This window comes from Okeania sp. SIO2B3 (assembly GCF_010672525.1).
In the GTDB taxonomy this organism is placed as follows: Bacteria; Cyanobacteriota; Cyanobacteriia; order Cyanobacteriales; family Microcoleaceae; genus Okeania.
Genome location: NZ_JAAHGH010000060.1, coordinates 1 through 43,635, shown reverse-complemented (window position 1 = coordinate 43,635; position 43,635 = coordinate 1). Strand labels below are relative to the sequence as shown.

The 43,635-nt window shown below is 37.0% G+C and carries 27 protein-coding genes and 1 pseudogene; 9 read left to right on the top strand and 19 right to left on the bottom strand.

Going from position 1 to position 43,635, the window contains the following annotated elements; all coding sequences use genetic code 11:
• A partial coding sequence (locus F6K15_RS26330) for a response regulator (protein WP_293066483.1) occupies positions 1–281 on the bottom strand: 281 nt, incomplete at its 3' end.
• A gap of 663 nt (positions 282–944) precedes the next feature.
• Here F6K15_RS26330 and F6K15_RS39125 point away from each other — a divergent pair.
• Positions 945–2,035 (top strand): annotated as a pseudogene (locus tag F6K15_RS39125) (RNA-guided endonuclease InsQ/TnpB family protein); the annotation flags it as partial.
• A gap of 181 nt (positions 2,036–2,216) precedes the next feature.
• On the opposite strand, the gene F6K15_RS26310 reads toward F6K15_RS39125, so the two are convergent.
• From F6K15_RS26310 to F6K15_RS26295, 4 genes are all read right to left on the bottom strand, one after another.
• Positions 2,217–5,168, bottom strand: coding sequence for an adenylate/guanylate cyclase domain-containing protein (locus F6K15_RS26310; protein ID WP_293066477.1), 2,952 nt, complete (start codon positions 5,166–5,168; stop codon positions 2,217–2,219).
• 133 nt (positions 5,169–5,301) lie between these two features.
• Complete coding sequence (locus F6K15_RS26305) at positions 5,302–5,751, bottom strand: response regulator (RefSeq protein ID WP_363268750.1); 450 nt, start codon at positions 5,749–5,751, stop codon at positions 5,302–5,304.
• Positions 5,748–7,676 carry a PAS domain S-box protein gene (locus tag F6K15_RS26300; protein WP_293066474.1) on the bottom strand — a complete coding sequence of 643 codons (1,929 nt, stop codon included), beginning with the start codon at positions 7,674–7,676 and terminating at the stop codon, positions 5,748–5,750. The genes F6K15_RS26305 and F6K15_RS26300 overlap by 4 nt, the downstream gene beginning before the upstream one ends.
• Before the next feature lie 376 nt (positions 7,677–8,052).
• Positions 8,053–8,325, bottom strand: coding sequence for a hypothetical protein (locus tag F6K15_RS26295; protein WP_293066471.1), 273 nt, complete (start codon positions 8,323–8,325; stop codon positions 8,053–8,055).
• A gap of 358 nt (positions 8,326–8,683) precedes the next feature.
• On the opposite strand from F6K15_RS26295, the gene F6K15_RS26290 reads away from it, so the two are divergent.
• From F6K15_RS26290 to F6K15_RS26275, 4 genes are all read left to right on the top strand, one after another.
• Positions 8,684–10,216 carry a ferredoxin--nitrite reductase gene (locus F6K15_RS26290; RefSeq protein ID WP_293066468.1) on the top strand — a complete coding sequence of 511 codons (1,533 nt, stop codon included), beginning with the start codon at positions 8,684–8,686 and terminating at the stop codon, positions 10,214–10,216.
• Between the two features lie 119 nt (positions 10,217–10,335).
• Entirely contained in the window at positions 10,336–11,073 is a 738-nt protein-coding gene (locus tag F6K15_RS26285) for a hypothetical protein (protein ID WP_293066465.1), read from the top strand.
• A gap of 556 nt (positions 11,074–11,629) precedes the next feature.
• Positions 11,630–13,147, top strand: coding sequence for an MFS transporter (locus F6K15_RS26280; protein ID WP_293066463.1), 1,518 nt, complete (start codon positions 11,630–11,632; stop codon positions 13,145–13,147).
• Between the two features lie 586 nt (positions 13,148–13,733).
• Positions 13,734–15,944: a molybdopterin oxidoreductase family protein gene (locus F6K15_RS26275; protein WP_293066460.1), complete on the top strand. Its 2,211-nt coding sequence runs from the start codon at positions 13,734–13,736 to the stop codon at positions 15,942–15,944.
• A 950-nt stretch (positions 15,945–16,894) separates the two neighbouring features.
• Here F6K15_RS26275 and F6K15_RS26270 read toward each other — a convergent pair.
• From F6K15_RS26270 to F6K15_RS26245, 6 genes are all read right to left on the bottom strand, one after another.
• The gene (locus tag F6K15_RS26270; RefSeq protein WP_293066457.1) at positions 16,895–18,664 is read right to left on the bottom strand and encodes an ATP-binding protein; all 1,770 of its coding nucleotides are present in this window, start codon (positions 18,662–18,664) and stop codon (positions 16,895–16,897) included.
• A 35-nt stretch (positions 18,665–18,699) separates the two neighbouring features.
• Positions 18,700–19,665 carry a phosphate/phosphite/phosphonate ABC transporter substrate-binding protein gene (locus F6K15_RS26265; RefSeq protein ID WP_293066456.1) on the bottom strand — a complete coding sequence of 322 codons (966 nt, stop codon included), beginning with the start codon at positions 19,663–19,665 and terminating at the stop codon, positions 18,700–18,702.
• Between the two features lie 538 nt (positions 19,666–20,203).
• The gene (locus F6K15_RS26260) at positions 20,204–23,275 is read right to left on the bottom strand and encodes an S-layer homology domain-containing protein (RefSeq protein ID WP_293066453.1); all 3,072 of its coding nucleotides are present in this window, start codon (positions 23,273–23,275) and stop codon (positions 20,204–20,206) included.
• A gap of 1,231 nt (positions 23,276–24,506) precedes the next feature.
• Positions 24,507–25,193: a polysaccharide deacetylase family protein gene (locus F6K15_RS26255; RefSeq protein ID WP_293066450.1), complete on the bottom strand. Its 687-nt coding sequence runs from the start codon at positions 25,191–25,193 to the stop codon at positions 24,507–24,509.
• Positions 25,194–25,402: 209 nt separating this feature from the next.
• Positions 25,403–25,597 (bottom strand): hypothetical protein, encoded by a 195-nt coding sequence (locus F6K15_RS26250; RefSeq protein ID WP_293066447.1) that lies wholly within the window; start codon positions 25,595–25,597, stop codon positions 25,403–25,405.
• Complete coding sequence (locus F6K15_RS26245) at positions 25,581–26,681, bottom strand: CAP domain-containing protein (protein ID WP_293066444.1); 1,101 nt, start codon at positions 26,679–26,681, stop codon at positions 25,581–25,583. Before F6K15_RS26245 ends, F6K15_RS26250 begins: the two co-directional genes overlap by 17 nt.
• A gap of 1,199 nt (positions 26,682–27,880) precedes the next feature.
• On the opposite strand from F6K15_RS26245, the gene rd reads away from it, so the two are divergent.
• Both rd and F6K15_RS26235 read left to right on the top strand, forming a co-directional pair.
• A complete protein-coding gene (rd, locus tag F6K15_RS26240) occupies positions 27,881–28,045 on the top strand; it encodes a rubredoxin (protein WP_293066441.1) in 165 nt (54 codons plus the stop codon).
• A 165-nt stretch (positions 28,046–28,210) separates the two neighbouring features.
• A complete protein-coding gene (locus F6K15_RS26235) occupies positions 28,211–29,455 on the top strand; it encodes an NAD(P)/FAD-dependent oxidoreductase (RefSeq protein WP_293066438.1) in 1,245 nt (414 codons plus the stop codon).
• Positions 29,456–30,406: 951 nt separating this feature from the next.
• Here the strand turns inward: F6K15_RS26235 and F6K15_RS26230 are convergent.
• The 3 genes from F6K15_RS26230 to F6K15_RS26220 form a co-directional block, all read right to left on the bottom strand.
• Entirely contained in the window at positions 30,407–32,032 is a 1,626-nt protein-coding gene (locus tag F6K15_RS26230) for a calcium-binding protein (protein WP_293066436.1), read from the bottom strand.
• 644 nt (positions 32,033–32,676) lie between these two features.
• A complete protein-coding gene (locus F6K15_RS26225; RefSeq protein ID WP_293066433.1) occupies positions 32,677–33,888 on the bottom strand; it encodes an HhoA/HhoB/HtrA family serine endopeptidase in 1,212 nt (403 codons plus the stop codon).
• 1,935 nt (positions 33,889–35,823) lie between these two features.
• Positions 35,824–37,092: a ribulose bisphosphate carboxylase small subunit gene (locus tag F6K15_RS26220; protein ID WP_293066430.1), complete on the bottom strand. Its 1,269-nt coding sequence runs from the start codon at positions 37,090–37,092 to the stop codon at positions 35,824–35,826.
• On the opposite strand from F6K15_RS26220, the gene F6K15_RS26215 reads away from it, so the two are divergent.
• Both F6K15_RS26215 and F6K15_RS26210 read left to right on the top strand, forming a co-directional pair.
• Positions 37,086–38,258: a transposase gene (locus tag F6K15_RS26215; protein ID WP_293066429.1), complete on the top strand. Its 1,173-nt coding sequence runs from the start codon at positions 37,086–37,088 to the stop codon at positions 38,256–38,258. The two genes, F6K15_RS26220 and F6K15_RS26215, sit on opposite strands and share 7 nt — an antisense overlap.
• 589 nt (positions 38,259–38,847) lie before the next feature.
• The gene (locus F6K15_RS26210) at positions 38,848–39,048 is read left to right on the top strand and encodes a hypothetical protein (RefSeq protein WP_293066426.1); all 201 of its coding nucleotides are present in this window, start codon (positions 38,848–38,850) and stop codon (positions 39,046–39,048) included.
• Positions 39,049–39,259: 211 nt separating this feature from the next.
• Here F6K15_RS26210 and F6K15_RS26205 read toward each other — a convergent pair whose 3' ends face one another.
• From F6K15_RS26205 to F6K15_RS26185, 5 genes are all read right to left on the bottom strand, one after another.
• Positions 39,260–39,385 carry a hypothetical protein gene (locus F6K15_RS26205; RefSeq protein WP_293066424.1) on the bottom strand — a complete coding sequence of 42 codons (126 nt, stop codon included), beginning with the start codon at positions 39,383–39,385 and terminating at the stop codon, positions 39,260–39,262.
• Positions 39,386–39,863: 478 nt separating this feature from the next.
• Complete coding sequence (locus tag F6K15_RS26200) at positions 39,864–39,989, bottom strand: hypothetical protein (protein ID WP_293066421.1); 126 nt, start codon at positions 39,987–39,989, stop codon at positions 39,864–39,866.
• Between the two features lie 1,604 nt (positions 39,990–41,593).
• Entirely contained in the window at positions 41,594–41,794 is a 201-nt protein-coding gene (locus tag F6K15_RS26195; protein WP_124146093.1) for a hypothetical protein, read from the bottom strand.
• Between the two features lie 444 nt (positions 41,795–42,238).
• Entirely contained in the window at positions 42,239–42,544 is a 306-nt protein-coding gene (nuoK, locus tag F6K15_RS26190) for an NADH-quinone oxidoreductase subunit NuoK (protein ID WP_202219423.1), read from the bottom strand.
• Positions 42,545–42,571: 27 nt separating this feature from the next.
• Entirely contained in the window at positions 42,572–43,189 is a 618-nt protein-coding gene (locus F6K15_RS26185) for an NADH-quinone oxidoreductase subunit J (protein WP_293066417.1), read from the bottom strand.
• Positions 43,190–43,635 lie beyond the last annotated feature (446 nt).

Here is a 43,635-nt window from a genome sequence, read left to right as displayed (position 1 = left end):
AATTCTCGATCGCCTTGACCTGTGACTAATATAATTGGTGTCTGACAATTTAAGTCTATTGCTGTTTTGAGTAATTCTATTCCATCTTTTTCTCCTAGACGATAGTCAAGCAAACAAACATCATATTCTCCTGTTTCTATTGCAGCTAATCCCCCTTCATAAGTATTTTCCCAATTCAGAGATATTGTTGGTGATTCTACTTCTGACAAGATGTCATCAATGATGATAAAATCATCTTGATCATCTTCTATTAGGAGAACATTAATAATCTGCTTTTCCATGATATAAATATTTATTTACTAAGTTTTAATTTGAGAATAATATTTAAGTACTAATATCAATTTTATGTGAAGCTGCATAGAATTCGGTGTTAGGTGTTAGGTGTTATACCAATTTTATGTGAGGCTGCACAGAATGATGAAATTCATTAATTTGTCTGTCTCGATCTACAGTAGACTCTGATTAAAATATTATTCTATGCAACTTTATATTAATTTGATATAATACCAAATTATCGGTGCATTTTTTACTAAAATAAATTGGCTTAAGCTATGTCTGGGAAAAAAATATAACTCAACATTAAATATACAAATAATTTTGCTTATTTACTTATTTGATCGCTGCTAAAGTTCTTTAATACATCACCTAACTATCCATATATTTGTAAGTCTTCAGCTATTATATCATGTCTCTTTAAATACCCACAAATAATATACTTACAGCGGTTTTCCTGCACGGTAGACCACAGTAGGGACGTTCCATGGAACCTCCCTAAAGAGTTTTGCTTGTGAAGATGTGGTTCATCAATTTGAAAAGCGCTGTATTATATAGTTGAGAGTAGGGGAGTGGGGGAGCATTGACTTAATCAAATAATAACGATATAATAAGTTATAAAGCGTACTATTAGACAGACTATGTTTGCTGCGCACATGAAACACAAGTAAATGAAATCCATTAGAACCAAGCTCAAACTCAATAACAAGCAGAAAACTCTCATGGCTCAACACGCAGGCTACTCACGTTTCTGTTATAACTGGGGTTTAAGTTTGTGGAACGCAGCTTACAGAGATGGTTATAAACCTAATGCTCGTAAACTTAGAGAGGTTTTTACTAACTATACAAAGCCTCTTTACCCCTGGATGAAAAACTTGTCATCTAAAGTTTACCAATATGCTTTTATTAACTTGGGTGAGGCATTTAAAAGGTTTTTTCAGGGGTTAGGTAAACGCCCAAAGTTTAAAAAGAAAGGTAAGTCTGATTCATTCACCATAGAAAACCAGTGGAAAACCAATAGAATTAAATGGATGGAATCATAAATTACCTTTTATTGGTTGGGTCAAAACTTATGAACCAATTGAAGCTACAACTCAAAAAATAACTATTAGCAGGCAAGCAGGTGATTGGTATCTAAGTTGCAGCTATGAATTTACTCCGACTTCAACACCTAAAAAGACTGAAATTGTTGGTGTAGATTTAGGAGTAAAAACTTTAGCAACTTTAAGTGACGCTAAAGTATTTGAAAGTGTAAAATCTTATCAAAGATTTGAAGCTAAACTATCTAGAATGCAATACCTAAATCGTCATAAAGAGGTAGGTTCTGCTAACGGTCGGGCGGCACAACTAAAGATAGGGAGATTACATAGAAAAGTAGCCAACATCCGTCAAGACGCACTTCATAAATTGACAACATACGCAAGCCTTGAACCACAACCCACCCCCATCCCCTCCTGGGAGGGGAGCAAGAGGGGTGGGTGAAGATTTGAATGTTCGCGGTATGTTAGCTAACCAGAAGCTAGCTAAATCAGTTAGCAGATAGTGGTTTTATGAATTCCGGAGACAGCTTAAATACAAGTGTCAATGGTATGACTCTGAGTTAGTAGTAGTTGATAGATTTTTTCCATCGTCAAAGACTTGCTCAAACTGCGGTCACGTCCAAGATATGCCCTTAAATGTAAGGACTTATGACTGCCCGTCATGTGGCTTGTCAATAGATAGAGATTTAAATGCCAGTATAAAGAGCGAGAGATGCGGTCGGCTCGACCGTAAATGCCTGTGGATGAGTAACCGCCGACGGCCTCACAAGAAGCAGGAAGTAAACATCAAATTGTCATACTATATGACGCTTTGTATCGGTTTTATAGAGCAGTAGCTGATTAATTCTAATACAAAGAGCAAAAAGACTTTCCATACGCAAACCCTAGTTAATACCTGAATTGCTAAACGCTTACTTCTACTTGTTCTTTCAGTAGATAGGTAGTCATATTTCCTTTTCCCTTAATTGAAATTTCACCTCGCTCTTCAAAGACAAATTTTTCTTTGAGTCGCTGATATATAACAGAGGTAACTTGAATTTCACCATCAATACCACTAGACTCCATTCGAGATGCAATATTTACAGTATCACCCCACAGATCGTAGATAAATTTAGTCTGACCAATAACTCCAGCAACTACAGGTCCGACATGAATACCAATTCGTAGAGTTAGAGATGTTTGTTGTTGAACGCAAATACGCTCTAAACAAGCTTGCATCTCTAGTGCCATATTAGCGATCGCCTGTAAATGGTCTTCTTGTTGTATTAGCAAACCACCAACTACCATATAAGCATCTCCAATAGTTTTAATTTTTTCCAAACGATACTTTTGGGCTAGTTGGTCAAACTCCGAAAAAATCAAATTCAGAAAATCTACAAGTTCAATGGCAGAAACATTTGAGCAAAATTCAGTAAATCCTACCAAGTCAGCAAATAACACACTCACATCATCAAAACTATCAGCAATCGATCTTGCTCCTGTTTGCAGGCGTTGAGCAATTTTAGCTGGCAGAATATTTAGCAATAATTGTTGCATTTGTTGTTTCTGAAACTTCAAAGCTTCCTGTGCTATTTTTCGCTCGGTAATATTGGAAACAGTACCCTCATAATACAATAATTTTCCCTGAGAATCATTGACAGCGCGAGCATTTTCAGAAATCCAAATTGTATTACCATCTTTGCAATAGACTAAGGACTCAAAATTATGTACTGCATTATCTGCTTTCATTGCCAATATAAATTCTTGCCGTCGGTTTACTACAAAATAAACCTGGCGAGAAATATCTTGAATACTCTTGATTAACTCTTCTGGCGAACTATAACCACACATTTTTGCTAATGCCATATTTGCACTAATAAAACGTCCAGAAGGAGTAGTCTGAAAAATACCATCAACAGCATTTTCTACTATCTCGTGATATAGTTGTTCTGCAATTCTGAGAGATTCTTCTACTTGCTTATGTTGGACTAGAGAGCCTAATTGAGTAGCTACTACCTCAATTAATTGCATTACATGGAGCTGCCGAGATAGTACTTTTTTGTTAAAGAAAATCAAGATTGCCAACACTTTTTTTTCGACAATAATTGGCACTCCAAAAGCTGTTTTTAAATCTGCTATAGCAGCTAATTTTGACTCAATTGAAAAATCTTCAACCCACTCTGATTTTTGAGATGCAAAAATTCTACCAGGTAAACCATTATTATGACTAAAAGTTAGTTTCATGCTCTGGTCTCTACACTCAAATAAATCTGGTTTTTGAGGACACCAACCTTGACTACATTCGAGCAAATTAGTATCTTGATTCGGAGTCCATGCCTCACTAAAATCCCAATCAATTAATTGACAACAAGACTGAAGAATAATTGCTAATGCAGAATTAAAATCATCTGCATTATTAATAGATTGAGTAGTTTCTAATAAAAATCTGATTTCGGATTCAGCTCTTTTTCTTTCTGTAATTTCTTGTTGTAAAGATAAATTATTATCTGTTAATTCTTGGTTTAAGCTTTCTACATATTGATAAAGTTGAGCTTGTTGAATAGCGATCGCTGTCTGAGCTGCCAAGCGTCTTAATAAGTCAGTTTCCGATATTTCCCACTCTCTATTTTCTCGACAATGATGAGCTATTAATAACCCCCATACATTAATTTCTGATTTTTCTGTATGATTTTTGTTTTCAGTTTCGTTTGTAATTAAGATAGGTAGCACTATATTTGCTTTCACCTGAAATTGTGTCAGCAGTTCTGCATAACATGATTTAATTTTTGATTGATTAATATTACTAATAATACTAAAATAACCTTGTTTGTAACGTTCTAAAATATTGCTATTGGGAAAACATGGATCTACTATTGTCATTCCTAACAGTGAAAGACAATTTGCTGCTAAAGATTCTTTTTCTACCACACCATGACCATTTGGTAAGAAACGGTAAATTAGTACCCGGTCACACTGCAAAAATTCTCGCACCGACTCTACTGTCGTTTCTAATATTTCCTCTAAGTTTAAAGATTGATGAATTCTGTCTATTACTAGACTTAATAAATGCTCTTGTTTTCTGATTTTTTTGACTTCTAATTCGGCTAGTTGGCGCTTTGTAATATCTAGAATTGTGCCAAATATGCCGATTGATTCTAAGTTACTATTTGTGATTAAAGTCGTCTTAGTATAAAGATATCTCACTGTTCCGTCCGGGCGAATTATTTCATATTCACATTCACACTTTTGTGTTTTCTCTAAGATTAAAGCCATATTTTTAGACCATAATTTTCGACTTTCAGGAAGGAACATTTCGAGGAATTCTGGATAAGTTGGTTGCTTTTGAGTTGAACTCAGACCAAAAATCCGAAATACTTCATCAGACCAAGTTATTTTCTGTGTTTTTAAGTCTAATTCCCAGTTTCCTAAATGGGGAATTTTTTGAGCTTCTTGTAGTTTTTCTTGACTTTCTTTGAGGGCAATTAAATTTTTATTTCTTTCAATGACATAGCGAATTACTCGCTCTAATGTATATTCTCGAATTTCTAATTTATTCAAATAATCTGCTGCTCCAATTTTCATCGCCAGTAGGTCTAATTCTCGATCGCCTTGACCTGTGACTAATATAATTGGTGTCTGACAATTTAAGTCTATTGCTGTTTTGAGTAATTCTATTCCATCTTTTTCTCCTAGACGATAGTCAAGCAAACAAACATCATATTTTCCTGTTTCTATTGCAGCTAATCCCCCTTCATAAGTATTTTCCCAATTCAGAGATATTGTTGGTGATTCTACTTCTGACAAGATGTCATCAATGATGATAAAATCATCTTCATCATCTTCTATTAGGAGAACATTAATAGTGTATTTTTGCATAAAAGTCTGCTTGATTTTATATACTATGAATCATAGTTATACCCAGGTAAACAATTGTCATCGCAACCAACATAAATCATCTAATACATATAATTTTCCCAAGAAATTAGAAGGGAAAATTTCCCCAGTAGATTCAATATTCTCTAGCAGGGAGTTCAACAATTTCAAACCAATATCTACTCAAACTTTGGATGACTGTTATTAATCCCTCAAATGTTACTGGCTTGACAATAAATGAACTAATTCCTAATTGATAAGAAGTATAGATATCTTCTTCTTCTTTAGAAGTAGTTAAAACTACAACAGGAATTAAACGTAAATGAGGGTCAGCTTTAATTTCTTTGATCGCCTCTCGGCCATCTTTTTTGGGCATATTTAAGTCTAACAAAATTATTCCTGGCTCAGGCGAAGTTTTGATGTCTGTATAAGCACCTCGATGATATAAAAAATCTAATAATTCTTCCCCATCTTCAACAAGATATAGCTTATTAAGTAATTTACTTTCCTCAAAAGCTTCCACCGCCAGGAGACGATCGTCCTCATCATCTTCAGCCATGAGAATTGGTACTGGTCTTCTATTCAACTTAAGATATGCTCCTTTTGCTTTTCTACAGTTTGTTTAATGGGCAAAGTAATCACAAAAGTAGTTCCTTGATTGGGGATACTACGAGCAGTAATATTACCATTATGTCTCTCTACTATTTTACGACATATTGCCAGACCTATGCCAGTACCTTGATATTTTTGCTTGCCATGCAGTCGTTGGAAAGGAGTAAATATTCGGTCTAAATATTTTTCCTCAAAACCTATTCCATTGTCGGATACCATAATTTGAACTTGATTAATTTCCGACTGTAAAATTGCTTCTACCTTGACAATGGGGCAATTTCCTGGTATGTGAAATTTAAGTGCATTGCCAATTAAATTTTGGAACAATTGTCGCATTTGTATTGAGTCGGCCTGAATGGTGAGTAACTCTCCTACTTCCACCTGAGCTTTTGTTTGTTCAATGGGGTTTTCCAAGTCGTCAATAACTTCTGCCACTATTTGAGAAAGGGTTACAGGTACATAGGGTTGCGCTTTAGTCGTAATGCGTGAGAAGTTTAATAAATCCCTAATTAAAATTTGCATCCTTTTGGCAGCACTCTGCATTCTTTGTAGATAGTCTTGCCCTTTTTCATCTAACACTCCCCCATATTTAATTTTGAGGCGATCGCCAAAGGTCTGAATTTTCCGCAGTGGTTCCTGCAAGTCGTGGGAAGCTACATAAGCAAAATCTTCTAGTTCTTGGTTACTGATTTTTAGCTTAGTAATGAGTCTTTGCTGTTCAGCTTCATGTTGCTTGCGGGAAGTAATATTTTGAATTTGAGAAATGAAATACAGAGGTTCACCTGATGGATCTTTTACTAGAGAAACACTCAAAATTGTCCAGACAATATTATCTTCCTGATTAATGTATCGCTTCTCTATCGTGTAGAAGTTGATTTCGCCCTCTAAGAGCTGCTGTACAAAAGCAAGGTCAGTAGTTAGATCCTCAGGATGAGTAATTTCTGGGAAGGTTAACTGTATCAATTCAACTTCACTGTAACCCAGCATTACACACAAAGCACGGTTAACCCGGATAAAATTTCCATCTGGTGATACCAGGGCAATACCAATAGGTGCATGATCGAAAGCTAGACGGAAACGTTCTTTTCTTTCTTGCAATATTTTTTCCATCTGTTTGTGTTCGGTGATATCTCTAGTAGTAATAGCAATACCATCTGTTAGAGGAACTACCATATGTTGCAACCAGGAGATATTGGGAGTAAAGAGATTTGTGGAAAACTCTTCTTTGAAAACTTTACCTGTTTCCACAACCTGAACGTATTTTTCCAAGAAACCTCTAGTATCGTTGGTAGGAATTAGTTCAGACAGTCTTTGTCCCAATACTTCTGATTTAGTCATAGAAATGAGTTGTTCGGCGCGGGAGTTTAGCTCTACAAAAATAAAATCAACAATACGTCCAGTTTCATCCCGCAGACTATTAAATATAAATAAACTATCTAAACTTGCTTCCGCAGCAGCATAAAATTTAACTTCGCTTTCTCGTAATTGAGTTTCTATACGCTGGCGTTCTACTATTTGTTTCTGTAGTTCCTGATTTGCTTTTTCTAGTTCTTCTGGACTAGGCAATAGTAAAGCTTGAGGTATGAGAATACGGAGTTCAAAAGCTGTAAACAATGAAATTATGGCAGTTATAGCTTTCAAAATTCCTGAAAACCAGTAAGTGGGATGCCATAAGGTCCACACATCTAGAACATGGGTTGTCCCACAAGAAACAATAAAGGCGCTAAATAGCCAGAATATAGAAGGAAAAGGTAAATCTTGTCTTTGCTGGATAAAATAAACCAACATTAAAGGGATAGAGAAGTAAGCAACAGCAATCAGAATATCTGAGATTAAATGCAAGCTAACTAAACTAGGATTCCATAGATAACAGTGTCCATGAGGAATATATTTAAACATATTTTTTGTGAAAGGCAATAGAGAAAAGAAAACAGCGAGAAAGAAATTAATTTTAAAGTGCGCCTGACGATTCTAAAAAGTTCTGTATATTTACAGTTGAGCAACTTGAAACTTTTGTCTAGTAAATGCTGACTACTGACTTGTATCTTTTTGATTTTAAGCTGACCCACATATTGAATTCTACCAATTTGATAAATGTTTGCTACAAATAGCTAGGGTATTTTTTAGGAGTCAGGAGTCAGGAGTCACGAGTCAGAATGAATGTCTTCGATATCATTTATTAGCCCATAAATCATCTTTTTAGTCAAAGGGACATTTACTGAAAAGTCTTTTTATCACCCTTATTATTCGTAACATTCTTTTTTCACACTTGGTATTACAGCACAAAAAATATAGAACCCCTGAGTGGTATCTTTGCAGGAGGTATGTACTTTTGGCTGTAGTCCTCAGTTCTGGTTAAGTCAGGAAATTCAGGAACGAGAATAGGGGAAAAAGCGGATGCGACCCCGCGACGACGACAGCTCGCTTGCGGAACGCGCACCAAGAGAGGGAATGCTGACCAAGCAGGTTGAAATTTGCTCCCATCTCCCCATCCCCCCATCCCCCCATCTCCCCATCCCCCCATCCCCCCATCTCCCCATCTCCCCATATCTTTATTAAATAGATCTCAAATGGCTTCTATAGAACAGTTATTAGCCCTTGTCCCTATATATCTATGTATGCTTTTGCAGCTAAAATGCAATAAACGCATTCTATATATACATTTTATTCATAAAAATATACATTTTGTAACAAAAAATACGAATATTTAATTTAAACTCATTTACATTAGTCAACAACAAATTAATAAAAATTTGACATTAGATGGTGACAACAGATGCAGAATTTTTAAACATTTTGATTTTCTAGTTGTCGGCTCAAAAAAATTAGTAATTGAGTCAATTCAAACATCTTACAGTTAGTTTTCCTAAAATTTATGAGACTGCCTACAAATGAGGATAATATAGATGACTGGCACAGTAGAGCGCCAAGAAAAACTAAATAAATTTGAGAAATTTAAAGCAGAAAAAGATGGTCTGGCAGTGAAAACAGAACTAGAAAAATTTGCCAATATTGGTTGGGAAGCAATAGATAAAACTGACCGCGACCACAGACTAAAATGGTTAGGTGTATTCTTCCGACCAGTAACTCCAGGGAAATTTATGTTGCGGATGCGGATGCCAAATGGATTCATCACCAGTCAACAAATGGGAGTCTTGGCAGAAATAGTCCAACGGTACGGGGAAGACGGCAGCGCCGACATCACCACCAGACAAAACTTGCAACTGCGGGGAATTAGAATAGAAGATATCCCAGAAATCTTTCGCCGATTTGAACAAGTAGGTTTAACCACCGTTCAATCAGGTATGGATAATGTACGCAACATCACAGGTTCCCCAGTAGCTGGAATAGATGCAGACGAACTTTACGATACCCGTGAGTTAGTACAGCAAGTCCAAGACATGATTACTGGCAACAGCAAAGGCAACCCAGAATTTACCAATTTACCACGGAAATTCAATATAGCGATCGCCGGATGCCGTGATAATTCTGTTCATGCTGAAATTAACGATATTGCTTTTGTTCCTGCTTACAAAAACGATAAATTTGGTTTTAACGTTTTGGTGGGTGGCTTTTTCTCCGCCAAACGTTGTGCAGCAGCTATACCCCTGAATGCTTGGGTAGAACCAAATCAAGTTGTTGCCATCTGTCGAGCTATTCTAGAAGTATTTCGCGATTACGGACTCCGAGCAAATCGCCAAAAATCAAGGCTAATGTGGCTGATAGATGAGTGGGGTTTAGATGAATTCCGCTCAAAAGTTGAGCAACAAATGGGGCAAACTCTAGAAACAGAAGCTCCAAAAGACGAAATTATCTGGGAAAAACGTGACCATATAGGGGTTTACAAACAAAAACAACCAGGGTTAAATTATATTGGGTTGCACATTCCGGTTGGTAGGCTATATGCTGACAATATGTTTGACCTGGCTCGTCTAGCTGAGGTTTATGGAAATGGAGAAATTAGGCTGACTGTGGAACAAAATGCTATTATTCCTAATGTTCCTGAGTCTAGAATAGAACCATTCCTTGGAGAAGCACTCCTAGAAAAGTTTTCCATTAATCCTCAACCATTAACTCGGGCTGTAGTTTCATGCACGGGGGCACAGTTTTGTAACTTTGCTCTCATTGAAACCAAAAATCGTGCCATGGCAATGGTAAAGGAACTCGAAGCTGAACTGTCAATACCAAAACCAGTACGCATTCACTGGACTGGTTGCCCCAACTCTTGTGGACAGCCACAGGTTGCAGATATTGGTTTGATGGGTACTAAAGCACGCAAAGATGGTAAAATGGTTGAGGGTGTTGACCTGTACATGGGAGGCACAGTTGGCAAAGATGCTAAACTCGGCAATTGCGTTCAAAAAGGTATTCCCTGTGAAGACCTCAAAGCTATTTTGCGGAATTTGCTAATTGAAAATTTTGGTGCTCAACCAAAGTAAATCGTAAATCTTACAAATAAAGACTGGAGAAGCTTAAATAGCGTTTCTCAAATTTAGTCTCACAGCAAAAATTTATTTATTAGACTCAAAGCAAAAAAACAACAAGGAGAATTTCAACAATGTCTACTACAATTAATACTTCTAACAATTCATCCGAAACAGCAAAATCTCTAGGTCTAAAAATTCTATCTGTAGTTGGGTTAACACTATTTGCTGGTTTTTATACTAATAGTTGGCAGCGTTCTCTAGCAGAATATGCTCAACAACAAGAACAAGAAGCAGAAGAAACAATAGTTGCTACATCCACTACTGATACTGCTCCTATTGTAGCCAGCGCACCCACATCAAAACCTACTATTGCTCCATCAACTGTTGCTACATCAACTACTAATACTGCTCCTATTGTAGCCAGCACATCAAAACCTACTATTGCTCCATCAACTTCTGTTGTTTCTTCCGCAGTTGATACTACCGAGTCAGTCTCAGCAGTCAATACAGTACCTGTTGCAGAAACTCAAGTAACTATGGCAGTTCCAGAAACTCAAGCAGCACCAAAAATTACTGACTCAAATACTCTTGAGAAATTAAACTCGATGCTGTACAACCAGATCGACCAAGCTTGGAAACAATATCCAACTTTTTCTGAAAATTTAGCCTATCGAGTCACAATGAACTCTGCTGGAATGGTTGCCAAGTATGAACATATCAATAAAGCAGCTTCCGAGTATATTGGAGAAACTCCTTTAGCCAAATTGACTAACTCCAGCATTCTTGATGATAACAAACCAACAGCAGAATATTTAGTGCTACTAACTCCCAATGGTGTACTTCAAGTTAACCAATGGTTAACCAAATAGGTCTTTGGTTTGAGATAATACATAGTAGGTGTTAGGTAGAAATTTATATATAATTCACTACTAACTAAAAATTGCACTGATAGTGATGAAAGTAAGAAACTTTTTGATGCTAAAGTGCTGAAAAATCTGCAAAATACATAAATTATAATTTTGGCCTACCTACTATGTTATTAGAAAAAAATTGAATTGTTCGCTTTAAACTAACACTTCACTCTGGTACTAATTTAATTCACAAATTTCATAACTGCCTCAGATTATTTTTAGTTAGACTTGTCAGCAAAATTAATCGGCGTTGTTGATTATGGGTATAATGCAAGCCCCCCTAACCCCCCCCAAAATTGGGGGGAATAAAACTCTAAAATTCCCCCGTTTTATCCCCCTCCCGTCCCCCTTGGAAAGGGGGAAGCCAGAAGATGCTGCGCTTTTTGTTGAACGGGGGATGCGCGGGGGCGAAGGCGAGAACAAAATAATCGCTCATTCATACTTCAATTCAGCAACGCCAATTAATCTTTGTTTGTGACCTTACATCGCCTTAATAATTATAATTCAACAGAAAATGTTAACAGAACTTTGGTCTTTTCGGGGCCGTTACCGTATCCTCCATTTTACTTGGTTTGCTTTTTTTCTATCGTTTGTTGTGTGGTTTAATTTAGCTCCATTAGCAACATCAATAAAAGCAGACTTTGGTTTAGAAACTTCTCAAATAAGAACTATTGCTATTTGTAACGTTGCACTAACAGTACCTGCCCGAATTATTATTGGGATGTTGTTAGATAAATACGGACCAAGAATTACCTATTCGCTGCTACTAATGTATGCAGCTATTCCCTGTATAGGTTTTGCTCTTGCCCAAAACTTCAGCCAGTTAGTTATCAGCCGTCTAGCACTGAGTATTGTCGGTGCTGGTTTTGTGATTGGTATTCGCATGGTCGCTGAATGGTTTCCCCCTAAAGAAATAGGTTTGGCAGAAGGTATTTATGGCGGTTGGGGTAACTTTGGTTCTGCTGCTTCTGCTTTTACCCTTCCTACTGTAGCTGCTGTGTTAACTTTTAGTGGCGGTGAGATATTGAACTGGCGGTTATCCATCGCTCTGACAGGTATTATAGCTGCGCTTTATGGTGCGTTTTATTTCTTCAATGTTCAAGATACTCCTCCTGGTAAGGTGTATAAAAAGCCTAAGCGTGCCACAGGTTTAGAAGTTACCACCCAGAAAGATTTTCTCTTCCTAATTTTGATGAACCTTCCTTTAACAGGGGTTCTTTGTTTACTAGCTTGGCGCTTGAGTAAAGTTGGTTTCCTATCTCAAGGTCAACTTTATATTGTCTGGCTATTGCTCTTAGGTTTGTACGCTTTCCAAACTTATAACTGTTGGGCAGTTAATAAAGAGTTGATAGCAGGTGAGAAGCGTTATCCTCCTGCTGACCGCTATCAGTTTTCTCAAGTAGCAATTTTAGAACTTACTTATTTTGTTAATTTTGGTTCTGAGCTAGCAGTAGTTTCTATGCTTCCTGCTTTCTTTGAAAATACTTTTGGCCTGGATAAAGCCTTGGCAGGGATGATAGCAGCTAGCTATGCTTTTATGAACCTCGCATCTCGTCCTGGTGGTGGTTTAATTTCAGACAAACTTGGTAGTCGGAAGTTGACAATGACAGTATTGACTGCTGGGATGGGAATTGGTTATCTCACATTTGGTCGTGTAACTGGAGGTTGGTGGCTATTTGCTGCTGTGATACTTACTATGATGTGTTCTTTCTTTGTGCAAGCGGCTGAAGGTTCTACTTTTGCTATAGTTCCTTTAATTAAGCGCCGAGTGACAGGTCAAATTGCTGGTAATGTTGGTGCTTATGGTAACGTAGGTGCGGTAGTTTATCTGACTACGTTTAGTTTATTGCCTGAAGGTGCTGTTGGTAACCGAATTTTCTTTGAAGTTCTCGGTGTAATGTCAATAATTGTGGCGTTCCTGTGTGCTTTCTTCTTGAAAGAGCCAGAGGGTTCATTTGCTGAACACCATAAGGATGAAGAGGATGAAGAGGAAGTGAATCTAGAATCTGCTCCTATATTTGCTGAAGACTAATACTAATAGAACTTACGCTAAACAGGAAATTAGGCGTTGGTGATTCTGGGTATGATGCAAGCCCCCCTAACCCCCCAATTTTGGGGGGGAATAAAACTCTAAAAGTCCCCCAAAGTTGGGGGATGTGCGGGGGCGAAGGCGAGAACCAAATAATCGCGCATTCATACTTCAATTCAGCAACGGCGGAAATTATATACCATTTGTAGGGGTTAACGGCCGTTAACCCCTACTATATCTAGAGCCTTTCTTCTTCTTTCTTCCTGAATTGCAGAATTCTGACTCGTGAGTAGTTTATTTATAACTGTTCAACCGGATATGATATTATTTTAAAACTGTATTAAAACGTATCCAATGTGACAGATAATTTTTCATAAAGTCTTCAATAATAAACAAAAATTAAATTCTATATCATTGAGATTAAGTATTATATTATATTAATTATAAATAACAATAAATCAGGGAAAGTTTAGCAGGAGAACAACTTCTGCTGGAATACAAAATTAAATGATTTAGCATCTAAGTGTAAATGATATTCGCTTGAATTTCACTTATTCGTCTGCCAAGAAAATTATTTTTAAAGTAAACTATGGAACCTACAAAAACTCTTTGCCCTTATTGTGGAGTTGGCTGTGGCTTAGATGTATTACCGCCAGCAATTCCTGGAAAAGCAACAAATCGAGATAGCAAAGGTAATCCAATTTGGCGAGTAGTGGGCGATCGCTCTCATCCCTCTAGTCAAGGCAAAGTTTGTGTAAAAGGTGCCACTGTTGCTGAAGCATTGGATAAAGGTCGCCTCAAATATCCAATGATGCGCGATACCCTAGATGAGCCTTTTCGTCGGGTTACTTGGGATCAAGCTTTTAATCGGATTGTTAACCGGATTCAAACTGTACGCTTCACTCAAGGACCAGATGCAATTTGTATGTACGGTTCTGGTCAGTTTCAAACAGAAGATTATTATGTAGCTCAGAAATTGCTCAAAGGATGTCTGGGGACTAATAACTTTGATGCGAACTCTCGTCTCTGTATGTCTTCAGCAGTATCGGGGTATATTCAAAGTTTTGGTTCCGACGGCCCCCCCTGTTGCTACGATGACTTAGAAAAAACGGACTGTGCATTTTTAATCGGTACTAATACAGCTGAATGTCACCCCATTGTATTTAATCGTCTGCGGGTTCACCACAAGAGAAATAAAAAAGTGAAAATGATTGTGGTAGACCCCCGTCGTACTAAAACAGCAGAAGCAGCAGATTTGCATTTGGCAATTCGACCAGGTACTGATATCGATCTACTCAACGGTATTGCTAATCTACTTATGCGTTGGGGAGCGATAGATGCGACATTCATTGATGAATGTACGACTGGTTTTCCTGAATACACTGATGTCATTCGTCATTCCCCACCCGATCTAGTCGCACGCCACTGCGGTATTCGTTTGGATGAGTTGGAAAAGGCAGCTCGTTATTGGAGTGAGTCAAAGCAAGTTTTATCTTTGTGGTCAATGGGGATGAATCAGTCCTCTGAGGGGACGGCCAAAGTCCGGACTCTGATTAATCTGCATTTGATGACAGGTAATATTAGTAAACCGGGTGCAGGACCGTTTTCACTGACTGGTCAACCTAATGCTATGGGTGGTAGGGAAGCAGGTGGACTGGCTCATATTTTGCCTGGTTATCGGGTGGTGAAAAATCCCCAACATCGGGCTGATTTGGAAAAGTTATGGGGATTGACTCCTGGGCAAATTTCTGCTGTTCCTGGTCGTACTGCTTGGGAGATGATTACGGCTTTGGAACGCCAGGAATTAGGTTGTTTGTGGATTGCAGCGACTAATCCGGCTGTGAGTATGCCAGATTTAGAGCGGACTAAAGCTGCTTTGTTACGATCGCCTTTTACTGTTTATCAGGATGCTTATTATCCTACTGAAACAGCGGAATATGCTCATCTGTTGTTACCTGCTGCTCAGTGGGGAGAAAAAACAGGAACGATGACAAACTCGGAGCGAGTAGTGACTTTGTGTTCTGCATTCCGCGATCCTCTTGGGGAAGCAAAAGCAGATTGGGAAATTTTTGCAGAGGTGGGTCGCCGTTTAGGATTTACAAATCAGTTTGATTTTGCTGATTCGGAAGCAGTGAGAGCTGAGTTTCTTGAGTTGACACGCGATCGCCCCTGTGACCAGACGGATATTACTTATGAGCGACTAAGGGAAAAGGGTCCGACCCAGTGGCCTTGTCCTGATAGTAGTGGAGTATCTCAGGAACGTCTGTATACTAATTTCCGATTTAATACTCCTGATGGCAGGGCAAAGTTTGCTGCATTTTACTCCCAAGGTTTAGCAGAACCACCAAATTTTGATTATCCTTTTGTGTTGACAACAGGGCGCTTATATGCTCATTGGCATACTCAAACACGTACAGGACGCATTGATAAAATTAGAAAAATGCACCCGATGCCTTTTATAGAAATTCATCCAAAGGATGCTCAGAAGTTAGAGATTAAGGAAAATGATTGGGTAGAAGTGCGATCGCGACGAGGCTGGGCAAGATTTCCAGCAAAAGTGACTAAAGCTATTACTCCAGGCACTGTATTTGTGCCGATGCACTGGGGCGCACTATGGGCAAATCAAGCTGAGGCAAATGCTTTGACTCATCCTCAAGTTTGTCCTGAGTCTGGGCAACCAGAGTTAAAAGCTTGTGCCGTGCAGTTGAAGCCAATTAAATTTGAAACTGCTGCTATGGAAGATTTGATGGGGTCGGAATATTGTGTAGAAAGATCGTCAGCGATATCTTTGAAGGGGTGATATAGCGCTACGCGCAAGTCAGAAGTTAGAAGTCAGAAGTCAGAAGTCAGGAGGAAAGAGGATTTAGGTGTAGGTTGGGTTGAAGAATGTTAGCGTAGCTTATCCGGAGGATCAACACAACAAAAAAGTTGTGTTGGGTTAAGCGGCAGTGAAACCCAACCTACTAGCTATAGCAGTGTGCGCTGGTATATTTATAAATTGCAGGAGGTGCCCAATCGCTAAAATCTTATATTATCCCTAGGAAATGCTTACGCAAACGGCAATTTATTCTCCCTGTTGCCTGTTGCCTGTGCACAGCGCTATAGTTGATAATTCTAGGCATTGCTGAGGGGCGGGATAAATAGGGTTTTGCTGAAAAAATTGGTTGTGGGGGTAGGACACGGGGACGCACCAGACACGGAGACGGGTCGATTTGTGGGGGAACAGGCAACGGTTTCGGCCATTTTATGTGAAGAAATTTTCTTGAATTTAAGCAGAAAAATTCAGTAAATTGATGCCAATAACAGCCATAAACGTAGGAGATCAACTTAATATAAAAAGCTCCATTACCTTGGCTATCCTGACTTTTAGCTTTATTCCACAAACCCTAAATATAAGTGGGGTGGGTATCCTGCCTGCCTAAAAATATAAGGAACGGACAAGATACCCATTCCACAAAACTATTAAAATTATCCCGCATTTATGTAACGCCTAATATCATGTTCGGTTGAATACTTATAATATCTGTGGACCGAAGGCAGCGGGAGCTGAGGGCAGAAGGCAGAAGGGAAAGAGCAAGGTTAGAAGACAGAGAATTTTTTATAACTGATTATCCGTTAGCGCAGCTCCCCTGGAAGGGGAACATGATATAATTCTATAATTACTTCAATATTCAATCTCCCCTACTCCCCTACTCCCTGACCTATCCGTGTATCCGTGTATCCGTGCCATAATCCGTGTGAGCCACTCCCCTACTCAAGAAAATGAATAGGAAGAACGATCGCAAACTCTGTACCTTTTCCTTGTTCGGAAATTACTTCTATGCTACCTCTATGCTTTTCAATAATTTGATAACAAATAGAGAGACCCAAACCTGTTCCTTTTCCTACTGACTTCGTAGTAAAAAATGGGTCAAAAATCTTTTCTTTGACTTCTAGTGGTATTCCAAGACCATTATCCTTGATTTTCACCATGACTTGATCTTCAGGGACCTTTTCTGTTTGAATCACAATCTGTTTTGGTTGAATATCTGACTCTAGCATCGCATCAATAGCATTAGAAATGATATTCATAAACACTTGATTTAATTGAGCTGGATAACATTCTACTAAAGGTAAATCTCCATAGTTTTTGATAACTTTAATTCCCTTTTTGAGGCGATGACTGAGAATTAATAAAGTGCTATCAATCCCTATGTGAAGGTCTGCTGGCCTCACATTTTTTTGATCTAGACGAGAAAAATTCCGTAGCGAGAGTATAATATTTTTAATCCGGTCAGTGCTCATCCGTATAGAAGAAATTATCTGGGGCAAATCATTGATTATATAATTAAGATCGATCTCGCTCATCAAATCTTCTATTTCTGGATGTAAGTCAGGATATAGTTTTCGATAAAGATTTATTAAATCCAAAAGCTCTTGTATATAATCCTGAAGTGGGTTGATGTTACCATAAATAAAATTGATGGGGTTGTTAATCTCATGGGCAATTCCCGCCACCATTTGCCCAAGACTAGACATTTTTTCTGTTTGAATTAATTGCGTCTGAGCTTGTTTTAGGTCTTGCAAAGCTTGTGTGAGTTCAGTACTACGTTTTTCTAGTTTTTGATGAGTTAACTTTAATTCTCGAGTATACTCTCCTACCCATCGTATAAGCTGATTTAGGGATGTAGCTAATAACCCAACTTCATCAGTAGTGGTGACTTGAGCTTGCAGGTTAAAATCAGATTCTGCTGTCACCCTTTGGGCAGTCTTAGTTAACGTTTTGAGTGGACTGGCGATCGCTCGACTGGTATAGAATGCTAAAAAAGCAGCGATCGCTACTGATAGTGTCATACTACCAATAATAATTTTGATTCGTAATATTTCCGAATGTATGAATCGCTTGTTAGCTTGATTTTGTTGTTTTTCTACAATATCTATTAACTGATTTAAGCTTTCTGATAGTTTTTCAAACTCAATGCGAATCTCAATGGCCTTTTTCCCAGTGTTAGCTGCCAACACTCTTTGCTTGGCAACTGGGATATCTTCTGGTTGCAAATTAGCCGGATTTATCTCCTGCCAAATTCCCTGCATTAACTGAGTGTATGAATTCCATGTCTGAGTGTAACTTTGTAATATTTTCTTAAATTTTTCTGGTTCTGCTACTAATTGACTTGATTGAAAATCAATTATATTCTTGAGAGACTTTATTACTTGTTTTAATTGTTTACTCTGAGCCAAAAATTTAGTCGTTTCATACTGAAACCATACAGGGTTGCCAACTACAGCAGCTAGCTGTTGGGGATGAGATTGGGCCTCCCAAATAGCGCTTTCTAACTCTTTTAACAGACTATAATTTTTTTGTACTAATCTTAGCTGCTCTCGGGCCTGTCTTTGATAGTAGTCTCCTACCATTAGCCCTAAACTTGTCCCTAGCACAGAAATACCAATCACCAGGGAATAGCCATAGCCAATTTTTTTGGCAATACTTAAGCCTCTACTCCACTTATCGATCGCCGAAAAAAGTTTCCCTGTTTTCATACTCTGTACCTCATCAGTAAACTATATATTCTTAATTACTTAATAAAATTCTCTTCTCCAATAGCTTTATACACCTCGCGAATCATATCGTAATCACTATCTTCAGCAGCAACCAAGGTACCACCCTCATACTTAGAAGGCAAAGGTGGTATAGATAGGATGGCTTGCAGCATTTTTTCCTTATTTTTCAGCATCCGCTCGCGAATTTCTGCCACCAGCATCGGTTCCAGTTTGCTACTAGCAATAAATACATCATTGGGCAGTCGCGGACTTTCGGCAAGTAGGAGGTAATCATTCTGGTCGACACTTTCTTTTTGCATAGTTTTTTCATATCTGTGCGAAGTTCTTCCCCACGCATCAGCTTCACCATTGTTTAATGCTTTGAAATCATACTCTTTTGAGTTGAGAATGTTCACATCAGATTGTATATTTAATCCAGCATCCATCAGCATTTTAATTTGTCCAAGATAGCTCCCCGTGCTACCAATTTTACCTAACTCAATTGTTTTGTCTTTTAAGTCAGCTAATGACTTAATCTCACTGTCTTTACGGACGACGATGACTGCACGGTAAGTAGGTCGTGTTACCGCAACAATAGGCATTGCATTAGTTCTTGCTTTAATAATCGCATATTCTGATGGCCCCGCCAGAACTATATCTACTAAAGCCAACTGTAATGCTGTTGCTTCCATCAAACTATCAATGGGAACAAACTCAATTTTTGTCTCTAATACTTCTTCCAAGGCAATTCTAAATGGGGCATAATCACGCTGCCAATTTGCTAGACTTTGAATACCACTCACCGCAAATCTTAGTTTTTCTTGATCTTTAAGAAGAGAATTATTAGAGTTTCTAGGCTGATTATTTGTAACTGTAGTACAACCAGCAACAAAGAGGAGAATATACCCAATAAAATAGCGTCGCAACATAGTTTTATTGATTTGTTTACTCAAATTATATATAGAAAATATAGAGGTTAATTGTTTGATTTTGGAGTACATAACTTCTGACTTCAAGCTATTTTGTATGTAATAAAGTATATAATATATAGTATAGCAAAAAACCAGTTGGTGTTTGGCATAGACTGATGATCAACCTTAAACAGGGAAATATTTTTCCCACAGATGAGCTGTTGCCTATCTTGGTGTGGGTTCCCTGCTATACAATTTTTTTGAAAAGAAAAAGGGAGCAGAGAACATAAAATCTAAATACGTCTTAGTTTACTCTACTCCCAATCAAAACTTATATAAATTTACTAGACATTTCCATAAATTAAATATTCCTATTCGAGCAACCCTTGTAGAGAGGTTATGTGCAGTCTCTTTAATTAGGGTTAAAATAACCTTTGCTATTGCTCCCTGTTCCCCACTCCCTAATATCATGTCCGCTTGAATACTTACACTTTGGTGGAAAGAAAGGTTCAAAGGGAGAAGGCTTTTTTATAACTGATTATCCGGACATGATATAACTCAAGGTTTCTACATTCTTTTTTACTGATAACTAATAACTGATAACTGATAACTGAAATGACGCTTATGTCTACTGTTCGATCGCAGACCCATAAATTTGCCAGAGCTGAATAAGATTATCTTGCGAAACACTTACAAGTTGTTTGCTATCTGGACTAAAAACAATTGCACCATCACCTTTGATACTTCTCAACAATTTTCCCGTACCAAGATCCCACAGATTAATATTACCATCCTCACTGCTACTAGCAAGTATTTTTCCATCTGGACTAATTGCGATCGCTTTAATTGCCTGAGAATGTTTTTCTAGAGTATAACGTACTTTCCAGGTTTCCACATCCCAGACTGAAATCTTACTTTCTCCTTTCATCGCATGAGCAATAGTTTGCCCATCTTCACTGAAAGCGATCGCTTCTATGCCACGATTATTATTTGTATTGGGTATAGAAAGATTTCTCAGCAGTTGCCCTTGTTCTGCATTCCAAAGTCGAATAAATCTTGGCCCTCCACTAGCTGCCATGCGCAGGCCACCAGCGCCAAAAGCAATAGGTTGAGTACCATTCATCCTGTGCAGTAGTCGCCCTGTATAAATATCCCAAGATTTCATTCCGCGATCGGCGCTGCATCCTATTACTGTTCTGCCATCAGCAGTGAAACCAACAGCAGTGACTACGCCAGAATGCAAAAAACTGACGAGCATTTCTCCTGTAGGAATATCCCACAATTTGACTGTGCCATCTCCACTTCCACTAGCTAGAGTTCTTCCATCTGGACTAATTGCTACTGAGCGCACATTAGCTTGATGACTGGATAAAGTCTCTAGTAATTTGCCTGTTTGTAAGTTCCACAGTTGGATATCTTGACCGCGACTACTGGCTAATATTTCTCCATCAAAACTAATGGTTACAGAGAAAGCAGAATCTGGTTGCGGGTTAGATAGAGAGCGAACTAACCTTGGTGCTAGCACTAGATCGTTATTAATATCTGCCTGAGTTTCTGTATTTTCTGTTTCTCTGGTTGCTTGGGGTGAAGTTTCGGGTTGTTGTGTTTCAGTATTGTCTTCTGTTTCTGTTGTTTCTGGTGTAAGTGTTCTTGGCGGCAGTGTATTTTCTGTTTCTCTGGTTGTTTGGGGTGAAGTTTCGGGTTGTTGTGTTTCAGTATTGTCTTCTGTTTCTGTTGTTTCTGGTGTAAGTGTTCTTGGCGGCAGTGTATTTTCTGTTTCTCTGGTTGTTTGGGGTGAAGTTTCGGGTTGTTGTGTTTCAGTATTGTCTTCTGTTTCTGTTGTTTCTGGTGTAAGTGTTCTTGGTGGCAGTGTATTTTCTGTTTCTCTGGTTGTTTGAGGTGAAATTTCGGGTTGTTGTGTTTCAGTATTGTCTTCTGTTTCTGTTGTTTCTGGTGTAAGTGTTCTTGGTGGCAGTGTATTTTCTGTTTCTCTGGTTGTTTGAGGTGAAATTTCTTCCGTATCATTAGTCGCAAAGGTAACGGTTTCTTTATTTTCTGTAGCAGTATTTTCAGGCGCAACTACATTTCCTCTAATTTGTCGATCGCTATCATAACCTTTATCTACTAAAAATTGACGCAAATTATCAAAATATACTTCGCGATCGCTGTTTTGATATACCTTTTCTATTAATTTCCAACCATCTTCTTTTTGACCTAACAAATATTTATTTGCTAGATAAGCTGCCAAAACTCCTTTGACATTTTGATTTTGACTAGAACGCTGATAAAATTCCAGCCAAAGTTCTGAAGCGCTAGTATTTATTTGTACTGGATATTGCCTAGTAACATCTAACATTTCTCCTTGACGATACTGCCAAATACGAATAGGAAATCGAGCATCATTTATATTAGAAAATACATTGGTAAATCTACCATCAACACTTTTAAATTCTGGAATATTATCTTGATCTAAATCTGTAAGTCTATAATTTACATTTCCCCAGAAATGACGCAACATAGAATATTTATTTCGTGTTGGTTCGTAGAGATAAATCAATGAATAAGTACCACTATCAAATACAACATCACTATTATTTATAGTTACTAAATCTACTAATACTTCTGATTCTCCATTTCCATCTAAGTCTAGTAACTGTACTTTGACAAATCTACCTGCTAATACTTCCATTTCAGTCTCAGATTCTGAGTCACCTGCTAAAGATTTAACTGGTATTGGTTCATTTAAAATAATTTCTCCACCTCTGATAATTTTCAGATTTAAGTTACTTACTAAATCTGTATTATTTGCTTGTTCGTAAATAATTTCTGCTTGTAAATTACCATTGCCAAACCTTTCTACAATTCCTGGTGGTTCTGTATTTTCTGTAGAAGATTCTGGAGTAGTTTCTGAGTTAGTATTTGCCGTAGATTCTGGAGTAGTTTCTGGTGCAGTTGCGGTAGTTGTTGATTGAGTATCTATATCAATTTTGGCAATGTATTCTGAGGGGACTTTAGAAACTAAACTATCATTATTTGTTTCAAAATTTGCAATAGATTGACAGAGAAAAGTAGCCACCTCTGAGCGAGTAGCATCTCGATTAGGATTTAGTTTCCTCACATTTGGATAATTTACAACAATACCTTTTGCTGTTGCTGCGGCAATAGATTTTTTAGCTTCTTCAGGAATTGCTTCTGCATCTTCAAAAATTGCGTTTAAATTTCGTTCTACAGATACACTTGCTCGATAATTTAATCCTTCACTTAAAGCTGTTAATACTTGCCATCTTGTAATCTTGAGAGTAGGGTTAAAAGTTTTGCCAATATATCCGGAGAGAAAACCCATTTCATAAGATTTTTTAATTGCATTATAAGCCCAATAATTTTGAGGAATATCTACAAACTTAATCGGGTCGCGCACTAATTTTGCATCTGGAAAAGCCCTAGTAATCATTGCAGCAAATTCCGCTCTAGTTACAGGTGCATTAGGGCGAAATGTTTGACTTTCATAGTCACCATATATTATTTTTCGGTCTAATAAATCTTCAATACAAGCTTGAGCAAAATGATTTTGTATATCTTTTAAGGTTGTTTCAGCAAGTGCTGGTTTGATAATTTTATGGTCAAATAATTTGGAATTGATTATGGTACTTAATGCTACGACTAAAGCAACTACAGGATGCCATTTATAAATTTTTATCATTAATTTTCCTCCACCACTTTTGAGTTCTAAAAAATAGCTCAACTTTTGTCATCTGAACTACTCAAGAATACCTTGAGAAGAAAGCTTTGATTACATACTGACAATTCCTTATTCTAGCCAGTTTATTCTATCTCTGACCAAAGAAAATTATATTTAGTTCCATTTTCATTAGACATCTACAGAAAAAAGGGAATAGGGAATAGGCAATGGGCAATAGGGAGAAGTAATTAATAATTTATGGATAATAATTGATTTTATTTTTGATTTTTGGAGAGGTCTATTAGACATTTGTCAATCAAAAAATGGGTGCTTTTTAGAATGTTTTATTCAGGATTACGAGAAAAGGCTTATTTCAACAATTAAAAATTACCTTATATCTACAACAATAACGCGCTGAAACTGCTGTAACTATTGGACAATAGATAAATAGAACATCAGTCTTGGAAATAAAAAAGCTGAAACCTTTATATGTAAAAGCTTTGAGGTTTGAACGATCAGCCCTAACTATAAGACAATAGTAAATAGAACATCAATAGTCGCGAAACAGAGCGATATAGCTGCCGCTAGGCTCCGCCAACGCTTTCTCAGCAGAGCAATAACTATTGGACAATAGATAAATAGAACATCAATAATCGCGAAACAGAGCGATTAAACTGCGGAATGGATGTTAAGAACGCTACTTTCATGCAACAAAGCCATTATTTGCTACAAATAACTATGCTATTTCTTAGAATTCAGGATTCAGAATGAATAGCTTTGATACCATTTTTGAGGTCGTAATTTATATTTTTCTTTGAATAAAAATATCCTGTATACTCTTTTGTTAGCCCTGATTATTCTAAACATTCTTTTTTCACGCTTGATATAAGAAGCAAGAAGAAAAAAATGATAAATCTACAGGATATTTCAGTTCATTAATTGATAATTGATAATGGATAATTGATAATTACCTCTGGTTAAAACCGTCCTTGATTGAATATCAGGAAATATTATTTCTTCTCTTGGTCGATTAGATATGGCGAGGAGACCTCGCCATCCCTCGACCGCTTTTTTCCCCTTAAAAGGGGAGGCTTTAAACCAGAATTATTTAATTATTAATTATTAATAATTAATAATTCGGTAAATGAGGTATAAATATGAAGAGCAAAGTGAATGCAAGTGCGGGCATCTTGCCCGCGAATGGTGTACCTTACTAATATGAGGTATGCTGTATTTATCGGTCTATCTTTGGTTACTTAATTCTATCTGTTTTATTTGTTTGCCACATTTGGTCTATAGTAATAAACTTGTAAGTTTTTTCTAGTAAAATCGGAATTATTTCAGCAGTTATTGTTGCCACATCTTGACCGCCAGAACATCCATCATGCAAAACAATAATAGAACCATTAGAGGTTTGTTGAACTACTCGATTAACTACCACTGAAATTCCTGGTATAACCCAATCTTCAGGTACTACACTCCACATAACATTTCGATATCCCCATTCCTGTAATAACTTTAAAGTTTGAGGTAGAAATACACCATTGGGAGGACGAACATCACAAACTAATTTTGCTTCTAATCCACAAGCATTATAAATAGAAAGCTCAGTTTTTTTTAAACTAGATTTAAGTTGAATAGGGGTTAGTTTAGGAAATGATATATGTTCGTAGCCATGTAAACCAATCCAATGACCTTTTTCATATACAGCTTTAGCTATTTCTGGATAACGATCTATACATATACCTAACCAAAAAAAGTTAGCTTTAATCTGATATTTATCTAGAACTTCTAATAATTGAAGTGTATATTCTGGATGTGGTCCATCATCAAAAGTAAGAGTAATTTCTGATTTTTTTGTATTTCCTTGCCATAAACAATTAGGAAAAGCCGATTTTAATATTGGATGTAAAATAGGAAATAAAGGTGCTAGGGCCATAATGAAGTCAGAAGTTAGAAGTCAGAAGTCAGAAGTTGTTTTTGTAACGGGTATTTGAGCAAACTTCCAAAAATATTTCGCCTTAAAAAGCGGGGTTTTAGACCCAATTATTTTGATAAATGGAAGTTATTTTGCTCTAAATTATATCTTAAAGAAGCAAGAAGGAAAAAGCAAGATGAGGAAAAGGAGAAAGTTTTTTTGAGCACTAATTATCCAGACATGATATTACAAGGGTATATTTGTGTCAAAAGTTTAGAGGCAAACAGCAGTAAATGGGATAGAGGCAATAATTGACAATACTTCAAGACATCCCATCTCCCCATCTCCCCATCCCCCCATCTCCCCATCCCCCCATCTCCCCACCTCCCCACCTCCACCTCTCCACCTCTACAAAGGCGTTCCAAATACTTGTGTCCAATAATGATTGAAATTAACGCTACCAGTATCGTTTTCCAAGAAATAGTAACCAACACCAATTTCCTGCAAATTTGGATCGAGAATGTTAGCGCGATGTCCTGGACTATTCATCCATCCTTCTACTACTTCTTCCGGTGTCAACTGCCCTGCCGCAATATTTTCTGCCCAAGCTGAAAAATCATAACCTGTAGCTTCAATGCGATCGCCTGCCGACGAACCATCTAACCCTGTATGCTCAACAAAGTCTTGTAGTGCCATATTCTCTGTGTGAGTTTGCGCTGCCTGACCTAATAATGGGTCTGTACTCAGGGGAGACAAACCCAACTGGGTGCGCTCTTGGTTGGTCAGATCGACAACTCTATTAATGAAATTTTGATTATCTGTTTCGGTAGGAGGAACCCCTTCAAATAAAAAATTGGCGCTACTGAGACTCCCCGCAGATACATTATTTACTTGCGCTATAGTTTCTCCTGTGAGGCGATCGATAATCACAGTGTTTTGCTGACTATTTTGTAAACTTATATTGTCAAAACTTAAACCATCGGGTAGTTGAATTATATCAATACCATTTTCAAAGTCAGCTATTTCATCCACACCTGCACCATTTTCTAAGACAAAGACATCGCTACCTGCTCCACCATTGAGAGTATCCTGTCCCAAACCACCACTGAGAGTATCATTATCGCGATCGCCAAATAAAACATCATTGCCCCCATCGCCAAAGAGGCGGTCGTTATTTTTGCCTCCAAATAAACTATCCCCACCATTGCCTCCTCTAACAACATCAGCTTCGCGATCGCCACGGACTAAGTCGTTACCATTGCCACCTTCTACTGTATCATTGTCTTTACCACCCATTAAAGTATCATTGCCTCCTCCACCAATAAGACTATCTTCACCCCGGTTTCCCAGGATGAATTCTGAGTCTGAAGACCCCGTAACTGTATCGTTGCCACTAAGAGCAGCTAACCCATCGGGAAAATTAGCGAGTTCTCCAGAGGAAAGAGCGATCGCTTCTGCATTATCAGTGGCGAGCAAGTTATTGCCATTAGGCGTAAGTTCGGTTTCCATTTGTTACCTGTTTTATTAGTTTTTTTTACTTAGACAGGACTTACGCAGAACCGTTATATTTAGCGAATGGCATTCGCCCTCTACAGATAGGCATTTACCGAATAATTAATAATTAATAATTAATAATTAATAATTAGGGTTTGCTGATTAAATATCAAAGGATTGACAGATAAAGGTTTTAGCCTTTTTGAGGTCGATAAAAGTGCCTGCTTTTCAGCTCTTCATGCTCAAAAAGGAGCGTATTTTAGGCTCATAGTTGCGGAGAATAATCCCTTGATTATTCTTCCTCCTACCTCCTCTATAATTCCCATTTATCCTGTATCCTACCCTTACCCATGAGACTTTTTAAGCAAAGCCTAATTAAATAATTCTGGTTTAAAGCCTCCCCTTAAAAGGGGAAAAAAACGGTCGATATTCGTAGCTTCCCGTAGGGTGGGATGGATGGGTTTCCTAACAATATCCAATCTACCAAGAGAAGAAATCATATTTCCTTATATTCAATCAAGGACGGTTTTAACCAGAAGTAATTATCAATGATCAATTAATAAACCCCTATGGATAGCCTATTGTCTAATAATTTGCATAAGTCCTGTTAGAATTAAAATCTGCTCAAAGCTGATTTAATTTAACAATTAATAATTGTCGCAAATTAAAATTAAATTCATACATCTGCCTGTAAAAACACATATTTAGATATCTGGGAAAAAAGAGTCAGAAGATAGTAGTAAAAATTACTGAATAATTAAGGTATAAAGCTTCTTCTTTCAAGGATAAAAAAGAAAAAATTTTCCCTACCGCGTCAATCCTATCCGTTTTCAAGCAGAGGTAATTATTAATTATTAATTGTTGAACCTTCATCTCCCATTTTTCAGATAGATAAACCACAAAGCCAAAACTACAATTAACAGTACAGACATTCCGGAAAACATTCTTACTTTGGTCTACTTTGACTGAAGTGAGTAAAAGACCATCAAAAAGTGGTGGTGGTACATAGTAATGGTAGAGAGAATGTGGGGAGTTTGGAGACCTCCTGGGAGCAGAATTTGGGGAGTTTGTGAAGAAATTAAAAAATATATCTCTTCACCATTACGCGAGCAGGACAACCCAAAAAGTTAACAAAACTTTGCAATCTGACAGTGGAACCTCTAACCCACAAGCTTGTAAAATCCAGGTGAACTATTAGAAAGGAATAGATTAAAATGAAAAAATATGTCTGTAATGCTTGTGGATATATATATGACCCAGAAGAAGGAGATGAAGATTCAGGAATAGCAGCAGGAACACCCTTTGAAGAAATTCCCGATGATTGGGCTTGCCCAATTTGCGGGGTTGGTAAAGATGATTTTGAACCAGTTGAAGAGTAACTATAGCGCTACGCGCAAGTCAGATAGGGGAGTCGTTTGATTGGCGACATACAGAAGTCAGAAGTCAGAAGTAATGTCTAACTGAGTTTTTCCTGTGGAAATGCTGCGCAAACAACATTTAGTAATGTCTTAAGTTATGCTTCAACTACTATAATATTATATAAAATGTTTTTCCCACCTCTTAAAATTGTAGTTGTAGGTGGGGGAGCAGCAGGTTTTTTTGGAGCGATCGCCTGTAGCACCCCCCACACTAATGTGACCATCTTAGAAGCAGGGCGACAAACTCTGGCTAAAGTGCGTATATCTGGCGGTGGTCGTTGTAATGTTACTCACGCTTGCTTCGACCCAGGGATTTTTGTTCAAAATTACCCCAGGGGAAGTAAAGCACTTCGGGGTGCATTTAGTCAATTTCAGGCTCGTGATACTGTGGAATGGTTTACAGCGAGGGGCGTACAGTTAAAGACAGAAGCAGATGGACGGATGTTTCCCACTACCGATGATTCTGCTACAATTGTTGAGTGTTTAACTAGGGTGGCATTAGACCGAGGTGTGAATATTCGCACGGGTGCAGCAGTGGTTTCTATAACACGAAAGTCAACAATAGAGGATAATAATTTATTTGAAATCAGATTAAAATCGGGAGAAATTGTGGAATGCGATCGTCTGCTCTTAGCAACTGGCAGTAGTCCTCTTGGTTATGGTTGGGCAAAAGCATTGGGTCATCAGGTTGCAGCACCTGTACCTTCTCTATTTACTTTCAAGATTTCTGACCCGCGCTTCCAAGGGTTGGCAGGTATTTCGGTTGAGAATGTCTGTTTACAACTGCCGACAGCTAAATTAAAACAAATCGGACCTGTACTGGTAACTCACTGGGGTTTAAGTGGTCCGGCAGTTTTGAAATTGTCCGCCTGGGGTGCAAGATTTCTCCATGAAAATGACTATCAAGCTAATTTATTGATTAATTGGTTATCTAAGCTTAACCCAGAAGATATACGAACACAGTTATTAGGACTCAAGACTCAGGAAAAGAAAGCGATCATTAATAGTTGTCCGTTTTCTCTAGCGCGCCGTTTGTGGGAAAGTTTAATTATTGCTGCGGATATTGACCCGCAAAAACGTTGGGCGGAGTTATCAAAAAAAGCAATTAACAAGTTGATTCTAGAATTAACTCAAGGTAAATATCAAATTCAGGGTAAAGGGGTTTTTAAGGAAGAGTTTGTTACTTGTGGTGGGGTGAATTTGAAAGAAATTAATTTTAAAACTATGGAAAGTCGTTGTTGTCAGGGGTTATATTTTGCTGGTGAAATATTAGATATTGATGGAGTTACAGGGGGTTTTAATTTTCAAAGTGCATGGACAACTGGATGGTTAGCAGGTCAAGGGATGAAGGTTAGGGGAGTACTGGAGTAGGGGAGTACTGGAGTGGGGGAGTACTGGAGTGGGGGAGTGGGGGAGTGGGGGAGTTTGGGGAGTTTGGGAAGAAATTAAAAAATATATATTTTCACCATTACGCTAGATTGTCCTTACAAATTTTGGTAGTCCTGCAACTGTAATGGTAAGTGGAGACAAGCAACACTTAGAACGGGAGCAAGATGCTCCCACTGGCGATAATTACAATACACCACTACCAAAATTTCATCTTGTGATACCAATTTGATAAATATTTGCTACAAATAACTAGTGGAGGATGGCGGAAATAACTAACCAGTTAAAAAAGGTTCAAAAGCTTGTAAAATAACCTTTCTTCCCTTCTGCCTTCTGCCTCCTGCCTTCTGCCTTCTTGCACTAGGTTATTTCTTAGAAGTCAACCCACACCTAATATCATGTCCGGTTAAACAGTTATAGAACCCCTAAGTGTATCTTTAATTTTCTCTTTTTTGTCAGGAATGCGATCGCCAATAATCCAAAAGTAGTTTCTAACTAAAAATTAGACAAGAAGGGAAACATATAGGTTTAAATTATCACGTCAGTAATTAAAATTATTTATTTTAATCAAACAAGTTCCGATTTTCCCCAAATTATTGCAAAATATTTCACGCACTTGCGTTATTTTAGGCATTTGGTATCATAGTTTGTACATAAGGTATTGTGCCAATGTTGTGTTTAAAAGTAAAAGATTCTGTCTTGAATAAAGCTACAAGCAAGTATTTACGTTAATATCATCCAGAATATTTACATTTTTGGGCATTGGTGAATAATCTCAAAACGAGAAATTTTAGACAAGTAGAAATGCTTAAGTAATTATGGCTATTGACAGATAACAAGTTAATAGAGTAATAAGTTGCGGCATTAAAGAATGCTACTGACTCTTCCCTAACTATTTAACCGGACATAATATAACTCCCTATTCTCTCTTCCTTGCTAAATCAAAATTAATCCATTTTGAACTTCCAATTCCGTGACACCAATAAAAATCGCAATTAGATCCCCATCCACAAAAACTCCAGTACCTCCTTGAGTCTCTATAGGAGAAGGACCCAACACAACTCCATCACCACCAAATGCAATAACTACATCACCTTCGAGATTATTAAAATCAACAATTACTCCATAATCACTACTACCTGCACCACTATAAAAAGCAACATCACTATTACCAAAAACAAACGTATCAGCACCTGCACTACCAGTCAAAAAATCAATCTCATTTTCTCCAGACTGACGACCTGCACCAATAATCAAATCATCACCAATACCACCAACAATAGTATCATTACTCAAATCTCCATTTAGGCTATCATTTCCTCCACCACCATCAAGAAAATCATTATCTTTACCGCCAAATATCAAATCTTCAGATTCTCCACCACTCAATTCATCATTGCCCAACTCTCCTAAAATGAAATCTAAATCAAAACCACCATCAACTATATCGTTACCCTTTCCTCCACGAATAGTATCATTACCTGAATTTCCCTCCAGACGGTCATTATCTTGATTACCAAAAATACTATCGTTACCATCATTGCCAAAAATACTATCATTACCTTCATTTCCGGCAATACTGTCATTCCCTATTCCACCATCAAGGCGATCGCTCTCTTCATTCCCAGCAATACTATCATTACCTACATTACCAAAAATACTATCGCTACCCACATTGCCGACCAGACTATCATCACCCCCACCCCCATCTATCTCATCACTACCTTCATTACCCAGGACAGTATCATTGCCTTCACCACCACCTAGAAGGTCGTTATCTTGGTTGCCCAGAATACTATCATCTCCTATTTCGCCATTAATGGTATCAGCTCCTTCATTGCCAAAAATGGTGTCATTGCCTATCCCCGCAAAAATACTATCGCTCCCGGGACTACCAAACAAACTATCTTCACCTGCTTGCCCATCAATTGTATCATTACCACCTAGTCCAAAAACGGTGTCATTGTTAGGAGTACCTTGAATAAACTGGGGAGTATTATTACCAATAATGGAACCTGGTGGAAATTGACCGTCTGGTATAAAAGGAGGTGGAGTAGGAATATTTACACCATCAATAATACTGGTACTATTAACATCTATTCTGCCATTTTCTAGAGTTACAGTTCCAGAAATTGCGATGGGTTGATTTGGCTGTAAATTTAAAGCTATAGCATTAAATTCATCTAATAAATTAACAAAGTATATTTGACCATTAGAATTTAAAATAAATTGGCTATCGTCAACTACAAAACCAACAGTTCCAGATATAGTTTGTAGTCCGACAATTGGTGGTGGAGGTCTGGTCGAATCATCATTAATCAGAATAGTATTGATTAGATTTAATCGATTATTTTCTACATTTACAAATCCTGTTACTGTGATTGATTGACCAATTTGTAAGCCTAAGATTGAAGTATTGAGTTCATCTATGAGGTCAACAAAAAAGTTTTGACCATTGTCAGCGGTCAGAATAAAAGTATCATTACCAGTAATAGAAAATATTGTTCCTGCGACTTCTGTTAATGTTAATTCTAATTGGGAGCTGGTAATAATAGTTGTCATAATTTATGGTTTTAGTTTATATTTGCTGAAGAAGGAAGAAAGAAGAAGGAAAAAGTTGGTGCATCTCATATTTGCAAAGATACTCTTTTCCTATATATTCCTTATTATCTGAAGAAGGAATAAAGAAGAAGGAAAAAGGAAAAAGTTGGTGCATCTCAGTATTTGCAAAAATACTTTTTTCCTATATATTCCCTATTCTCTGAAGAAGGAAGAATTTGGTGCATCTCATATTTGCAAAAATACTTTTTTCCTATATATTCCCTATCCTCTATTCTCTATTGCCTGTTAGCGAAGAATTAATAATTCAATAATTCAATAATTCAGGTAAAAATCCTCCCCTTTCAAGGGGAAAAAAGCGGTCGAGAGATGGCGAGGTCCCCTCGCCATCTCTAATCGACCAAGAGAATAAATTTTTTCCTTTTATTCAATCCTCTTTCTTTTAGGGAGAGGTAATTATCAATTATCAATTATCAATTATTGAACTGTTGTCTACTTCTGCAAAAAGTCTATTCTTTTTCACCAGATGTCTATTAGACATCTCCAAAAATAAAAAATAAAATCAGTTATCGTACAGAAATCATCAATTATTTCCCCCTCCATACCTATTCCCTATTCCCTATTCCCTCTTTTCTAGAGATGTCTATTTATTCCGATTCGACTGAGAGGGGAAAAGTATCGGGTTTCACGAGAATTTTAGCAATCTTACGATTACGAATTACTTCTACTGCTAAATCTTTTCCAACTAAACTTTGTTCTACCTGTTGCTGAACTTCTAATGGACTTTTAACTGCCACTCCACCTACTCTCTGAATTACATCTCCTTGACGTAAACCAGCTTTAGCTGCCGGAGAATCTTCTATAATTCGCATAATCACAACACCCTGATTTTGCTGAATATTCGTGTCTAGTCGTTGATTAATTTCATCTCTGACTTCCGGTGTTAAATCGACCATTGAAATTCCTAAAAATGGATGCTCTACTTTCCCATTATCAAATAACTCATCCGCAATTCTTTTTGCCGTTTCTATCGGAATAGCAAATCCTAATCCTTGGGCATCAGCTCTAATCGCTGTATTGATGCCAATTACTTGACCACGACTATTCAAAAGTGGCCCACCAGAGTTGCCAGGATTAATCGCGGCATCTGTTTGAATAAAACGGACTCGTTTGTCTGGAATACCGACTTGAGAACTGCTACGACCAATAGCACTGATAATTCCTACCGTTACAGTATTGTCTAAACCGAGAGGATTACCAATAGCGATCGCCCATTGTCCCGGAATTAATTTTTCTGATTTGCCAATGGACACTTCTGGCAGACCTGTGGCCTCAATTTCAATTACAGCCACATCTGTTAGTGAGTCTACACCTTTAACCTGACCTTCAAAAACTCGACCATCTTTCAGTGTCACCTTAACTGTATCAGCTCCACTAACTACATGAGCATTTGTAATTAAGCGACCATTAGAATTAATAATTACCCCAGAACCAGTACCACGTTTAACACGCTCTTCTGGAATAGGCAAATTTTCCCCAAAGAAACGTTTAAATAAGGGATTTTGAAAAGCTTCTGGAACTTGAGTTGTTAACTTTTTAGCTGCATCTATACGGACTACTGCTGGACCTACTTTTTCTACTGCCTGAGCTATAAAGTTATAGTTAGTTGGCTCAAGTACAGCATTTTGGGAATTTGAATGTGATGGGTAATCTGTAGGTTGCTGCTTGACTACTGGTATTACATCAGAGTCTATGGTCAAACCTTTGGCTTCGATATAACGATGACCCAACCATCCTGTGCCACCACCAATAGATAATAGAGAAAAATATAAGGTCAATTGTTTGAAGGATAAAGTCATTTTTTTCCTGTTAGATAATTCTTGAGATATAGATATTTAAGAGAAAAGAGGGGTAGAATTGCTTTCTTTCAGGCTAGCAAAAGTAATTCGATTGTTGATATAATTTAAGGACTTTAAAATTATTTGTTAAAGTGAGTGGATTTTATATATGTAATTTTAATAATTCAGCTATCTTCAAAGTTATTTTGGGCTTTGTTGCGCTTGAATGGAAGGTCATTTCAGTTATCAGTTATCAGTTAGCCTCCTCCGGAGGAACTGCGTTAACAGTACCTCTGCAATAAGGAGGCTTGAAATCTGAAATATTCTCTTTTTTTTATCCCCTTAAAAGAGGAGGCGCATACCCATAATTTTTCGGTGATAAAATCTAGATGAGGTAAGCATTTCCTGTGGAATGCTGCGCAAACAGCTATTAGCTGTCAGCTATCAGCAACAAGACTCTCTTCTTAAGGATAGTGTTTAAATTAAAATAGACTTTAAGGACAAGGGAGGCAACTTTTGTAGTAAGACAATTAAATATTGCTTTTATCCTAAACTAAAAGTAATAGCTGACGGCTGAATACTTACTAGATGAGAGTTTGAGATGCTTAACTATACTTACTCCTTAGCTTGTGGCCTTAATATTTAGTAATAACTAATCTTAGCCTACTAATATCTACTAATATCATTGTACTTCTACATAATCAGGCAAACATTTTCTGGGAAGAAGCAAAATAATAAATTAATTTTTATTTTTTTACAATAAACCCTTGGATATCTCCCATAAAAATAAAATTATATCAAGTTCGGTATATCAAAAGAGATTTAGAATTGTTAACGATGTCTGTGTTTTTTCTTCAGCAATACAAGTAAACTGGATTTGTGATTAGAGCGATCGCTTTCTCCAGTCATTTCAGTTATCAGTTATCAGTTATCAGTACCTCTAGTTAAAGTCAAAGGCTTAAATATTGAACTTTATTTGATCTTGGTCTCATGGATATGGCGAGGAGACCTCGCCATCCCTCGACCGCTTTTTCATCCCCTTGAAAGGGGAGGGTTGAGACCTTATTTTTTGGTCAGGAGCCAGGAGGATATGCTTAAAAATAGTCTATCCAGTTCATTTTAGATATTTATTTCTATCGTTTATCCCTTGTTTTCAATATTTACCCCGTCTTCCTTTTTTCCTCTTTTTTCTTCCCTCTTTTTTCTTCCCTCTTTCTTCTTCCTTCTTCCTTCAAATTTTAATCTCTAGTTACAACTTAGAAATTCCCAGAATGTTTGCTGCTTTATTTTTAACTACAGGTTTAGGAATATTTATCTTTGTTTTGTTTACGGTTTTATCAGATTTTCTATTAAAAGATTGGCATGAAAGTTCTGTGCAGAAAGATAGTTAAAATTTAGGAGGAGTCATTTCAGTTATCAGTTATCAGTACCTCTAGTTAAAGTCAGAAGGCTTAAATATTGAACTTTATTTGATCTTGGTCTCATGGATATGGCGAGGAGACCTCGCCATCCCTCGACCGCTTTTCATCCCCTTGAAAGACTATGCTTTATTAACATCTTTACTTAACATAAAAATTGACAAAATAGACAAGTTATGTACAAGCTTTTAAAAGGTTTTTGTCAGAGAAAAAGTGTATTAAAAAGTACATTTTTTTTGATAACTTAAGTAGTTTTTCCTATCTACTATGATTCTTTCTCCCTTCTCCCCTGCTCCCTGCTCCCCACAAGGTTTTCAGGAGTTCCTTATAAGGGATAGCTTGAAAGGGGAGGGTTGAGACCTTATTTTTTGGTCAGGAGTCAGTAGTCAGGAGTCAGGAGGATATGCTGAAAAATAGTCTATCCAGTTCATTTTAGATATTTATTTCTATCGTTTATCCCTTGTTTTCAATATTTACCCCGTCTTCCTTCTTCCCTCTTCCCTCTTTCTTATTTCTTCTTCCTTCTTCCTTCAAATATCTAATTTGGTTTATGAATTATTTTCTCGACTAATCTCCGTTTTACATTAGAGTCAATTCCAATCAACCTCACATAATCATTTTGATGTTCAGCTAAACAATTTTCTACAGCATTAATCACCTCTTGTTCTCCCTCATTTTCGATTTTCCCACAACTTTTCCATGAACCAGTTTTATATCTACGTTTATCTGCATATTCCATTCCAATTTTCAAACCATCTTGGAGAATTTGTTGCACTTTTGCTCTAACTTCTGAACTGAGATTATTATTTTTAACGTTATGATTAATCCTATTTTCTATTAACTGATTAGATGTAGCTGTTTCTGGAGATAAATAGTTAGAATTTGGCGCAACTTTTTCGGAACGCTCTACCTGAGTACCACCGAATAATCGAGATTGATTATATTCTTCAACTAATCGTAATTCTCGAATACGTTGTTGTTCTCCAACCATAATTTTTCCGTATTCCAGAAGATGGGAGAGATTAAAATTAGGTTGGGGAAAATCTGGAACTTTTTCTACAGAATTAACTACCCGTTTGGAAATTTTTTCTATTCCTACTTGATGAATAAAATCACGAATCTGTTCATCATATATTCGACTGCGTAATGCACTGAAAAAATCTATAGCTTGGTCAGAAAATTCATCTACTAAATTTTCAATATCTCTCGCAGAAAGTTGATCAGTTTTAAAAATACCACCTACTATACCAACTCTATCTTCTCGGTTTGGTTCCCAATAAAATTTTTCCATTCGACCATCTCTAATTAAAGGTGCATAGAGAGTAGAAAAATCATTTCCAGTCACAATAATCGGTATTCGATTTAGAGGTGTTTCATCATAACTACCAGGCAATTGTACATTAGTAGGATTATCAGCAATATTCATCAAAGTAGCATTTACTAATTGAGTATTTACCGTATATTGAGTACCCCCATCAAATCTACCAGCACCTGCATCTAAGTCATTAATAAATAAAGCACACATTCGACCTTGAACTTTGATTTTTTCTGATGCTTCTCGATAACGTAAGCGTAATAAACGTGCTGGGTCTCCCGCATCTTTACTTTCTAATTCTCCGCCAGATATTGTGACAGGTTCAATTCCCATTTTTTCAAAGACTAATTGGCATTGAAAGGTTTTTCCTTCTCCTTTTCGTCCGTGTATTCCTAATATTAAAGGTACTCTTACTCTGGGTAAGTCTAAGAAATTTTTGGTAATATGAACTGCTAGTTTATCTATGAATCTGGGTGAGATGTAATATGGCATTTCAGTTATTAGTTATTAGTTGGATTCGCTCTCGTAAGTCGCCGATTAACGCTTGTTCCCTATTTGGTGAGTACATCATTCCTGCAGACCAACCCTATCCCAATTATGCCCGACAATGTCAAGCTCTCACGAAAGCCAAAAAAGATTATCCTGAACTGAAAACTGTTAATGCTCAGGCTTTACAGCAAGTCTTAAAAACCTTAGAGACAGCCTTTGTCGATATGAAACGCAAAGGGATGGGTTTCCCTCGGTTTAAGAAAGCGCGACGAATGCGCTCATTTGTGTTCCCACAAATGCTAAAAAACTGCGTTCAGGGAATTTATTTGAAACTCCCTCAATTGGGGCGAATCGAATATATTAAATCAAGGGAAATTCCTGAAGGGTTTCGGGTAAAACTTGCCCGAATCATCCGAAAAGCCAGTGGTTACTTTGTCGCTCTCTGTTTAGAGTGTGATGTGGATGTTCCCGATGTCCCCCCTCATGGTTATCCCATTGGGATTGATTTGGGACTCGATAAATTCCTAGCCACATCAGAGGGAGAATTAATTAAACGACCCAGATTCTTTAACAGTTTGCACCGCCAGATGAAATTACTGCAACGCAGACTCAAGAAGAAACAGATTGGGTCAAATAACTGGCAAAAGTTAAGCAAGATTATTGCTCGTTTACACGAAACTATTGCCAATACTCGAAAAGACTTCCATTTTAAGTTAGCCCATCATTTATGCGACCAAGCAGGAATGGTTTTTGTTGAAGACCTTAATTTTCAGGCATGGGCAAAAGGAATGTTGGGAAAACATACCTTAGATGCAGGTTTCGGTCAGTTTGTCACAATTCTGCAATGGGTTTGTTGGAAGCGAGGAGTCTATTTCGGGAAAGTCAATAAAGATTATACTTCTCAAATTTGTCCCAATTGCAATGCTCATACAGGGAAGAAAAAACTCACTCAGAGAGTTCATTCTTGTCCTGAATGTGGTTATATGACTCATCGAGACGTGGCCTCCGCGCTGATTGTGAGAAATAGAGGGGTGTCTGAGGTGGGGCGCATCTTGGACGTTAAAGAAGTTGCCTGGGGAGGCGGTCTGACGGGGACTGGAAACGGTCTAGTTAAGAGCCTAAGAAACAGGAAAAAGGGTGGAGAAGGGTGGATTTATCCCGCTTCGTAACATCCGCCTGAGAATCCCCGTGCATTTATGCCGGGGAGTACGTCAATTTTATTCCTACTATTAGTTTTTTCCTGATGTAGTGCTAATTTATGCAATACACATAAATGTATTTTTGTCAATTGCCAGTTAAATAGGTTGGAGAAAATTAGTTAGTCATCCTTCAAACAATAAAGAGCGATCGCTACCTAAAATAACGACAGAATAAGGGTTTACAAGTTTATTTTTCCATTAAGCAATAAAAATCCCGTGGATTATAATTAAATTTACCATATCACGAAATTGAGAAAAATCGCTGAAAGTATTGAAAATTTGTTAGTTTATTCACCAATATTATTGTCAGAGATTGATAACAAAGTTTTAAATTTTAAAATACACAACCTGAAAAGTATAATTAAAACTTGTTAAAAATCTCTGACTACCATTGAGACAAAGATTTTGAGAAAAAAAAGACATCTATTTGGTATCTTTGTCCGCGATTAAATTTTTGGGCGTTGCTGAGTGGTAATGATTTTTAGATTAAGTATCAACGTAAAATATAAACTTTTTCTTAGTTGAATAAAAAGTCATGCTTAGGGGCGAGCAGCACCCAATGATTACATCATATCATAACTTTTTTGGAGATGCAACGAGAAATACCTTGCCGTTTTTTGGAGCTTCACAGGATGATGATTTTCTGGATTTGTGCATAAGTAATTTCAATCTATTCATGGGGATGAAAATTTTTCCTGTTGCCAGTTCTTTTTCGAGTGCTCCACAGAATGATAATTTGTCTGATGCTTTGATGGTGTGACTATCTCCTCTATATGTATTCAGTGGCGGAATGCTGTTTTTGTGTTGAATAAAAAGTCATGCGTAGGGGCGAGTGACACCCAATGGTTACATACTATTATAATTTTTTTTGAGGATGCAAGAGGAAAATCCTTGCCATTTTTTTTAGAGCTTCACAGAATGATTACTTTTCTGGATTTGTGAATATAGCGTTGGCGGAGCAAGTGCGGTAGCTACATCGCTTCTACATGAATAATATCGGTACTGTTGATGGGGCGGGCAAGTTTTCCGATGGTTACTTTTTTCTCTAAATGCTTCACAGAATGATTACTTTTCTGGTGCTTTGATGGTGTGAGCATCTCCTCTATATATATTCAGCAACGAAATGCTGTTTTTGCGTTGAATAAAAAGTCATGCATAGAGTCGAGTTACACCCAATGATTAAATTGTCTCATAATTTTTTGGGGAGTTCAAGGGGAAATACCTTGTCGTTTTTTTTAGAGCTTCACAGGATGATGATTTTCTGGATTTGTGAGTGTAGCGTTGGCGGAGCAAGTGCGGTAGCTACATCGCTTCTAGATGAATCATAATAATATCGGTATTGTTGATGGGGCGGGCAAGTTTTCCGGTGGTTACTTTTTTCTCCAAGTGCTTCACAGGATGATCAATTTTTCTGGTGCTTTGATGGTGTGAGTATCTCTTCTATATATATATTCAATAACGAAATGCTGTTTCCTTGTTGAATAAAAAGTCATACATAGGTTCGAGTTACACCTAATGATTAAATTGTCTCATAATTTTTTGGGGAATTCAAGGGGAAATACCTTGTCGTTTTTTTTAGAGCTTCACAGGATGATAAATTTCTGGATTTGTGAGTATAGCGATCGCTTCTAGATGAATCATAATAATATCGGTATTGTTGATGGGGCGGGCAAGTTTTCCGGTGGTTACTTTTTTCTCCAAGTGCTTCACAGGATGATCAATTTTTCTGGTGCTTTGATGGTGTGAGTATCTCTTCTATATATATATTCAATAACGAAATGCTGTTTCCTTGTTGAATAAAAAGTCATCCGCAGGGGCGAGTTATACCCAATGATTAAATTGTCTCATAATTTTTTGGGGAATTCAAGGGGAAATACCTTGTCGTTTTTTTAGAGCTTCACAGGATGATAAATTTCTGGATTTGTGAGTGTAGCGTTGGCGGAGCAAGTGCGGTAGCTACATCGCTTCTAAATGAATAATATCGGTACTATTTATGGGGTGAGTATCTCCTCTATATGTATTCAGTGGCGAAATGCTGTTTTAGTGTTGAACAAAAAGTCATGCTTAGGGACGAGTTACACCTAATGATTAAATTGTCTCATAATTTTTTGGGGAATTCAAGGAGAAATACCTTGCCGTTTTTTTTAAGCTTCACAAAATGCAGATTAATCATCCGTGTATCCGTGGTCAAATCCTTGTCTAGCAAGAACTTCTCCCACTCTGAAAAAAACTTTTTCAACGTTGCTCAAATTTAATAGTAAGTAGCTGAAAGTAAAATTGAAAAACTTATATTCAGCAAACCCTACTTAATCTAAAAATCATTACCACTCAGCAGCGCCAATTTTTGAGTTACGAGTCGGTAGTGGAATAGAGGCAACACAGAAATATTTTCATTTTGTGTAGCTTCTGCAAATCTTTCCATCTATACCTCCTAAGTGGAAGATCGCCAACATTTTCATTTTGTTAAGCTTATCATCGGCGCGTCAAAGGATTTCCGCTTCCATACTCACAATTTTTGTGATATCATAAAACTTATAAGGGTTTGCTCGCCCCTACGCATGATTTTTTATTCAACATATTTTCCTAACTGAGAGACAATCAAATCTTCAGGAATTTTTCCCAGGAGCAATACCAAAAATATTTTCATTCTGTGAAGCTTCCATAAATAGTGGTTTTTTCTCATCAAATCTTTCCATCAATAACTCCCCAGTGAAAAATCATCAACATATTCATTTTGTTAAGCACCCTAAAAAATGCGGCGTGCCAAAGGTTTTTTGGTTTCATACTCACAATTTTTGTGATATCATAAAATTTATAAGGGTTTGCTCGCCCCTACGCATGATTTTTTTATTCAACATATTTTCCTAACTGAGAGACAATCAAATCTTCAGGAATTTTCCTAGAAGCAATACCAGAAACATTTTTATTCTGTGAAGCTCCCATAAATAGTGGTTTTTTTCATCAAATCTTTCCATCAATAACTCCCCAGTGGAAATCATCAACATATTCATTTTATGAAGCTTCCCAAAAATTGTGCCAAAGGTTTTTCGGTTGTATCCTCATAATTTTTGTGATATCATAAAACCTATAAGGGTTCGTTCGCCCCTGCGCATGACTTTTTATTCAACTAAAAATAGTATAGTTTTGATTGCGATCGCTCAGGTTGCAGAAAAAAAGTTAATGTAAAAAATACGATTAGGGTTCTATAGAATGTGGAGTCCTTGAAGTTTTCAAACAAATTAAAAAACCCAATTTCTTTTGCTACTTGAAACTGGGTTTTTGAATAAAAATAAATATAAAAATAACTAAAGAGTTTGTCGAGAAATTAACTTTTCAAAATGAGCTTGAGTTTGTTGTAACATTTCCTCGCGACCATCTTTTGCTTGATTAAGAGAAGGAACTAAATTACGAGCGTGTAAAGTCATGTGAAATTGTAAATCAGCCACATATTCACTAACATCTTGATGTAAAGAACAAGATGGATATTTTTTAATTTCTGAATTCAAAGTTTTTTCCTCCCCTAAATTATTTGAACTTGTTTCTGATTAGAAACGGTAGCACAGAAATTATTTTATGTTGCAGCTTAGTAACGAAGCTTAATATTTTTCAGTAAATAAAATTATATTTCTTTACATAGTATTAAAAAAAAATTTTTCGACAATAAATAGTTACCGAAAAATTGTGGTTTAAATCCTCCTCTTTTAAGAGGATAAAAAGAAAAAATTTCCTTTGAGTCAATCCTATCAGTTTTAAAGGAGAAGTAATTCTAAATTCTTAATTCTTAATTCTTAATTATTGAAATCCAGATGCACAGGGGGATATTTAAAACTGCTCAAACAAAACATTTTATAGTATTAAAAAGTAAGCATTCAAAGATTATCAACTCAAGCTGAACGCTGTTTGCGGAGCATTCCGTAGGAAATGCTAATAGCTGAATGCTTACCTTAAAATTACCACTTTAATAAATTAAACTGTTCCATATCTACCGTGTCACGGTTACGATAAATTGCAAGAACTATCGCTAGACCAACTGCAGCTTCAGCAGCAGCAACAGTAATTACAAATACAGTAAATACCTGACCTTTAATATTCTGGGAATCTAGAAAATTAGAAAAACCCATCAAATTTAGATTTACAGCATTAAGCAGTAACTCAATAGACATCAGCACCCTAACTGCATTGCGACTGGTAATTAAACCATAAATACCTATACAGAAAAGTGCTGCGGCTAATAACAAAAAATACTCCAGTTGCAATTGCATAAACTTATCAACTCTTTGAATTTAATTATTAGAAATTTCGCTAGAACCAGACACTAATTCACGGGGACGTTCTGGCAAACTTAAAACAGGTGTTTGAGGAATATCAGTCGGTACTTCATCAGGCAAAATATCACGACGAGCCAAAATAATAGCACCCACCATTGCCATTAACAAAAACACAGAAGCAAGTTCAAAAGGAAGTAAAAAATCACTAAAAAAGTGTCTACCAATTAAAACAATTGAACTTTCTGTATTAGCAATACTAGCACCAGGAATTGACCAAGAAGTAGATAATACCATGGTACTTAGTAAAGCAAATAAACCAACGCAAACTAAACCTGTAGCTATTTTTCTAAACCAAGCATTAGGCAAAGCTTTAAAATCTTCTCGTTTATTTACAAGCATAATTGCAAATAAAATCAAGACATTAACAGCTCCAACATAAATCAAAACTTGGGCAGTAGCCACAAAATCAGCATTTAATAAAAGGTATAAACCAGAAATACTCATAAATACTCCACCCAACAAAAATGCTGAGTAGACAATATTAGAAAATAACACTACTCCCAAAGCAGCAGCAATCATCATTATGCTTAATAAAGCAAATGAAACAAATTGAACTCCTTGCGCTAAATCCACTTTTTATTCCTTTAGAGATTTGTTTATTTTGAATGATATTTCATCTTAAGCATTCAGCGGTCAGCTATCAGCTATCAGCTTTATTACCTTACAAAAAAGGAGAAAAAAGCAATTGATAAATTTCAAAGAATTAAAAGTATGGGCAAAAAAAGTCCATCACTTAACCTTAACAGTTTATCAAGCCACATCTACATTTCTTTTCATAGAGTTGAAAATGTAGTAGAAGTTAAACGAATGCTTACTTCATTCATTCAAAAGCTGTTTGCGTAGCATTCCAAAGGAAGAGCTGACCACTAATAGCTGAATCTTACTTCACAACAGAGGCTTCAAGGCGCGAATTATTTAATTATTAATTATTAATTATTCGGTAAAAATCAAAAATCAAATCAATTATTATCCATAAATTATCAATTATTTCTTTCTGTTGCCTGTTGCCAGATGAGCTG

Bases quoted from the DNA above. Each gene is read 5' to 3' on its own strand.
- F6K15_RS26310 (WP_293066477.1), bottom strand. From the start codon at position 5,168: ATGCAAAAATACACTATTAATGTTCTCCTAATAGAAGATGATGAAGAT.
- F6K15_RS26300 (WP_293066474.1), bottom strand. From the start codon at position 7,676: ATGTTTAAATATATTCCTCATGGACACTGTTATCTATGGAATCCTAGT.
- F6K15_RS26295 (WP_293066471.1), bottom strand. From the start codon at position 8,325: ATGGGGAGATGGGGAGATGGGGGGATGGGGGGATGGGGAGATGGGGGG.
- F6K15_RS26290 (WP_293066468.1), top strand. From the start codon at position 8,684: ATGACTGGCACAGTAGAGCGCCAAGAAAAACTAAATAAATTTGAGAAA.
- F6K15_RS26285 (WP_293066465.1), top strand. From the start codon at position 10,336: ATGTCTACTACAATTAATACTTCTAACAATTCATCCGAAACAGCAAAA.
- F6K15_RS26280 (WP_293066463.1), top strand. From the start codon at position 11,630: ATGTTAACAGAACTTTGGTCTTTTCGGGGCCGTTACCGTATCCTCCAT.
- F6K15_RS26275 (WP_293066460.1), top strand. From the start codon at position 13,734: ATGGAACCTACAAAAACTCTTTGCCCTTATTGTGGAGTTGGCTGTGGC.
- F6K15_RS26270 (WP_293066457.1), bottom strand. From the start codon at position 18,664: ATGAAAACAGGGAAACTTTTTTCGGCGATCGATAAGTGGAGTAGAGGC.
- F6K15_RS26265 (WP_293066456.1), bottom strand. From the start codon at position 19,665: ATGTACTCCAAAATCAAACAATTAACCTCTATATTTTCTATATATAAT.
- F6K15_RS26260 (WP_293066453.1), bottom strand. From the start codon at position 23,275: ATGATAAAAATTTATAAATGGCATCCTGTAGTTGCTTTAGTCGTAGCA.
- F6K15_RS26255 (WP_293066450.1), bottom strand. From the start codon at position 25,193: ATGGCCCTAGCACCTTTATTTCCTATTTTACATCCAATATTAAAATCG.
- F6K15_RS26245 (WP_293066444.1), bottom strand. From the start codon at position 26,681: ATGGAAACCGAACTTACGCCTAATGGCAATAACTTGCTCGCCACTGAT.
- rd (WP_293066441.1), top strand. From the start codon at position 27,881: ATGAAAAAATATGTCTGTAATGCTTGTGGATATATATATGACCCAGAA.
- F6K15_RS26235 (WP_293066438.1), top strand. From the start codon at position 28,211: ATGTTTTTCCCACCTCTTAAAATTGTAGTTGTAGGTGGGGGAGCAGCA.
- F6K15_RS26230 (WP_293066436.1), bottom strand. From the start codon at position 32,032: ATGACAACTATTATTACCAGCTCCCAATTAGAATTAACATTAACAGAA.
- F6K15_RS26225 (WP_293066433.1), bottom strand. From the start codon at position 33,888: ATGACTTTATCCTTCAAACAATTGACCTTATATTTTTCTCTATTATCT.
- F6K15_RS26215 (WP_293066429.1), top strand. From the start codon at position 37,086: ATGGCATTTCAGTTATTAGTTATTAGTTGGATTCGCTCTCGTAAGTCG.
- F6K15_RS26220 (WP_293066430.1), bottom strand. From the start codon at position 37,092: ATGCCATATTACATCTCACCCAGATTCATAGATAAACTAGCAGTTCAT.
- F6K15_RS26210 (WP_293066426.1), top strand. From the start codon at position 38,848: ATGATTACATCATATCATAACTTTTTTGGAGATGCAACGAGAAATACC.
- F6K15_RS26205 (WP_293066424.1), bottom strand. From the start codon at position 39,385: ATGCTCACACCATCAAAGCACCAGAAAAGTAATCATTCTGTGAAGCAT.